The organism is Pseudomonas sp., assembly GCF_030690725.1.
In the GTDB taxonomy this organism is placed as follows: Bacteria; Pseudomonadota; Gammaproteobacteria; order Pseudomonadales; family Pseudomonadaceae; genus Aquipseudomonas.
In genome coordinates, this window is the sequence record NZ_JAUYGD010000026.1 from 1 (window position 1) to 40,727 (window position 40,727).

The window sequence follows — 40,727 nt, forward strand, 5'->3', positions numbered from 1 at the left end:
TACTGTGATTGGCCCGATCTTCTTCGAGATCATCCAGCGCAAGGGCAACCAGGGCTTTGGCGAGGGCAACTTCAAGGCGCTGTTCGAGTCCATCGAGGAAGACCAGATCAAGCGCGGCGTGATTTCCGCGGACTGATAGCGGGTTCGGCCCCGCAAGCGGGGCCGGATTTATCCCACGATGGAGTTCTGTTATGAGCCGTAACTGGATCAGTTTTCCCCTGCGTGAAGGCGAGTGTTCGCGCCAGGCGCACTGCGACTTTCCCGAAGGCACCTACGAGCGCGAGATGGGCCGCGAGGGCTTCTTCGGCCCCACCGCGCACCTGCACCACAAGCATCCGCCCACCGGCTGGATCGACTGGCAGGGGCCGCTGCGCCCGCATGCGTTCAATTTCAATGATATTTCCAGCGAGCGTGATTGCCCGCTGGCTGCGCCACTGACGCTGCATAACAACGATGTGAAGCTGCGCGTGTGGAAAACCCATGGCGCCATGCGCCATCTGGTGCGCAATGCCGATGGCGATGACCTGCTGTTTATCCATGAGGGGGCAGGGCACTTCTATTGCGATTTCGGTCATTTGACCTACCGCGACGGCGACTACCTGCTGATTCCCCGTGGTACTGCCTGGCGCATCGAGGCCAGTGAGCCGACCTTTATGCTGCTGATCGAAAGCACCGACGGCGCCTATCAGTTACCGGACAAGGGTCTGCTCGGCCCGCAGGCGATCTTCGACCCGGCAGTGCTCGATCATCCGCGTATCGATGACGCCTTCAAGGCCCAGCAGGATGAAAACACCTGGCAGATTCGCATCAAGCGCCGTGGCCAGATCAGCACCGTGACCTACCCCTACAACCCGCTGGATGTGGTCGGCTGGCACGGCGACAACACCGTGGTGCGCCTCAACTGGCGCGATATCCGCCCGCTGATGAGCCACCGTTATCACTTGCCGCCGTCGGCGCACACCACCTTCGTGGCCAATGGTTTTGTGATCTGCACCTTTACCCCGCGCCCAGTAGAAAGCGACCCCGGCGCGCTGAAGGTGCCGTTCTATCACAACAACGACGACTACGACGAAGTGCTGTTCTACCACCGTGGCAACTTCTTCAGCCGCGACAATATCGAGCAGGGCATGGTCACCCTGCACCCGTGCGGCTTCCCCCACGGCCCGCACCCCAAGGCACTGAAAAAGGCGCAGACCGATCCGGCCACCTTTATCGATGAAGTGGCGGTGATGATTGACACTCGCCGCGCCCTGGAAGTCGGCGAAGCCGCCGCCGGGGTGGATGTTCCCGAATATGTGAATTCCTGGCGTGCGCCGGGCAAAGACAGCTAACAGCCGTAGGAGCGGGTCATACCCGCGAGTAAGCGGTGTAAAGCATCGCGGGCATGGCCCGCTCCTACAGATAAATTGAAGGTTGAACCATGAAACTCGCATCACTGAAGCAAGGCCGCGATGGCGTACTCGTCGTGGTATCGCGCGATCTAAGCCGCGCTACTGAAGTCCCGGCGATTGCTGCCACCCTGCAGGCCGCGTTGGATAACTGGGCAGCGGCCAAGCCCAAGCTGGAGGCGGTCTACCAGCGCCTCAACGATGGCCTGGAAGAGGGCGCGTTTGCCTTCGATCAGGCGGCCTGCCACAGCCCGTTGCCGCGCGCCTATCACTGGGCCGATGGCAGCGCCTACGTCAATCACGTCGAGCTGGTGCGCAAGGCGCGCGGCGCCGAGATTCCGGAAAGCTTCTGGCATGACCCGCTGATGTACCAGGGCGGTGCTGACTGCTTTATCCCGCCGCATAGCCCGATCCAGATGGCCGACGAGGCCTGGGGTATCGACCTGGAGGCCGAGATCGCGGTGATCACCGACGATGTGCCAATGGGCGCAAGCGCTGCCGAGGCGGCCGGACATATCCAGCTGCTGATGCTGGTCAACGATGTGTCGCTGCGTAACCTGATTCCCGGTGAGTTGGCCAAGGGCTTCGGTTTCTACCAGAGCAAACCGTCGTCGAGCTTCTCGCCGGTGGCGATTACCCCGGATGAGTTGGGCGATACCTGGCGCGATGGCAAGGTGCATCGGCCGCTGGTGTCGCATATCAACGGCGCGCTGTTCGGCCAGCCGGATGCCGGCGTGGACATGACCTTCAACTTTCCGACTCTGGTCGCCCATGCGGCCAAAAGCCGGCCCCTGGGCTGCGGCACCATCATCGGTTCTGGCACCGTGTCGAACTACGACCGCAGCGCGGGTTCTTCCTGCCTGGCAGAGAAGCGCATGCTGGAAATCATCGAGAGCGGCGAGGCGAAAACCCCGTTCCTCAAGTTTGGTGACCGGGTGCGCATCGAGATGTTCGACGCCGCCGGCCATAGCCTGTTCGGCGCCATCGATCAGGCGGTGGAGCGTTATGAACACTGAGTTGACGCTCTACGGTTACTGGCGCTCCAGCGCGGCCTACCGGGTGCGCATCGCGTTGAACCTCAAGGGCCTGGCTTATCAACACGTGCCGGTGCACCTGGTCAAGGACGGCGGCCAGCAGCATTCGGCCGAGTATCAGGCGCTTAATCCGCAGGAGCTGCTGCCGTTGCTGGTGGACCAGGGCAACGGCGGGGTACGCATCGCCCAGTCGCTGGCGATTCTCGAATACCTCGACGAGGTCTTCCCCACGCCGGCGTTGCTGCCCAGTGATGCGGCGCAGCGCGCTCAGGTGCGCGCCTTGGCGCTGCATATCGCCTGCGACCTGCACCCGCTGAACAACCTGCGGGTGCTGCAGTACCTGAGCGGTGAGCTGGGCGTTGGCGAGGCGGCCAAGGACGCCTGGTATCGCCACTGGCTGCACAAGGGCCTGGCTGCAGTCGAGGCGGGGCTGGCGGTGTTCAATGATCGCCTGTCGCTCGGCGAGCGGCCTGGATATCTGGAAGCCTGTGTGGTTCCACAGCTGTATAATGCGCGCCGTTTTAACTGTGACCTTGATGCGTACCCGCGCATCCTCGCCATGGCGGCGCGTTGTGAATCTCTGGATGCCTTTAAGCAGGCCGCGCCGGAGGTGCAACCCGACGCCCAGTGATCCTGCCGGCTTCGCCGCCGCTAGGGTCAGGCGAATCCGGTTTTGCAGAGCGAGCCAGGTTGCCAGATCGGCTGCCTTCACACTCTGCGTGCCTTGCCACTCCGCCGCGCCACAAGCGCTGCGGGTTCTATTTCGTCACAGATAAAAACAAACAGGTGACGCATGACCCGTGAAAAACCCAAGAACCTCTGGCTCTCGCGCTGGGGCTTTATTCTTGCTGCAACCGGCTCCGCTGTGGGCCTGGGCAATATCTGGAAGTTCCCCTACATCACCGGCGAATACGGCGGTGGTGCGTTTGTACTGATGTACCTGGCCTGCATCCTGGCTATCGGTATTCCGGTGATGATGACCGAGATCGCCATTGGCCGCCGCGGCCGTGGTAGCCCCATCGATGCAATCGGTCGGGTGGTCAAGGAAAACAACGGCAACCCACTGTGGAAAATGGTCGGCGGCATGGCCATGCTGGCCGGTTTTATGATCCTGTGTTTTTACGTGGTGGTGGCCGGTTGGGCCTTTGCCTACACAGTGAAGATGCTCGACGGCTCGCTCGCTGCCACCAGTGTCGAGGCGCTCGGCGGGGTGTTCGAAGCGCATAACGCCAACCCCTGGCAGCTCGGCGGCTGGAGCGTGCTGGTGGCGCTGCTGACCTTGTGGATCGTCGCCAAGGGCGTGCAGAAGGGCATTGAGAATGCCGTGCGCTGGATGATGCCGGGCCTGGCCTTGATGCTGCTGATTCTGGTGGGCTACGCCTTTACCAGTGGCGGTTTCAGCGCCGGTTTCGATTTCCTGTTCAGCTTCGATGCCTCGAAAATCACCGGCGAAGCGTTGCTGGCCGCGCTGGGCCATGCGTTCTTCACCCTGAGCCTGGCCTCCGGGGCGATTCTCACCTATGGCTCCTACATTCCCGACGGCCAGTCGATAGCCCGCACCACCTTTATGGTGGCCATCTGCGACACCTGCGTGGCGCTGCTGGCGGGGCTGGCGATCTTCCCGATTATCTTCGCCAACGGCATGAACCCGGGCGCCGGGCCAGGGCTGATCTTTATGAGCCTGCCGCTGGCCTTCCAGCAGATGCCGTTCGGCACTGCATTCGGCGTGCTGTTCTTTGCCATGGTGTCGATTGCCGCGCTGACGTCGGCCATTTCCATGATCGAAGCCACGGTGGCCTACCTGAATGAAAAACACGGCATCAGCCGCATCAAGTCTGCCGCTCTGGCGGGCAGCGTGTTGTTGCTGATCAGTCTGCTGGCGATGCTCTCGTTCAACCTGCTGGCCGGCTGGACGCCACTGGGCAAGAACTTCTTCGACTGGCTGGATTACCTGACTTCACGTTGGATGATGCCGCTGGGCGGGATCTTTATGGTGCTGCTGGCCGGTTATGCGCTGCGCAGCGAGATCATGCGTGATGAGCTGAACCTGCCGCCGCTGGGCTATGCCCTCTGGCTGTTTATGGTGCGCTACGTCAGCCCGGTGCTGATTATGGTGGTGTTCCTGCATGCCCTGGGCTGGTTGATATTTGACCCGGTGGCCCAGTGGTACTGGATTGCCGGCGCCATCGGCCTGCTCGCGGTGCTCGGTGAAGTACTGCGACCACGGGTCGTACCGGCGCTCGCCGGGCGTTAATCACGCCAAGCTGAGCCGCAGTAGAGAAGGGCGCACGAGCCAAAGCCGTGCGCCCTTTTTTATGGTTGTCATAACCTTGGCGTGGACTTTCTGGCGATAACTCGCCATTCCCGATAAAGCATCAGCGGAAACCTGCCGATAAACCGGGTTATCCGCAGCATTCGGCTTTTGGCTTTATCGCCCTGATCTGCCGCCAACGCGTCTGGCCCGGGCCTTGGCGCTGTTACCTGAGCCCAGACCAGGCCTCTGGCGCAAGGGTTGCAATAAAGCGAGGCTAAACTGCCATCAGTAGTTCATGCGCTTGCCGGTCGCCATCTGCTGCCTTGCTGCGCTCGATAATAAAAACGGAGTTGTTGCTATGTCCTCTTCTGCCGCTCGCCTGTTCGCCGACCTGTCTGTCGGTAAAAAGCTTATGTGTGGCTTCGGCCTGGTGCTGTTGCTCACGGTTGCCGTCACTGGCAGTGGCTTTCTGGCGGTGCAAGCCGTGTTGGACGGGCATGCCAGCACCAGCGGCCTGTCGGTAATCGATGCCCAGGTGCTGCAGGCGCGCCGCGCCGAGCGTGATTTTGCCCTGCGGCAGACCAGCGATGCGGCTACCCAGGTGCATGAGCAGCTGGACCGAGTCGGCGCCGCAGTCGCCCAGCAGTTGGCCGCAGCTTCCGGCGCCGATCAGGCGCGTCTGCAAAGTATGCAGCAAGCCATCGACGACTACCGTCGCCAGTTCGACAGCTTTGTCGAGCAGCAGAACAATGCCCGTGCGGCGCGCACGCAGATGCGTGAGGCGGCCGGCGAAGCGCGTGATCAGTTCGATGTGATCGAGCTGGACATGTACGACGCCGTGCGCGAACTGCGCCTGGAAGGTGACAAGCTGCGCGGCAGCGACCCGCTGACCCTGGCGGAAACCGCCTCGGGCCTGAGCAAACGCATGCTCGATCTGCGTGGCCATGAGAGCCAGTACATCATCGATGGCTCGGCCGAAGCCCTGGAAGAGTGGACCTATATCAACGACGACCTGCAAACCGTGGCGCGCAGCCTGATGGTTTGGCTGGATGACGACCAGAAAGGCGCCATCGATACCGCCTTGAAGGCCCTGGCCCTTTATCAGCAGGCCTTTACCAATTACCAGCAGGTGCGTGGGCTGAGTCAACAGAGCGAAGCCGCCATGGTTGAGCGCGCCCAGGCGGTGCTGGCTTTGGTGGATGAAGCCAAGGTCGAGGAAGAGCGCGCCATGGCGACGGATAGTCGCCAAGCCATGCTGATGCTCGGTGCCATGGGTATTGCGGCGGTGATTATTGGCATGCTGGCGGCGCTGATTATTTCCCGTCTGATTGTTGCGCCCTTGCAGCAGACCGTGGTGTTTGCCCAGCGCATCGCCGCGGGTGACCTGACCCACGACCTGCCGCAGGATCGGCGTGACGAGCCGGGCCAGTTGATGGCCGCCATGCAGGTGATGAGCGTGAGCCTGCGCACCCTGGTCGGGCGTATTGGTGGTGGCGTCAGCCAGATTGCCGCCGCTGCCGAACAGCTGTCGGCGATTACCGCGCAAACCAGCGCCGGTGTGCAGAACCAGAAGATGGAAACCGAACAGACCGCCACCGCCATGCATGAAATGGCCGCGACTGTGCAGGAAGTGGCGCAGAACGCCGAGCAGGCTTCCCTGGCCGCTCGCGCCGCCGATCAGGAAGCTCAGCAGGGCAATCAGGTGGTGCAGCAGGCGGTCAGCCAGATCGGCCATCTGGCCACCGAGGTCGAAGAGTCCGCCGAAGCCATCGCCGCGCTGAATCAGGAAAGCGCGCGGATTGGCGGCGTGCTGGAGGTGATTCGCAACGTCGCCGAACAGACCAATCTGCTCGCGTTGAACGCTGCCATCGAAGCCGCGCGGGCCGGCGAGCAGGGCCGTGGCTTTGCCGTGGTGGCCGATGAGGTGCGCGCCCTGGCCAAGCGTGCGCAGGATTCCACCGAAGAAATCGAAGGGCTGATCGCCAGCCTGCAGCGCCTGGCCAAGGGCGCTGTGGAGAAGATGGACAGCAGCCGCAGCCTGACTCAACGCACCGTGGTTCTGGCTGGCGAAGCTGGCGCCGCTCTGGGCCGCATTACCCAGGCAGTGAGTACCATCGAGCAGATGAACCAGCAGATCGCCGCTGCCGCCGAAGAGCAGAGTGCGGTGGCGGAAAATATCAGCGAAAGCGTGACGCGGGTGCGCGATATCGGCGAGCAAAGCGCCAGCGCCAGTGAGCAGACTGCGGCATCCAGCGCCGAGCTGGCGCGCCTGGGGGTTGAGCTGCAGGGGCTGGTGGCGCAGTTCCGCAGCTAGTCAGAAGTCGCGCTCAAGTCTGAAACTGCAACACCGCGCTCTGCATGCTGCGCGCCACGCGGTCGAGGCTTTGCGCAGCCTCGGCCAGCTCATTGACGGTGCGGCTGTTTTGCTGCGACATCTGCGCGATATGTTCGACCTGCTGCGCCACCTCGCTGCTGGCGCGGCTCTGTTCGCTGATGGTCTGCGATATCTCTTCCACCACCTCGGCCGCGCGCTGCGCGCCGCCACGGATTTCACTGATCGACTCACCGGCCTGACGCGCCAGGGTCACGCCATCGTTCACCCGGGTGACCCCAGTCTGCATGCTGTTTACCGCCTGTTCGGTGCTGGTGCGGATGCGTTCGATCATCCCGGTGATTTCCTGGGTTGATTGCGCGGTGCGTGCAGCCAGGTTGCGTACCTCATCAGCCACCACGGCAAAGCCACGGCCGGCCTCGCCGGCGCGCGCGGCCTCAATGGCGGCGTTTAGCGCGAGCAGGTTGGTCTGTTCGGCGATGCTTTTGATCACCTGGATGATCGAGTGAATTTCTTCCGATGATTCACCCAGCGCGGTGATGGTGGCGCTGGACTCGTTGACCGCTTCGGCAATCCGGCTCATGCCATCGACCACGCCCATGATCACCTGGCCGCCATTGCTGGCCAGGTGTTCGGAGTGCGAGGAGATTTCCTGGGCATTGCGCGCGTGGCCGGCGATCTGTTCGATGTTCTGCATCATCTGCTCCATGGCCCCGGCCATGCTGCTGGCGCTCTGCGATTCTTCCGTGGTGCTGCGCACGATGCTTTGCGAGGCGCCGTTAAGGCTGCGCGCGGTTTGCTGCAACTGTTCTCCTTCCTGGCGGATGCCGTCGATCATCTGCCGCAGGTTGCCCTGCATGTCCGCCAGGGCCTGCTGCAGCTGCCCGGCTTCATCGTTGCTGTCGACGCTGATGGTGCTGCGCAGGTTGCCTTGGGCAATGTTGCGCGCCACCCCGATGATTTTCTCCAGTGGGCGCAACACCGCTTTCATCAACTGGGTGGTGAGCAGGCAGAGCAGACAGCAGACCACGAAGATGCCGCCGATCAGCAACCAGGCGGCTTGTTGCACGGCGGCTTCGCCTTCGCTGCGGGTTTGCGCCGAATGCGCTTCGATCAGGCCGCTGAGGGCTTCGTTCTTTTCTTCCAGATCGCCGAAGCTGGCATCGAAGGCGGCCATCTGTTGGCGCGCGGCCTGCGGGTCAGTCAGGGCCAAGTTGACGATGCCTTCGGCCTGCTGGATGTAACTGGCCAGGGCCGGCTGCGACTGGCTGATGGCCTGGCGGATATCCGCGCTGAGCGGCAGTTTGGCGTTGTCGTTGAGGGTGCGGGTAAACCATTCGCTGTGCTCGCGCAGGTCATCGCGTACCTGGGTTACCGCCGCGCTGTCGGCAGGGTCGATATAGAAGGCTGCGAGTACATCTGCGCGCAGGGCGTCGTGCATCATGTCGCCTTCCAGGTGGTTGCGCAGGGCGCTGATGCTCAGCTGGTTTTCGTTGAGGGCGCTGGCCAGGCGGGTTTGTCCCCAGAAACCGATGCTCCCGAGCAGGGTGGCTGCCAGTATGCTGATCGCACCGCAGGCGATCATTTTCTGCCGGATATTCATGGCCAGACTCCAACGGGTAAAGGTTGGAATTCAGCCTAGCCTATGCGCGCTGCGTTTGTGGGGCCGGCCCAGGTGGGTCGGCATGTGGCGTTATGGCTGCACGCTGCTGGCCAGCGGCGCTTTACGCAGTTCATCGGCCCAGGCCAGCAGCGGCACCTGCACCTCGGGTTGCCAGATGCGCGCCCACAACAGCTGCAGGCGCGAGAAGTCGCCGCGGTCCATCGGCAGGCGCTGGATGTTGTCATGCACGCGCCACTGGCCGTTTTCCAGGGTGGCAAAGTCGAAGCGGAAAGGGTGGAAACCGGTCATGCCCAGGCGGATATCGGTCACCACCAACTGCTCGCCCAACTGGTCGTAGCGCAGCACGCCATCGGTAAACCAGGCCAGTCGTGCATGCGCCGGTGAGTCGGCCAGGGCCGCCGCCAGGTGCGTGCCACGAGGGATGCGCGCCAGCTCTGGCGGCGCATCGTCAAACCAGCTGACCAGCGCCTCATGGTAATCCTCACCATCGAGCACGATCACCCGCCACAGCAGGCTGTTGAACGGCGTGGTGGTGCTGAAGATCTGCTGCGCCTCGATGCCCTGGCGCGCCAGCTCGGCTTCCACGCGTTGTTCGGCCATATATTTGCCGCCCAGGGTAAAGCCCAGGTACAGCGAGGAAATCAGCAAGGCTAGAGCCGGCGCTTTGGCCGCCGTGTTCTGCTGGCCCTGGTCGCGTAAGCCATAGAGCAGCCCCAGCGCCACGGCAATACACAGCGGCACGGTGTACAGCGGGTCGATGATAAAGATGCTCGACCAGGCGGTGGGAATCGGCGTTAGCGGCCACAGCAGCTGGGTGCCGTAGCTGGTAAAGCTGTCGAGCAGTGGATGGGTAATCAGCACCAGCCACAGGGTGATAAATAGCCGCTGCGATGAATAACCAGGGTTATGCCGGAATCGTCGGGTTAGCCAGGCCAGTACTAGCGCCAGACCGGTAAGGACAAACAGCGAGTGGCTGAAGCCACGGTGATAGGTCATATCAGCCACGGCGTCGCCGTAATCGATGACCACATCCAGATCCGGCAGCGTGCCGAGCATGGCTCCATACAAAAGCGCCTTACGCCCCTGCCAGCGGCCGAGCAGTGCGCCCTGAATAGTGGCGCCAAGTACCGCCTGGGTTATCGAGTCCATGACCGATCTCTGAATTAAACAGGCGGCTAAATTAGCCGAACGCCCAGGTTTTGGCAGCGGCTAATTTTCAAGCAAAGGTTTCAATGGGCATGCCTGGCAACAGCCTGCTAGAGCTTGAAGAAGCTGACCTTGTCAGTCAGGCGATTGGCCAAGGTAGCCAGTTCGCGGCTGGAGGCAGCCACCTGTTCGGAGCCGGAGGAGGTTTCCAGGGTGGCGCTGTGGATGCGGTTGATGTTCTGGTTGACCTCTTCGGCCACCGCGCTCTGTTCTTCCGAGGCGCTGGCGATCTGGGCGTTCATTTCGTTGATGGCGGTGACTTCGCTGCGGATCTTGTTCAGCGCCGTTTCGGCCTGGCCGGTCTGCTCGACGGTCTGCTGGGCCAGTTGACGGCTGTTGCGCATCACCTCTGCGGCTTTGCCGGCACCTTCCTGCAGTTTGCCGATCATGCCGCGAATTTCCCGCGTCGAATCCTGGGTACGGGTGGCCAGCGAACGCACTTCGTCGGCCACCACGGCAAAGCCACGGCCATGTTCGCCGGCCCGCGCAGCCTCGATGGCGGCGTTAAGGGCCAGCAGGTTGGTCTGCTCGGCAATGGCGGTAATCACCTCGATGATCTTCTCGATGCTTTCGCTGTCTGTGGACACCTGCTGCACGCTTTCGGCGGCGCTTTCCAGGGTGCGCGCCAGGTTCTGGATGGCGCTGGCGGTGGCGCTGACCACCTGATTGCCGGTGGCGACTTCGCTGTCGGCATTGCGAGTGGCGGAAGCTGCGCTGGCGGCGTAGTTGGCCACTTCATTGACGGTGGCCGCCATCTGGTTGATGGCGGTGGCCATTTGCTCTGCCTCGCTGGACTGCAGGCGAATCTGCTGATTGTTACTGTCGGAGGTGGTCAGCAGTTGGTCCGAGGCCAGGGTCAGTTCACCGGCGGCACTGCGCACCTGGGTGATGGTCTCGGCCAGGTGCTTGACCATGTCCTGCAGGGCGCCCATAACGCTGTCCGGGTAGCGGGTTTGAATGCGTTGATTGAGTTCGCCATTGGCCAGGCGCTGGATAATCTCGGCGACTTTGTAAGGCTCGGCGCCCAGTGTGGATTTCAACTTGTTGATGATAATCAGTGACACACCAATGCTCAGCAGCACAGCGGCGGCAGTGATCAGCAGAATCAACATTTGAAAGCCTCCAGCGGCCTCACGTACTGCACCAATATCCTTACCGATCTCTTGTTCCTGATGGTCGATATAGGCGTTGATGCGCTTGAGCCATTCGCCATAAGCCGGCGAGGCTTGCGCCATCAGCAGGCTTTCGGCCGCGTCCGTATCGCCTCGGCTACGCAGGTTGATCAGTTGCTCGGTCAGGGTCAGGGTGCTGCGCTCGATAGCTTGAATATCGCTCAACAGGCGCTGTTCGGTGGGCGTTGGCGCTTGTTCGCGCAGCAGGCTATCCATGGCTCGGGCTGACTCCTGATAGAAGTCCTTGAGCCGCTGAATTTCTGCCAGTTGGCGGTTCAGCGCCGCGTCGTTATCCACCAGCACCGCATCGCGAATGGCGATGGCGCGGTCATGCACGCTGCCACGGAAGTTGATGGCATAACGCTGCTTGAGCGAAGCCCCTTCACTGACTGCGGTCAGGGTTTCGTCGATAAAGTCAACGCGCATTACACCGATAAGGGTAATCAGGATCATCAGCGACAGAATCAAGCCAAATCCAAGGCTCAGGCGTTGCGCAATACTCAATTGTGATTGCATGAAATCGACTCCTCTTGCCCCTCGGGGCGGCGACTGCTTACTGCGTTAAGGGGAGGCTCAGCAGGTGGTGAGTACTCTCTTGTGCAAATCTTATACAGAATATTTGGGTTGTACAGTTTTGTTTTAGGTTTTAGCCGTAATGGCAGATGGCCGGTATCGGCGCTACGCAGGAGTCCATGAAATGGCTGGAATGCCCGCAAATAGGCGGTTTATTGCGGTTCATGAAGGGCAGAGTTGATCTGCCAGGCGGAGCAGAAGATGATCTTTAGGGTTATACTAAAGTTGTACAAGTAGGGCGCTCGGGCTGTAAGAGGCTTATACAGATTCATCATGCACAGGCCGCTGTAAACGGCCTGTGTAGCCTTGATCAGAACGAGGCGAGAATGCGCCCCAGCACGGTCATGGCTTGCTCGCTTTGCGCATCCCAAGGGTGACCGTAATTCAGGCGGGCGCAGTTGCCGAAGCGGCGGGTGGCGGAGAAGATCGGTCCCGGCGCCAGGCTGATACCCTGGGCCAGGGCCAGTTGAAACAGGCGCAGCGCATCGACCTGTTCGGGGAACTCGAACCAGAGAAAGTAACCGCCGCACGGTCGGGTCACCTTGGTGTTGGCCGGGAAGTGCCGCGCGGCCGAGGCGAGCATCGAGGCCTGCTGCGCTTCCAGGGCATGGCGCAACTTGCGCAGGTGGCGGTCATAGCCGCCGTGTTGCAGATAATCGGCCAGGGCGGCCTGGGCCGGTACGGAAGGCGAGATGGTGGTCATCAGCTTGAGCCGGCTGATCTGCTCGGCATAGCGCCCACCGGCCACCCAGCCAACCCGGTAACCCGGCGCCAGGCATTTGGAAAACGAGCCGCAGTGCATCACCAGGCCTTCACGGTCGAAGCTCTTTACCGGCTTCGGCGGCTGGCTGCCGAAGTACAGCTCGGCGTAGACGTCATCCTCGATCAGCGGCACCTGATGGCGCTGCAGCAGTTCATACAGCGCGCGCTTCTTGTCATCACTCATGCTCGCGCCCAGCGGATTCTGCAGGCTACTCATAAACCAGCAGGCCTTGATCTGCAGGCTGGCCAGGCGCTCGCTCAGCACGTCCAAGTCGATGCCTTCACGCGGGTTGACCGGGATTTCCACGGCCTTGAGCTTTAACCGTTCCAGCACCTGCAGCGTGGCGTAGAAGGCCGGGGCCTCGATGGCTACCAGATCGCCCGGTTGGGTCACGCATTGCAGGCACAGATTCAGCGCCTCCATGGCGCCGCTGGTGATTACCAGTTCCTCCAGCGGCAGCATCACGCCGCTGACCATATAACGCAGGGCAATCTGCCGGCGCAGGTTGGGGTTGCCCTCGGTCATATCGGCGATCACCGCCTGCGGCTGCATATCGCGCAGGCTGTGCGCCATAGAGCGCGCCAGGCGCTGCAGGGGGAATAACTGCGGGCTGGGGAAGGCTGAGCCAAACGGTACGGTACTGGGGTCTTTCAGCGAAGCGAGCACCGAGAACACCAGCTCGCTGACATCCACCTCGGTGGTTTGCGTCGGCTGCTTGCTGGTTTCCGGCTCTGCCAGGGAATGCCGCGCCAGTTCGCGAACGAAGTAGCCGGAGCGAGCACGGGCCTGGATCAAGCCGCGGTCTTCCAGCAGGTAATAGGCCTGGAACACCGTGGATGGACTGACCCCATAGCTGCGGCTGGCGTGGCGTACCGAGGGCACCTTTTCGCCAGGGGCGAGCATGCCGCTGCGGATCAGTTCGGCAATCTGCTCGGCGAATTTCTCGTAGCGTTTCATCGGGTCCGTAGGGGCGGCCAGTAGATGACCGCACTCTACGGGGAGTTGCTTGGTCATGCGACAGTCAGCGCCCGCGCGGCGAGAGAAAAACGCTCTGCGTTTGCGCCTGCTCGCTGGTATCGGCCAGGTTGTGGATCACAAAGCGCACGGGCAGAGCGCTGGCCTCGGTCTGTTCGCTCTCCAGCACCACGGTCACCGGCACATCGAGAATTTCCCCAGGCTTTAGCTGCAACTGCTGCGGTGCATCCAGGCGCAGACCGGGGCTGTCGACCAACGACAGACCATAGCGCTGCGGCTGCTGGGTCTTGTTGATCACCTTGAGCAGGTAGGTGTTCTCGATTTGCCCCAGCTGGTTTTCGCGGAACATGCTGCGGTCCTTGGCCGAGTCGATGGACAGCATCGAGCGCGCACTCAAGGCCCAGACAAAGGCGGCGAGCATCAACACCAGGGCGATGCCGTAGCCGATCAACCGTGGCCGCAGCCAGTGGGTCTTGCCGCCCTGCAGCTCGCGTTCGGAGTGATAGCCGACCAGGCCTCGGGCATAGCCCATCTTGTCCATAACCGAATCGCAGGCATCGATACAGGCGCCGCAGCTGATGCAGTCGATCTGCAGGCCATCGCGGATATCGATGCCGGTCGGGCAGACCTGCACGCACATATAGCAGTCGATGCAATCGCCCAGGCCCTCGGCCTTGTGGTCGCTGTCTTTCTTGCGCGGGCCACGGCCTTCGCCGCGCTTGGCGTCGTAGGCCACCAGCAGGGTGTCGTCGTCAAACATCGCACTCTGGAAGCGCGAGTAGGGGCACATATGTACGCAGACCTTCTCGCGCAGCCAGCCGGCGTTGAGGTAGGTGGCGGCCATAAAGAACAACACCCACACCAGGGTGCCGCCGTCCAGTTGCAGGCGCAGCAGGTCGCTGGAAAGTTCGCGGATCGGCGTGAAGTAACCGATAAAGGTCAGCGCCGTGAGCAGGCTGACGCCCAGCCAGATCGCGTGCTTGGCGCTGCGCCGCGCCAGCTTGTTCAGCGACCAGGGCGCGGCATCCAGCTTGACCCGCTGATGGCGCTCGCCTTCGGTAACTTTCTCCGCCCACATGAAGACCCAGGTCCACACACTCTGCGGGCAGGTGTAGCCACACCACACCCGCCCAGCCACCACGGTGATGGTGAACAGGCCAAAGGCGGCAATGATCAGCAGCGCTGAGAGCAGGGTGAAGTCCTGCGGCCAGAAGGTCGCGCCAAAGATGTAGTAACGATGCTCCGCCAGGTTCCACAACACCGCCTGGCGCCCGTCCCAGTCCAGCCAGGCGGTGCCGAAAAAGATCAGAAACAGCAAGCCGGCGCCGTACAGGCGCAGATTGCGAAAGCGGCCGCTAAAGCTGCGGGTATGAATCGGTCCGCCAGCTTGTGACGGCGTCAGGCGGATAGGCTGGCGCGGGTCGATGGTCTCGATGATCTGCGCGGGAATACGTTCGCTCATTACGGGCCTCGTCGGGCTTTATCAGGCGAGGCGAATGATGCGAGCGCAGCTGTTTGGATAACAGACTCAGGTTTTCCAATAAAAAGCGGATCAGATGGCGGCGCTGTGGTCGCAAGTTTTTTGATCTATGGTTTTGGAAGCCGCTGTGGGGCCTGCCTGTCAGGTGCTGGCCCACGCAGGTTCACTTGGCATCCAACCACGCAATCGACGCTGCAGGCATTGATTGCGTGCGGAGCGAATCGATGAAAGCAGCTTGCGCCCACCGTCTGATGGCAATGCTCGTTGCCGTCTTGTTTGCCTGCCTTGCGGCGCAGGGGGCAGCGCTTGCCCAGGCGCGTTCGGCGCTGGTTATCGGCAACAACGCTTATGCCTTTGCGCCGCTGCTCAACCCGACCAATGATGCTGCCGATGTGACCCGCACCCTGCGCGAGGCCGGGTTTTCGGTCACCACGCTGATCGATGCCGACCGGCAAACCATGCTCGATGGCGTGGCGCAGTTTTCTGCCAAGCTCAAGTCTTCGGGCGGTGTCGGCCTGCTGTTCTTTGCCGGGCACGGGGTGCAAGTTGCGGGCGAGAATTATCTGTTGCCCATCGGCGATGGCATTGCCGATGCCTCCGAGCTGGCGGATAAGGCCGTCAGCGCCTCGGCAATGGTCCATTCCATGGCCATGTCGGGCAACGATCTCAACATCATCATTCTCGATGCTTGTCGCGACAATCCGCTCACTGAGGTGACGTCTGGCCTGTCGCGCATCGACTCCAGCGCCAGCCTGTTTGTCTCCTATTCCACCTCGCCCGGTGCCGTGGCACTGGACGGTGAAGGGCGCAATTCACCCTATGCCAAACACCTGACGCTGGCGCTGGCGACGCCCAACCTCAATCTCGAAGAGACATTCAAGAAAACCCTCAAGGGCGTTTATCAGGAAACCAGTGGCCAGCAGACGCCCTGGTTGTCTTCGTCGTTCTTTGGCGATTTCGTGTTTCGCGGCGATAGCGGGGCTGAGGCCGGTTCTATCCCTAAACCGCATTCGAGCGGCGCTCAGACCGTGGAAGAGGCGTCTGCGCGCACCTTGACTGGGCTGTACAAGGTGTCCGGAACCAACCCGAACGGCAGCCGTTACACGGGCATGTTGGCACTGGCGCAACGTGGCGAGTTTTACGATTTCACCTGGTGGATAGGTCGTGATGTATTCAAGGGCAGGGGCGAACTGGCCGGTCGCATGCTGGTCGTGAACTGGAACGATGTGCTGCCGGTGGTCTATTCATTCGCGCCAGATGGCGTGCTCGACGGGGAATGGGCCGATGGCACAGCGACGGAGCGCCTCAGCCTTTACGCCGAGGCCAGCGGCGCCGTGCCCAAGCAGGGGCTGTATCGGGTCGAGGGGCACAACAGTGATGGTTCGCGCTATACCGGCCAGATGATGCTCGCGGGCGAAGGCAATGAATACCGCCTGAATTGGACCATTGGTGATACCAGCTATGACGGCAGCGGCAGATACAGCAGCGGGCTGATGATCGTCGATTGGGGCGGCGCAACCCCGCTGGCCTATGCCTTGGCGGCGGATGGCCGGTTGGTCGGCCTGTGGGATGGCGGTAGGGCAGCGGAAACCGCCACGCCGCAGTGAGTGTGTGAGTGCTCACGGCTTTGCTCGTCCGCGCTGCTGCGTGGCGACCTCAAGTTCTGTTAGCTGTTGCTGTTTTCCCGCTAAAACGCCGCAGATATGTGCCGCAACCCCGCGTTAGAGCGTCAGCACAGGCCTTGTGCTGGCTTCAACAAAAACAATTCTCCAGCGAAACCTGAACTGCCTGTCAGAACGACAGTTGGAGAATTCTTATGAACACCTGGTTTGCCAACCTTAGCGTCACCCGCAAGCTGGCCCTTGGCTTCGGCCTGGTGCTGGCCCTGACTCTCGCCCTGGCCTGGGTCGCCTGGACCGGCCTGGGCAGCGTGATCCAGCGCAGCACCTGGATGAGCGATATCACTCAGCTCAACACCACCCTGACCAATCTGCGCATTGCCCGCCTGCAGTTCATGCTGGCCAAGGGCGATGCCGCGAGCAGTGAGCGCGTGCTGAGCAACTTGGACATCTATTTGCAGCAGCAGAAGAAGCTGCTCGGCAGCTTTACCAATCCGGTCAACGTCAAGCTGCTGCAGGAGCAGGACCGCTATAACCAGGATTACCAGCGATCGTTGGGTGGTATGCGCGCCGCCTACACGGCCGCCGATGCCGCGCGGCGCAAAGTGGCGAGCGAGACGCAGCAGCTCGGCGAGCTGTTGAACGCCATGGAGCGCAGCGTGCAGTCGCTGCCGGAATACGACGGCGGCCGTTTTGCCCAGTTGCAAGCGTTGACTCGCACCCAAGCCGAGCTGCTGCGCCTGCGTTACCTGCTTGAGCGTTACGACAGCGCCCCTGATACGCAAACCGAGCAGGCGCTGGTCGAGCGCATCACGGCCGCCCGCACCAGCCTTGGGCCGTTGGAGCAAGCCTTCGGCGCCGCCCAGCAGGATGCAGTACGCCGCATCGCGACAGCCTTGGGCCAGTACCAGGAGACGCTGCAGGCGTTCAAGCTGGCCACTGGCGATATTGCTCGCACTCGCCAGGAAATGACCGAGCAGCAGGGCGAAATCGTGCGTATCAGCGAAACCCTGTACCAGTTCCAGATGGACCGCCTGGCCATCGAGAGCGCCCAGGCGCGTAGCCTACAGATCGGCGCCACGCTGCTGGCGATGCTCTTCGGCGTGCTGGCCGCCTGGGTTATCACCCGGCAGATCACTCGGCCGCTGCAGGACACCCTGAGCGCGGTGCAGCGCATTGCCGACGGTGATCTGACCGCCAGCGTGCAGGTCGACCGTCGCGACGAGATGGGCCAGCTGCAGCAAGGTATTCAGCATATGGTCGCGACCCTGCGTGAGCTGATCGGCGGCATCCGCGATGGCGTGGCGCAGATCGCCAGCGCTGCCGAGGAGCTGTCGGCGGTAACCGAGCAGACCAGTGCCGGCGCCAACAGCCAGAAAAGCGAGACTGACCAAGTAGCCACCGCCATGCATGAAATGTCGGCCACCGTGCAGGAAGTGGCGCGCAACGCCGAACAGGCTTCGCAGGCCGCCAACGAAGCGGACGGTCAGGCACGTTTGGGTGATCAGGTGGTGGGCGAGGTGATTGCCCAGATCGAACGCCTGGCCGCCGAGGTCAGCCGCTCCAGCGAGGCGATGAACGGCTTGCAGCAGGAGAGCAACAAGATCGGCAGCGTGATGGACGTGATCAAGGCGGTGGCCGAGCAGACCAATCTGCTCGCGCTGAATGCCGCCATCGAGGCGGCGCGCGCAGGTGAGGCCGGGCGCGGTTTCGCCGTGGTTGCCGACGAAGTGCGCGGCCTGGCCCAGCGCACGCAGAAATCCACCGAGGAAATCGAAGCGCTGATCGCCGGCCTGCAGAACGGCACCAAACAGGTGGCCGCGGCCATGCGCAACAGCTGCAGCCTCACCGACAGCAGCGTCGAGTTGACGCGCAAGGCCGGCGACTCACTGGGCAACATCACCCATGCGGTGTCCAACATCCAGTCGATGAACCAGCAGATTGCCGCAGCCGCCGAGGAGCAGAGTGCGGTGGCCGAGGAAATCAGCCGCAGCATCCTCAGCGTGCGCGACGTGTCCGAACAGACTGCCACCGCCAGCGACGAAACCGCCGCCTCAAGCGCCGAGCTGGCGCGCCTGGGCAATCAGCTGCAAACGCTGGTCAGCCGCTTCCGCGTTTAACACGCAAGCCCGCAGGCCGTGGCAGCCCGCTACGACCTGCGGCCTATGTGCCAATTCAGCAGTTGCGCAGCGTTCGCGTTATCCTGAGCGTCCTTTTCTGTGCTGAAGCCTGCCCATGCTGGTTATCTCCAACAGCGTTCACCTGCCTGACGATGACGTCGAACTGACCGCCATCCGTGCCCAGGGCGCGGGCGGGCAGAACGTCAACAAGGTGTCCAGTGCGATCCATCTGCGCTTCGACATCCAGGCGTCCAGCTTGCCGCCGTTCTACAAGGAGCGGCTGCTGGCATTGCGCGACAGCCGCATCACCGCCGAAGGCGTGGTGGTTATCAAAGCCCAGCAGTACCGCACCCAGGAGCAAAACCGCGCCGATGCGCTGGAGCGTCTGGCCGAGCTGATTCGCAGCGCCGCTAAAACTGAAAAAGCCCGCCGCCCGACCAAGCCGACCCTGGGTTCGAAAAAGCGCCGCCTGGAAGGCAAGAACATTCGCGGCACGATTAAGGCAGGGCGCGGCAAGGTCGATTTCTAGCAACTGCTGTGTGGCAGTTTTGGGTGTCGATTATTCGTGAGGTAAGTAGGGTTTTCTGGGCGGCATATTTGACTACTATGCACAAATGAAAACGACCCTCGATGAACTGCTGGCCTTTGTCAGCGTGGTGGACAGCGGCTCAATCAGCGCCGCTGCTGAACAACTGACGCAGACCGCCTCAGGCGTCAGTCGCGCCCTAAGTCGGCTGGAAGAAAAGCTCGATGTCACCCTGTTGCGCCGCACCACGCGGCGCCTGGAGCTGACCGAGGAGGGCCAGGCCTTCCTAGTTCAGGCGCGCAAGATTCTCGATGCAGTGGAAAGCGCCGAAGAGCAGATGAAGGTGCGTCGGCAGAAGCCAGCCGGGCGCTTGCGGGTCAATGCTGCCGCACCTTTTATGCTGCATGCGGTGGTGCCGCTGGTGGCGGGGTTTCGTGAGCAGTACCCGGATATTCAGCTGGAACTGCACAGCAGCGATCAGATTATCGACTTGCTTGAGCAGCGTACCGATGTCGCCATCCGCATCGGCCCGCTGCGTGATTCCACCTTGCATGCGCGGCCCCTGGGCAGTAATCGCCTGCGTATTCTCGCCAGCCCGGCCTACCTCAAGGCCCATGGCACGCCGAAAAGTGTCGAGGACCTGAGCCGGCATAGCCTGTTCGGCTTTACCCAGCCCGACAGCCTTAACCAGTGGCCACTGCGCCATGCTCTAGGTGACGCCTACAACATCACCCCTAGCCTGAGCGCGTCCAGCGGCGAAACCTTGCGCCAACTGGCGTTGGCTGGAGCTGGGATCGTCTGCCTGGCGGATTTTATGACTGCTGCCGACCGCGCCAGCGGTGCATTGGTGCAACTGTTGCTGCGCGATACCGTCGAGGTGCGTCAGCCGATCCATGCGGTGTACTACCGCAACACCGCACTGGCATCGCGCATCACCTGTTTTCTCGATTACTTGAGCAGCCAGCTGGCTTAGCACTGTGCCGGCCATCGAAAAGATTTCTTGCGAGTCTGTCGATTTGCCATTTTGCCGTTCGACTACCGTATAGAACCCAGCCTTGGGTTTGCGGTCTGCCATTACAGGGCCAGGAAAACTCCGTAACGGTGGGCGATCAACGGATCACGCGAGGACAGCGGCATGCGTTTTATGGTGATAGTCAAGGCAACTGCAGATTCCGAAGCCGGCTTTATGCCCAGTAAAGAGCTGATGGCGGCGATGTGGCGTTACAACGAAGAGCTGGTTGAGGCGGGCGTGCTGCTTGCCGGTGAAGGCCTGCAGCCGAGCAGCAAGGGCGCGCGGGTAAAGTTTTCCGGCAGCCAGCGCAGCGTTACCGATGGGCCTTTTATGGAAACCAAGGAGCTGATCGCCGGCTTCTGGATTTTCCAGGTGGCGTCTTTGGCTGAGTGCATCGAGTGGGTCAAGCGTTGCCCCAACCCGATGCCAGGCGACAGCGAAATCGAGATCCGGCAGATTTTCGAGACCGAGGATTTTGGTGACGAATTAACCCCCGAGATGCGTGAACAGGAAGAACGCCTGCGCGCGCGACTTGAATCGTAAAACAACCATAAAGAAGTACTAAGGAGAGTGCAGATGAAGATCCATACCTACTTGACCTTCGATGGCCAGTGCGAAGCGGCCTTTAACTATTACGCCGAATGCCTGGGCGGCAGTCTGGAGCTGATGCGCATGGGCGAAAGTCCGGAAGCTGGCAATGTACCGGAGCAGTTTCATGACCGTGTGATGCACGTGTGCCTGACCGTGGGCGATCAGCTGCTGATGGCGTCTGACACCTTTCCCGGTATGCCGTACGAGGGCATCAAAGGTTCTTCCGTCTCTCTGCAGGTGGAAAATGTGCCAGAGGCCGAGCGCCTGTATAAAGCGCTGTCAGCGGGCGGTTCGGTGCAGATGGAGTTGCAGGCGACCTTCTGGGCCACGCGCTTTGCCATGTTCACCGACCGCTTTGGTGTGGGCTGGATGATTAACTGCGATATTGATGCGCAGATGGGCTAGGTATGCAGGCTTGGCTCGGCGCAGCTGATCTATGCAGCTGCGCCGTTGCCGCCTAGCCGACCAGTCCGAGGGCGCGGTCCAGTTGCTCCTGCGGGTCGCTGACGGCAGCGAGAAACTCATCGCCCCAGCGGCGGATATCGTTGTAGTTGACGATATCGAACAGCTCACGCAGGCGTGCCTGGGCTTCGGCCTTGGGCATGTTCAGCGCCACGTAACAGGTTTGCGTCATATCCATGGGGTCATGCGGATTGGTCAGCAGGGCGCCCTTGAGTTCGGCTGCAGCGCCGGCAAATTCCGAGAGCACCAGTACGCCACGCCCATCCAGCAAGCCCTGAGCGGCGACGAACTCCTTGGCTACCAGGTTGAGGCCGTCGCGCAGCGGGGTAATCCACATCACGTCGGCCATGGCGTACCAGGCGCTGACTTCCTCGAACGGCAGGCTGCGGAAAAAGAACTGCAGCGGCGTCCAGCCAATGCGCGCAAAGCGGCCGTTGATGCGGCCCACGGCCTGCTCGATCTGCCCTTGCAGCTCGTCATAGATGGTCATTTCCTTGGCCGCCGGCACGCACACGGTCACCAGGGTGACCTTGCCCAGCAGCTCAGGGTTTTCTTCCAGCAGGCGCTCATAGGCGTTGAGCTTTTCCAGAATGCCTTTGGTGTAGTCGAGGCGCTCCACCGAGAGAATCAGTTTAACCCCGGCAAGCTCGGCGCGCAGGCGCTCCATCATTTGCCTGATCTTCGGTGCGGCCAGGGCGCTGCGTACTCGCTCGATATCCAGACCCACCGGGTGGGCACCGAGTTTGACCACGCGGCTGCCGGTGTCCACGGCGGTGGTCATGCGCTCCAGGCCAACGGCGCAGCCATAGGTGATAAAGCGTGGTGCGCAGTTCTGTCGGCTGACGGTTTGCAGCGGCATCACGCCGCGTGCGGCATCGACGAAGTTTTCCACCTGGCGCGGGATATGAAAGCCGATGTAGTCGCACTGCAGCAGGCTGCCGATGATCTGCCGGCGCCAGGGCAGTACGTTGAACACGTCCGCCGAGGGGAAGTAGGTGTGGTGGAAGAAGGCGATGCGCAGGTCCGGACGCAGCTCGCGCAGGTAGCCGGGCACCATCCACAGGTTGTAATCGTGCAACCACACTGTGGCGCCTTCGGCTGCTTCCAGGGCGGTACGTTCGGCAAAGGCGCGGTTGACCTTGAGGAATACCTGCCAGTCGTCCTCACGGAACTGCGCGCGCTCCCAGAAGGTGTGTAGGGTCGGCCAGAAAGCTTCCTTGGAGAAACGCTTGTAGAAGATGTCGACCTCTTCCTTGCTAAGCGCCACGCGTGCGGCGGTCAGCTTTGGGTAGCGTTCGGCATCCACCGTGGTGTGGCTGTCGAAGGTTTCGCCGCTGTTTTCGTCATGCTCGGCCCAGGCCACCCAGGAACCGGCACGACCATCGCCAAAGAAGCTCAATAGGGTGGGAATAATGCCGTTGGGCGAGGTCGGCCGGCGGCGCTGCAGCTTGCCATCGGCGCCGCGGTATTCTTCGTAGGGCAGGCGGTGGTAGACCATCACCAGATCAGCCTTGCCCGGGTCGGCAACTTGCTTACCTTCGGCAGCGATGCCCTGTTTGCCGAGAAAGCCAAAATGCACAAAGGCTTCAAGAATGCCGCCGCAACCGGCGCGCTCGGCGTGGAATACCCGCGAATACTGCCGCGTGGCCTGCAACAGGCCCGGCTCGGATGCGCCGACGCAGACGCCCTTGAACTGGCCGCTGAGCATGGACAGGTCATTCAGGGTGTCGCCGGCGGTCAGCACCTGGTCGTTGTCCAGTTCCAGCCAGTCGATCAGCGCCTGCAGGCTGCTGCCCTTGTTGACGCCCTTGGGCAGGAAATCCAGGTAGCGTTCGGCCGAGTAGAGTAGGTCGCAGCCCAAACTTTCTGCGACTTCCAGCAGGGCTGGATTAGCCGCTTGCTCCGGGGCGCAGAAGTAGGAGCAGCGGCGCACCTGCGGTACGTCCTGGCGTTCCAGGGCAAAGCGTTCGATGGCGCTGGCAACCTGGCTGTCGCCGGGCCAGAGGGCGTCCACCGCGCTTTGCAGCGGCTGAATCGGTTGCAGGCTGTCGCCATGCACCAGGCTGGCGCCGACGTCGGAGATGATGAAATCCGGTTGCGGCAGGGTTGGGTCTGCCAGCAGAGGCAGCACCGACTCCAGGCTGCGGCCGGTGACGTAGGCCAGGCGGATTTCCGGGTGAGCGGCGATGGTTTGGTAGAGGCTCAGGCGATCCTTGGGATCGCCGCCGAGAAAGGTTCCATCGAGATCGGTGGCAAGTAACATGCGCTGTCTTCCTGTCCAGTTAAGTGGGTGCAGTGACGCGCCGACAAAGGCCGACGAGCTATGGACGATTGCGCCACGGGGCGTTCGTCTCTTGGTTTACCCTGGCGTCTGCGGCGCCGGGTTGGGCGGGTCCTCATGTGAGTCAGTTGGGGCCGGGTCGTCTGTGGGTGGTGCATCGGGCATCAGCTCAAGCACCGTGTGGCTGGTACGCAGCATGGGCATAAAGTGCCCGGCCGGTTCGCTGACCAGATCGCTGACATGGCGCAGGCGGTACAGCGTGTACGCCGCGAGCAGGCCGAGCGTGGCGGCGAAATACAGCGGCAGCGCCTGAGCGCCGAGGTGCTGCATCAGCAGGCCGGCGAGCAGCGGGCCGCACACCGAGCCGATGCCATTGACCATCAGCAGGCTGCTGGAGCCGGCGAGGATTTCATCGCTGTGCAATTGGTCGATCAGCTGCGCTACGGCAATCGGGTAGATGGCAAAGGCCAGGCCGCCCCAGATAAATATCAGCCCGAGCAGCAGGCGACCGGCCGGCAACAGGCTCATCAGCATGGCGACCACTACGGCTAGCGCGACGACCCAGAACAACACCAGTCTCCGGTCGTGTTTATCCGAATAGATGCCAATCGGCCATTGCAGCAGGGCGCCGCCGAGAATCGTGCTGCTCATCAGCAAACCCACGCCGGTGGCATCGAAGCCGTTCAGGCTGGCGTACACCGGTGCCATGCCCCAGAACGCGCCGAGGGCCAGACCGGATAAGCCAGCGGCGGCCAGCGCCAATGGTGCGATACCGGCGATCTGGCGCAGATTGGTGTGCAGGGTGTCCGGCACGCTGGGCTGGATCTGCCGGGTCAGGGTGATGGGCATCAAGGCCGCGCTGATCAGCATGGCGGCGAGCACGAACAGCACGAAGTCGCTCGGCGACGCCAGATTGAGCAACTGCTGTGCGGCGGCCAGCGCGCCGAGGTTGACCGCCATATACACGGCAAACACCTGGCCGCGTTTGTCGTTCGGCACCTGCGCGTTAAGCCAGCTCTCGATCACCATATACAGGCTGACCAACGCCAGGCCGTAAAGCACGCGCAGGCCCAGCCAGACCCAAGGGTCGACGATCAAGACATGGAGTAGGGCGGTGATGGCAGCGAGGGCGGCGCAAAAGGCAAACGCACGGATATGCCCAACGCGGCGGACCAGCGGAATCGCTAGCCAGGTGCCAAGGAGAAAACCGACAAAGTACCCGGACATGATCAGGCCGAGCATCGAGGTGGAGTAGCCTTCGGCGACGCCACGCAGGGTCAGTAGGGTGTTGAGCAGACCATTGCCGAGGAGGAGTAAAGCAACCCCACCGAGCAACGAGCTGATAGGGGCAATCAGGGACCACATGGCGACCTACCCTAGGGAACTATGCCGCTGAGTGCAAGCATGAAGGGTGCCAGTGCTTAGCTAGATAACGAATTAAGCTATTGTTTTTAAACAGTTAATTTCACAGACAAACGGTCGGTGGATATTTTCTGCCGCTCTTTATGCGCGTGCCAAGGGCGCCGATAAACCCTGTTGCACCACCTTGATCCTCGCTTTGAGGCAGCTCCGTCGCGGCTAAAGCCCCTCCCACAAATGGTCGCCGATCCTGTGGGAGGGGCTTTAGCCGCGACAGCTTTGCTGTCGCTCAGCCACAGACCCGAGCAATCGCACTGGCCAACTGATCCAGGCGTTCGGCGTCGAGCCCGGCCATATTCGCCCGGCCTGAGCCGACCATATACACGCTGAACTCATCGCGCAGGCGTTGCACCTGGGTTGGGCTCAGGCCGGTGTAGGAGAACATGCCGCGTTGCACCGCGATATGCGCAAAGCGCTCACTCAGGCCATACGGTTGCAGGGCTTCGACCAGGCCGCCGCGCAGGCTGGCGACGCGCTGGCGCATGGCGTCCAGCTCGCTGACCCAGAGGCTGTGCAGTTCACTGTCAGCCAGAATGCTGGCGACCACTGCCGCGCCGTGGGCTGGTGGGGTAGACCACATATTGCGCGCAATAAACGCCAGTTGGCTGCGTACATCCTGCAGCTTGGTTGCAGTCTCGGCGCAGACGATCAGCGCACCGGTGCGCTCGCGGTACAGGCCGAAGTTTTTCGAACAGGAACTGGTGATCAGCAGTTCGGGTAACTCGGCGGCAAACAGGCGTACGGCAAAGGCGTCTTGTTCCAGGCCATCGCCGAAGCCCTGGTAGGCGAAGTCGATCAGCGGCAGCAGCTCGCGGGCTTTGACCACCTCCAACACGCGTTTCCAGTCACGCGGGGTGAGGTCGAAACCGGTGGGGTTGTGGCAGCAGGCGTGTAACAACACCACATCGCCTTTGGGCACATGGGCGAGGGCGGCAATCATCGCTTCGACATTCAGCTGGTTGTCTGCGCCGACATAGGGGTAATGACCGACGCGCAGGCCGGCGGCAGCAAAGATGCTCTCGTGGATCGGCCAGGTCGGATCGCTTAGCCAGATGCCGCGGCCCGGCAGGCAGTGGGCGATAAAATCCGCACACAGACGCAGCGCGCCAGTGCCGCCAGGGGTCTGGGTGGCGCCAGCACGTTCGGCCAGCAACGGGCTATCGGCGCCCAGTACCAGCTGACTAAGCAGGCTGCCAAACAGTGGGTCGCCATGGCCACCGATATAGCTTTTGCTGGTTTCGCTTTCCACCAGCCGCTGCTCGGCGAGCTTTACCGCGCGAGGAATCGGCGTCAGGCCCTGGGCGTCCTTGTACACGCCCACGCCGAGGTCGAGTTTGGCCGGGTTGCGGTCGGCGCGGTAGGCGTCCATCAGGCCGAGGATCGGGTCGCCGGGCACGCGCGCAATGCTCTGAAAATGGCTCACTTGCGGCCCTCGGCGCTGGCGGCCAGCACATCGGTGCGTGCGGCCATGATGAAGTCGTTACGGTGCAGGCCGCGCATTTCGTGGCTCCACCAGGTCACAGTGACTTTGCCCCATTCGGTGAGCAGTGCGGGGTGGTGGCCAACTTCTTCGGCGATGGCGCCGACCGCGTTGGTAAAGGCCAGGGCATGGCGGAAGGTGCGGAACAGGTAAACCCGCTCCAGCTCCATATGGTCGCCACGCACTTCGATATTCCAGTCCGGAATCTCGCGAATCAGTTCGGCCAGTTCGTCATCACTGACTTTCGGCGCATCGGCGCTGCAGGCTTCGCATTGGGCATGGGCAAGGGTGGTCATGTCGTGGTCCTTTAGCGTGTGTCGTCAGAGCATAGGAGGTGAGGTTAATCGCAAATTCGTTCCCTCTCCCGCGTGCGGGAGAGGGTTAGGGAGAGGGTGTTGTCAGGTTCGACCCTCTCCCCCAGCCCCTCTCCCATAAATGGGAGAGGGGAGCCAAAGCCTAGGCGGCTTTCGGCGGAAACTTCGGCGCGTGCAGGCCCAGGCGCATGGCTTGCTGCACCATGGTCATGATGTCTTCATGGGCCAGTTCGAACAGGCGCTTGAGCTCAGGCAGGACGAAATATAGCGGCTGCAGGATGTCGATACGGTAGGGCGTGCGCATCGCCTCAATCGGGTCGAAAGCCAAACGCTGCGGCGCATCGGACAGGCAGTAGAGGGTTTCTTTCGGCGAGGAGAGAATGCCGCCGCCGTAGATGCGCTGCCCCTGGCTGGTGTCGAGCAAACCGAACTCGATGGTCAGCCAGTACAGCCGCGCCAGGTACACGCGCTCTTCCTTGCTGGCGGCCAGGCCGAGCTTGCCGTAGGTGTGGGTGAATTCGGCGAACCAGGGGTTGGTCAGCAGCGGGCAGTGGCCAAAAATCTCGTGGAAGATGTCCGGCTCCTGCAGGTAGTCCAGCTCTTCAGGTGTGCGGATAAAAGTCGCCACTGGGAATTGCTTGCTGGCCAGCAGCTCGAAGAAGGTTTGAAACGGAATCAGCGCCGGCACCCGTGCCACGCGCCAGCCGGTGCTGGCTTGCAGCACTTGGTTGATCTCACCGAGTTGCGGGATGCGCTCATGGGGCAGGCCGAGCTGCTCGATGCCGTCCAGGTATTCATGGCAGGCGCGGCCTTCGATCACCTTGAGCTGGCGGGTGATCAGGGTATTCCACACCTGATGCTCGGCCTCCGGGTAATGGATAAAGCCACTGTCATCCGGTTCGCGCGCCAGGTATTGCGTGCTCTTCATCGCTGCCTCCTGCTGGGGCTTTGTTGTTTTATTTGATTCAGGAATACGCCAGCCACTGCAGTTATGCAGCCCTTGGCTGAGTGTGGTGCGAGAGGAAAGCAGGGATATTTCGTAAAGAATTAGTTACGTGTGCGGCGGCGTGGCGAACTATCGTCTTGCTGCTGCGCTAATCTGTCACATATTCTTGACGAATAATCTGCCGCCTTCGTCGATTTCTCGCCGTTGGCGGCCATAACAAGACCCACAAGAGCCCTGCCATGCGTATCAAAGTCCACTGCCAGAACCGAATTGGCATCCTGCGCGACATCCTCAACCTGCTGGTCGAATACGGCATCAACGTCGCCCGTGGCGAGGTCGGTGGCGAGCAGGGTAATGCCATCTACCTGCACTGCCCGAACCTGATCAACCTGCAGTTCCAATCGCTGCGGCCAAAATTCGAGGCGATTTCCGGGGTGTTTGGCGTCAAGCGCGTCGGCCTGATGCCCAGCGAGCGTCGGCATCTTGAACTGAATGCCTTGCTCGGCGCGCTGGATTTCCCGGTGCTGTCGATTGATATGGGTGGCTCCATCGTCGCCGCCAACCGCAGCGCGGCGCAGCTGCTCGGTGTGCGGGTGGATGAGGTGCCGGGCATTCCACTGTCGCGCTACGCCGAGGATTTCGACCTGCCGGAGCTGGTGCGCGCCAACAAGTCTCGGATCAACGGCCTGCGGGTGAAAGTGAAGGGTGATGTGTTTCTCGCCGATATCGCGCCGCTGCAAACCGAGCATGAAGAGAGTGATGCCATGGCCGGCGCTGTACTTACGCTGCATCGGGCGGACCGTGTAGGTGAGCGAATTTACAACGTACGCAAACAAGAGCTGCGCGGTTTCGATTCGATCTTCCAGAGCTCCAAGGTGATGGCCGCCGTGGTACGCGAAGCGCGGCGTATGGCCCCGTTGGATGCGCCGCTGCTTATCGAGGGCGAAACCGGTACCGGCAAGGAGCTGTTGGCCCGCGCCTGCCACCTGGCCAGCCCGCGCGGACAGTCGCCGTTTATGGCGCTGAACTGCGCCGGATTGCCGGAATCCATGGCCGAAACCGAGCTGTTCGGCTACGGCCCTGGTGCCTTCGAAGGCGCGCGGCCGGAAGGCAAGCTTGGCCTGCTGGAGCTGACTGCTGGTGGCACGCTGTTTCTCGATGGCGTGGGCGAGATGAGCCCGCGCCTGCAGGCCAAATTGCTGCGTTTTTTGCAGGACGGCTGCTTCCGCCGCGTTGGTAGTGATGAGGAGGTCTATCTGGATGTGCGGGTGATCTGCGCCACCCAGGTCGATCTGTCCGAGCTGTGCGCCAAGGGCGAGTTCCGCCAGGACCTTTATCACCGCCTCAACGTGCTCAGTCTGCATATCCCACCGCTGCGCGAATGCCTGGATGGCCTGCCGCCGCTGGTGGAGCACTTTCTCGACCAGGCCAGCCGACAGATCGGCTGTCCGCTGCCAAAACTGGCCCCGCAGGTGCTGGACAAGCTCAGCCATTACCACTGGCCGGGCAACGTGCGTCAGTTGGAGAACGTGCTGTTTCAGGCCGTTTCACTGTGCGATGGCGGCGTGGTCAAGGGCGAACATATCCGCCTGCCAGACTACGGTGCGCCGCAGCCATTGGGCGAGTTTTCAGTGGAGGGCGGGCTGGACGATATCCTTGGCCGTTTCGAAAAAGCCGTGCTGGAGCGCCTGTTCCACGACCACCCGAGCAGCCGCCAGTTGGGTAAACGCCTAGGGGTGTCGCACACCACCATTGCTAACAAGCTGCGGCAGCATGGCTTGGGTAAGGAGTAGCCCGCGCTTGACGATAGCAAGCCCCTGCAGCGCTGCCGGCGGGGCTTGCTATGTTGTTGCTCTAACGAGGAGTCGTTGGGCGCGCCCTTGGCCCCGGCAAAATGCCATTCATCGCGTTGCTTGAAAGCAGGCGGTGGCTGGTAATACCGGCGATTTCATGGCCGCGATCACTCAGGGTGTTCATCACCTGGTTGACCAGCGCGGTGATCAGAATACCGGCCAGCCCGCCGCCGCTGTTCTGCTGCTGTTCTGCGGTGCTGGCGCGGGCAACGCCTTTCCACAGCTCCTTGCCACTGCGCAGATCAACCAGCGTTGCTGTGGCTGCGACCGCAACCTCGCTGCTGATGATCATGTAGCTGCTGCCGTATTCGGTGACGTCGATATACAGCACCGTGTCTGCCGCAAAAATCTCATAAAGCTTCTGCGGCGAGACTTCGCGGATTTCATCCGCATTCATCAGACCGTTCTGCTTGAAGGTTTCATCGACCACAGCAACGGGCAGCACATAGTAGCCAGCCTCGCTAAGCGGCAGGGTGATATGCGAGTAAACGCTGTAAGACGCTTTAACATCAGGCGACTTGTTGACTGGCGGCAGAACCAGGATAGAAGCCGGGTTGCTCTCTTTAAAGGCGCTGTAGTCGTAGGGCTGTTTGGTGGCACAACCAGCCAATAGCGCGGCAAAAGCCAGCGCGGCGAGCGCTTTAAGTGGGTTTAGAAAGGGCATGCTGATCACTTGGCAAATTTACGCATCAGGAAGTCCATGTACTGGGCGGACTCGGGGAACAGGGTTTTCTCGGTCTCGAATTGCTGACGCACCTGATCGGCTTTGCCGATTTCCGCATATAGCATGCCGAGATGAGCGTGAAAGCCAGGTGGCAGCGCACGGTCCGCAGCGCGGGCCTTTTGCAGGCTTTCTTCAAGGGCGGCAATCTGCTCTTCAGCGCTGCTGGTGCTCTCGAAACGCTGGTAAACCTGTTGTTGATAGCCATCCCAGTAATAGAGCGGCTGCGGCTGAGTCACGCAGCCGCTCAAAGTTGCTGCGGCTATCAAGGCAGCTAGAAAAAGAGTGGGGCGAGTGAGGTTCATGGGCGATTTCTCCGGGCTCACTTGGCTGGTCGCCAAGCGCCGCTATCGACACCATTGACCAGGTTGTTCACGGCTTCACGAATCGCCAGATCCAGTACTTTGCCGTTGAGTGTCGAGTCATAGCTGGCAGTGCCGCCGAAACCGACGATCTCCCGGTTGGACAGGCTGTACTCGCCCGCTCCCTGGGCGGAATAGACCACTTCGGAAGTCAGCACATCGACGATATTCAGGTTGACCTTGGCGTAGGCAATCTGCTGTTTGCCGCGCCCAAGAATGCCAAACAGCTGGTGGTCGCCAACTTCCTTACGACCGAATTCGGTTACATCGCCAGTGACGACAAAGTTTGCCCCACGCACCTGCTGAACCTGTTTGGAGAAACCCGATTCCTGTTGCAGCTCGGCCAGGTTGTCACGGTCAAGCACATTGAAGCGATTGGACTGCTGCAAATGAGTGATCAGAATGGTTTTGGCCTGGCCACCGAGGCGGTCGACATTGTCACTGAAGATGCCGCGCATATAGCTGGAGCGATTATCAAACTTGCCTACGGCAATCGGGCTGCGTGGGCCGCTGTAGTGGCTGCTGGCGGTGGTGACTTTTGCAACTTCCAGGGTGCGCGATTGTTCAGTGGCGCAGCCGCTAAGCAATACAAGCAAGCCTGCGAGGCTGGCAGTGATGATTTTGTTCATACGAATCTCATTGAATTAATAGACAGGGAAAGCAGCAACGGGCCGGGAGCCGTCAAGGAATTTCGCATGGTGCTAACGCTGGGAGCGCTTGCCGCCGCATGTGCTGAGCGCGAATGACGGCATAAGTCTATCCATGACGGTAAATCCAGAAGGTGGGGAGGGTGCGTCCTGCGGCGGCGATTCTAATCGGCATCAGAGCGCTTTGCCAGAAATGCTGGCTATTTGATGTTAAGCATGTCGTGACGGTGTGATCGCTTCGATATTCAGCCGGTATATCCGCACCTGGAGCACCAGATTGCAGAGGCAGGAGCACGCGTACGGAGTCTTGCGGGTGTTAATGGCAAGCCTACGGGCTGCCTAGGTTTTTGGCGCACCACGCCAGGCTGCGACGACACGCTCGCGTAATGCCTGTCGATTCTGCAGTTGGTTGATCGCCTGTTCAGCCAGGTTGATCCAGTAGTGGTCCACATCTGCCTGGTATACCGATGTGTGTGCGGCCAGGTCGGCCCAGGCTGCGGGCAGGTGTTTGCCGTTAAAGCCGCCGGGTTTGTCCTGGGCCAGATAGCGAACGCGGGTGATACCGGCCAGCAGGATGCGGCCGTAACACATCAGGCAAGGTTGCAGGCTGACGTACAGGGTAAGGGCGCTGCGGTCCTGCTCGGGGTGCTCAGTTTCCAGCTGGTCGAGGAGCAACATTTCGGCGTGAGCGGCGCTGTTGTAGTGTCCATCGACGAATACCTGATTGCGCGCGCTGCAAAGTAGCTCCTGGTTCTGGTTAACCAGCACGGCCCCTACGCCATAGCAGCCTTGCTCCACCGCCAGCAGCGCCTGTTCACAGCAAAGCCTGGCCCAGGTATCGGCGGATGATTGGCTGTGCGGGGCATGTTGCAGCAAGGCTGCATGGTGCTCGTTCATCGGTGTTTCCATGAGCTGAGTGGCGCGTCGGGCAGCTGCAGTTTAGTCAGGCGCGTGTTGTTTGTAGGCGAGGCTTTAGTCGCGAGGGCTGAAAGCTTCTACTGGGTCAGCCCACGGCCGAAAGTTTAGCGCTAGAGTGTGCTGAATCAGCCCAGATCTGATGGACCCGCCGCAAGGATTGCCATGCCCAACATAAACCGCAGTGATGCCCAGCAACGTGCCGATGAGATCGGCGTTTTCAACCGTGAATTAGCGCGTCTTGAGGCCGAGCAGGTGTTGAGCCTGAGTGATAGCCAGCGCGCCAGTCTGCACGGCTACCAGCAGCAATTGCTCAATAGTTACCTGGCGGCCTTCGATATCGATCACGACATTCAGGCCCGTCAGCTATCGCTGGGCATGCGTATCGCCTCGTTTCTCGGTGCGTTGGCGTTGGCGGCCAGTGTGTTTTTTCTGTTCTATCAGTTCTGGGGGCTGTTTGGCACTCAGAGCCAAGTGGCGATTCTGTTGACGGCGAGCATCGCCTCGTTCGGTTTGACACTCTGGGTGCAACGCCTCGATAGCTCGGGTTACTTCAGCAAGCTGGCGGCGCTGGTGGCCTTTACCTGCTTTGTGCTGAACATCGTCATGCTCGGGCAGATCTTCAATATCACTCCCTCGAACAATGCTTTGCTGCCCTGGGCGCTCTATGCGCTGCTGCTGGCTTATGCCTGCGGTGCGCGCCTGCTACTGGCGGCCGGGCTGAGCTGTTTGTTGGCCTTTGTTGCAGCGCGCATCGGCAGCTGGGATGGCATTTACTGGCTGGGGTTTGCTCAGCGGCCGGAGAACTTTATCGTGCCGGCGCTGCTGATCTTCGTGCTGCCGCTGCTGATCAATCAGCGCCGTTTTGATGGCTTTGCCGTGATCTACCGGTTTTTTGGTCTACTTGGCGTGTTTATACCGGTACTGGTGCTGGCGCATTGGGGTGCGGGCAGTTACTTCGATTACCCGCCTGAGTACATCGAGAATACCTACCATATCGGCGGTTTTATCCTTGCGGCCCTGGTGATCTGGCTGGGTGTGCGCCACGAATGGGCGGATGTGGTGAACACCGGGCTGAGTTTCTTTGTGATCTTCCTCTACACCAAGTTGTTCGACTGGTGGTGGGAGAGCATGCCCAAGTACCTGTTCTTCCTGGTGTTGGGCTTGAGTGCGGTGCTGATTCTGCTGGTACTGCGCCGCCTGCGTAGCCGCCATGGCTTGCTGGGAGGTGGGCAATGAACGGCATTCGCCCGCGTTACCTGATCACCGGTCTGGCGTTGATTGTCCTGGTCAACGCCATCGTCCTGGCGGGTGTGGCCTGGAATCGTCAGCTGCCTGAGGAAAGCCGCCTGCAACTGTCCGAACGCGAGCTGGCCGCTACCTACGCCTATTGGCGCAAGGACAACAGCAGCCTGGCGCTGCGCCTGGATTATCGCTGGCCGAGTCAGGCGGATGACGACCATTACTACCTGTCGATCAGTGCCGAGAAGATGGCCGAGCTGGGCTTCCATGTACCCACAGAATTGAACGAGCAGACAGTGCGGCGCTACCGCCGTCAGCTGGACCGTGATGCGCTGCTGGTGTTGGAACTCGATGGCCCGGCTTATCAGCGTGAAGTCGCGCTGCTGGTTGCTGCCCATGCCGAGGCGCTGCGTTTGCAGAAGTCGGTGCCGGATAGCAAGGAGTTGCGAGAGGCGGCCCAGCACGCAGCCAATGCGCTGGATTACGAGCAACACCGCGCCAGCCGCCTGTTGGTGGTCGATGTCGGGATGGATCAGCAGGTGCTGCGCGCGCGTTATCCGGACCGCACGCGCTACGCCATTGTGCGCAGCATCATCGAGGTGCAGGCCAGTAGCGTTGCAAGCAAATGGACGGGTGAGGGTGATGATCCGCGCCCGGACAACCAACGCTGGACCTGGCAACTCGGTGGCTCGGCCGATACTCCAGGAATACAGAGCCTCAACCTGCCACAGCGCTGGCATGCAACGTTCGACAGCCTGCCACAGCAGGGCGAGCAGCCCGGTGCTGACTACCCGAGTTATCAAAAGCTATTTAGCGCAGAAGTTGCCTTCGGTCGACGGCTGGAGCCCTGGTTTGTTGATTTAAGCGCCCGGCAGGTGAGCACGCCGCAGCCTACGACCAAGGTGCAATAGCCCAGCGCAGCGTGCTGGGCGAAAGTGGCGGCGTTCCAATCCTGCGTGGTTTGGATGCAAGCGTTTCTCCATTCCTCTCCCTGGAATGATTTGGGTAGGCGGTCAGATGACCGCCTTTTTTTTGTTCGCGATTTCCCTCTGCAACCATGGTCGTAGAGCGTTAAGACCATGGTCGAATGGCTCAAAGGTGGGGTCCTGGCTACAAAATGGCGCATAGAACAACAACTACCCACCGAGGTGTTTCTGATGAGTGCTGCGTCCTTGTATCCCGTGCGCCCTGAGGTGGCGGCCCAGTCGCTGACTGATGAAGCCACCTATAAAGCCATGTACCAGCAGTCGGTGATCAACCCTGACGGTTTCTGGCGTGAGCAGGCTCAGCGCCTGGACTGGATCAAGCCGTTCACCAAGGTCAAGCAGACGTCCTTCGACGATCACCACGTCGATATCAAATGGTTTGCCGACGGCACCCTCAACGTCTCCTACAACTGCCTGGACCGTCACCTGGAAGAGCGTGGCGATCAGGTGGCGATTATCTGGGAAGGCGATGACCCCTCCGAACACGAGGAAATCACCTACCGCCAGCTGCACGAGCAAGTCTGCAAGTTCGCCAACGCCCTGCGTGGCCAGGACGTGCACCGCGGCGACGTAGTAACCATTTATATGCCGATGATTCCGCAGGCAGTGGTGGCGATGCTGGCCTGTACCCGTATCGGCGCGATCCACTCGGTGGTGTTCGGCGGCTTCTCTCCTGAAGCGCTGGCTGGGCGCATTATCGATTGCCAATCCAAGGTGGTGATCACCGCCGATGAAGGCCTGCGCGGCGGCAAGAAAACCCCGTTGAAGGCTAACGTCGACGACGCGCTGACCAACCCGGAAACCGCGAGCATCCAGAAAGTTATCGTGTGCAAGCGCACCGGTAGCCCGATCAAGTGGAACCAGCACCGCGACATCTGGTACGAAGACCTGATGGCCGTGGCCTCCAGCCATTGCGCGCCGAAGGAAATGGGCGCCGAGGAAGCGCTGTTTATCCTCTACACCTCGGGCTCCACCGGTAAGCCGAAAGGCGTGCAGCACACCACTGGCGGCTACCTGGTGTATGCCGCGCTGACCCATGAGCGGGTGTTCGACTACAAGCCCGGCGACATCTACTGGTGCACCGCCGACGTCGGCTGGGTCACCGGCCACAGCTATATCGTTTACGGCCCGCTGGCCAATGGCGCGACCACGCTGCTGTTCGAAGGCATCCCGAACTATCCGGATATCACCCGGGTGTCGAAGATCATCGACAAGCACAAGGTCAATATCCTCTACACCGCGCCGACTGCAATTCGCGCCATGATGGCCCAGGGCGATGCGGCGGTAGCCGGTGCCGATGGTTCCAGCCTGCGCCTGCTCGGCTCGGTTGGTGAGCCGATCAACCCGGAAGCCTGGAACTGGTATTACAAGACCGTCGGCAAAGAGCGTTGCCCGATTGTCGATACCTGGTGGCAGACCGAAACCGGCGGCATTCTGATCAGCCCGCTGCCAGGCGCCACCGCACTTAAGCCAGGCTCGGCGACCCGTCCGTTCTTCGGCGTGCAGCCGGCTCTGGTGGATAACCTGGGCAACCTGATCGAGGGCGCTGCCGAAGGCAACCTGGTGATCATCGATTCCTGGCCGGGTCAGGCGCGTACGCTGTACGGCGATCATGACCGCTTTGTCGATACCTACTTCAAGACGTTCAAGGGTATGTACTTCACCGGTGACGGCGCGCGCCGTGACGAGGACGGTTACTACTGGATTACCGGTCGCGTTGACGATGTGTTGAACGTGTCCGGCCATCGCATGGGTACCGCCGAGATCGAAAGCGCCATGGTCGCTCACCCGAAAGTCGCCGAAGCCGCTGTGGTTGGTGTGCCGCACGACATCAAAGGGCAGGGCATCTATGTCTATGTCACCTTGAATGGTGGCGAGCAGCCTTCCGAGCAATTGCGCCAGGAGTTGAAAAACTGGGTGCGCAAGGAAATCGGCCCGATTGCCTCACCGGACGTGATTCAGTGGGCCCCAGGCCTGCCGAAAACCCGCTCGGGCAAGATCATGCGCCGTATCCTGCGCAAGATCGCCACCGCCGAATACGATGCACTCGGCGATATCTCCACGCTGGCCGATCCTGGCGTGGTGCAGCACCTTATCGATACTCACCGCGAGATGCAGGCTGCCTGACTTCGGTTGAGCCGCCTGTAAGCAACGCCCTGTTTCGGCCACAAGCCGGGCAGGGCGTTGTGCTTTGTGTGGGGTTATCGATTTTCATCTGGGTATTTGCTTGTCACCTGGGCGTAACAACGCGCACTTTTATGGGGTGTGTGGGAACGTTTTGCGCCAGGATGGCGCATTGTTCTGGGCGGCTGTGAAAATAAAAAATGCCACCAGGCCGCGAAGATAAAGGCCTGATTAAAAGCGGGCGCGTTAATTGCTTTAATCAATGGTTAACTGTCTTTTCTGTCTCTGCATAAATTGCAGGTGCTGTCAATATCCTCGCTATACCCGTCCTGGCCTTTTGTAATTACTTGTCGCATTGAAGAAATATCGACTTTCGAGCTGTCGCTAGAATGCCGCTCACCCGGCTGGGGCCGTCCGGCGTCTGCGCAGCGCGCAGCTTGGCGGTGACTCACTACAATTCATGCAAGGCTGGATGCATACCTGAACAATCTCTGCCACTGATGCCATTCCCATTCGAAGGAGTCACAAAATGAAGAAGATTGCACTTCTCGGCGCACTGGCGCTGTCCATGCTGTCGCCGCTGGCCATGGCTGAAGAGGCCAAGCCTCTGCGTATCGGTATCGAAGCGGCTTACCCGCCATTCGCCTTCAAAACCGCTGAAGGTGCCATCAGCGGTTTCGACTACGACATCGGCGTCGCCCTGTGCGAAGAGATGAAAGTGGAATGCAAATGGATCGAGCAGGAATTCGACGGCTTGATCCCGGCCCTGAAAGTGCGCAAGTTCGACGCTGTACTGTCGTCGATGAGCATCACCGAAGATCGCTTGAAATCGGTTGATTTCACCAGCAAGTACTACCAGACCCCGGGCAAGCTGGCGATGAAAGCGGGTACCGTTCTCAACGACCCGCTGGTTGATCTGAAAGGCAAAAAAGTCGGCGTACAGCGCGCATCCACCTACGACCGTTACGCCACCGATATCTTTGCCCCTGCCGGTATCGAGATCGTGCGGTACAGCTCGCAGAACGAAGCTTTTCTCGATCTGACTTCCGGTCGTCTGGACGCCACCTTTGCTGACGTCGTCAATATCGACGACGGCTTTATCAAGACCGACGCCGGTAAAGGCTTCGCCCTGGTAGGCCCAGACTACGCCGACGAGAAATATATCGGCATGGGCGCCGGCATCGCCGTGCGCAAGGGTGACAAGGCCCTGGCTGACAAGATCAGCGCTGCCATCATGGCCATCCGTGCCAACGGCAAGTACCAGGAAGTGCAGGACAAGTACTTCGACTTCAACGTCTACGGCGACTGATTTTTCTTACCGCGTCGTCTTCACTTAAAGTGGCGCAGACCCGCAGCCCGTAGGCCTGCGTCACTTTTTCGTTGTACTCCCAGGCGCCGCCCGGCGTTTGCATGAGGTAAGCAGAGCATGCTCAACGGCTACGGCTCGACCATTCTGGAGGGTGCCTGGCTCACCCTGATTCTGGCGCTGACGTCGATGGCCGTGGCCATCGTGTTGGGTTTGCTGGGTGCGGCGTTTCGCCTGTCGCCGATCAAGTGGCTAGCGCTGCTGGGTGAAACCTACGCCACGGTGATCCGCGGGATTCCCGACCTGGTGCTGATCCTGCTGATCTTCTACGGCGGTCAGGACATGGTTAACCGTCTGGCGCCGATGTTCGGCTACGACGACTACATCGATATCAACCCCTTTATTGCCGGCGTGTTCACCATGGGCTTTATCTTTGGTGCTTACCTGTCGGAGACCTTCCGTGGCGCCTTTATGGCCATCCCCAAGGGGCAGGCTGAAGCGGGCGCGGCGTATGGCATGAGTGGCATGCAGGTGTTCTTCCGCATCCTCGTGCCGCAGATGATTCGTTTCGCCATTCCTGGGTTCACCAACAACTGGTTGGTGCTGACCAAGGCCACCGCGCTGATTTCCGTGGTCGGTCTGCAGGACATGATGTTCAAGGCGAAAAGCGCTGCTGATGCCACTCGCGAGCCGTTCACCTTCTACCTGGCCGTGGCGGCCCTGTATCTGGTGCTGACCAGCGTGTCGCTGCTGGCTTTGCGTTACCTGGAAAAACGTTACTCGGTCGGCACCAAAGCCGCTGATCTGTAAGCGGGGAGCGCAGCGATGATCTTTGACTACAACGTAATTCTGCAGAACCTGCCGCTGTACTTCGGCGGTGTACTGGTCACCCTGAAAATTCTGCTGATCTCCCTGGCGTGCGGTCTGGCCTTGGCCATTCCCCTGGGCTTGATGCGCGTCTCCAAGTCGGCTCTGGTCAACTTTCCGGCCTGGCTGTACACCTACGTGATTCGCGGCACGCCGATGCTGGTGCAGCTGTTTCTGATCTACTACGGTCTGGCCCAGTTCGAAGCGGTGCGTGAGAGTTTCCTCTGGCCGTATTTCTCCAGCGCCACCTTCTGCGCCTGCCTGGCGTTTGCCATCAACACTAGCGCCTATAGCGCGGAGATTCTCGCTGGCAGCCTGAAATCCACGCCGCATGGCGAGATCGAAGCCGCCAAGGCCATGGGCATGTCGCGCGCCAAGCTGTACCGCCGCATTCTCCTGCCGTCGGCCCTGCGCCGCGCACTGCCGCAGTACAGCAACGAAGTGATCATGATGCTGCACACCACCTCGCTGGCGTCGATCGTTACCCTGATCGATATCACCGGTGCGGCGCGCACCGTCAGCTCGCAGTATTACCTGCCGTTCGAGGCGTTTATCACGGCCGGCCTGTTCTACCTATGCCTGACCTTTATCCTCGTACGCCTGTTCAAGTTGGCCGAACGCCGCTGGCTGGCCTACCTGGCCCCGCGCAAGGCCTGAGGAACAGAGCATGCAGCGTATCGATCATTCACTGCCCTGGGGTTGCCCCGGAACCGAACGCCGCTTGAGCGTGTTCCGTTTCGGCCAGGGCCCGTGCAAGGCCTATATCCAGGCCTCGCTGCATGCCGATGAGCTGCCAGGGATGCGCGTGGCAGTGGAACTCAAGCGCCGTCTGCGTCAGCTGGAAGCCCAGGGGCGTCTGACTGGGGTGATCGAGCTGGTGCCGGTAGCCAACCCGATTGGCCTGGGGCAGATGTTCCAGGCGACCCATCAGGGCCGTTTCGAGCTTGGCAGCGGCAAGAACTTCAACCGCGATTTCTTTGACCTGGCCGCTGCCATCGCGCCTGCGCTTGAAGGCTGTCTGGGCAGTGACGGCCCGAGCAATGTGCGGCTGATTCGTGCCGCCATGCAGGCCGCGCTGGAAGCCTTGCCGCCAGCCGGCTCGGAGTTGCAAGGCATGCAACGCCTGCTGCTTAAACATGCCTGCGATGCCGATGTGGTGCTTGATCTGCACTGTGATTTCGATGCTGCCGTGCATCTATACCTGCTGCCGCAGCAGTGGCCGCAACTGCGCTCGTTGGCTGCACGCCTGCAAGCCGGTGCAGCGCTGACCGTCGAGGATTCCGGCGGCAGCTCCTTCGATGAAGCCTGCGCCTTGCCCTGGGTGCATCTGGCCCGGCAGTTTCCTCAAGCGACCGTGCCGTTGGCCTGCCTGGCCGTAACAGTCGAGCTGGGCGGCATGGCCGATACTGGCAAAGCCGAAGCCGAGGCCAGTGCCGAAAGCATTCTGGCGTTCCTCGCCGAACAGGGCCTGATTGCCGGTGACTGGCCGCCAGCGCCCGCTGAAAGCTGCGACGCTACGCCGTTTAACGGCGCGCAATACGCCTATGCCCCGCATGCAGGGGTGGTGAGTTTTCTGCAACCAGTGGGTGCGCGGGTCTTGGCCGGCGATCCATTGTTTGAAGTGATCGATCCGCTGGATGATCGCCACACAACTGTCTGTGCCGCTACAGATGGTGTGCTCTATGCGCGCGAGCGGTTGCGTTTTGCTCAGCCCGGTTTGTGGCTGGCCAAAGTGGCCGGTCGTACCCCTATTCGCCAGGGTCGCTTGCTCAGCGACTGATTCAAGAGAGTGGAAACCATGTACAAACTTGAAGTTCAGGATCTGCACAAGCGCTACGGCAGCCACGAAGTATTGAAGGGCGTGTCACTGGCGGCCAAGGCCGGCGACGTGATCAGCATCATCGGCTCCAGCGGCTCGGGCAAGAGTACCTTCCTGCGTTGCATCAACCTGCTGGAGCAGCCCCACGGCGGCAAGATTCTGCTCAACAACGAAGAGCTGAAACTGGTGGCCAACAAGGACGGTGGCCTGAAAGCCGCTGATCCCAAGCAGCTGCAGCGCATGCGTTCGCGCCTGTCCATGGTGTTTCAGCACTTCAACCTGTGGTCGCATATGAGCGCCCTGGAAAACGTCAT

The 40,727-nt window shown here is 61.1% G+C and carries 34 protein-coding genes and 4 pseudogenes; 23 read left to right on the plus strand and 15 right to left on the minus strand.

The features are described 5' to 3' along the window. From Q8O69_RS04930 to Q8O69_RS22085, 7 genes and pseudogenes are all read left to right on the plus strand, one after another. Positions 1 to 136: pseudogene (locus tag Q8O69_RS04930) on the plus strand (4-hydroxyphenylpyruvate dioxygenase); the annotation flags it as partial. 55 nt (positions 137 to 191) lie between these two features. After that, complete coding sequence (locus Q8O69_RS04935; RefSeq protein ID WP_305590042.1) at positions 192 to 1,331, plus strand: homogentisate 1,2-dioxygenase; 1,140 nt, start codon at positions 192 to 194, stop codon at positions 1,329 to 1,331. Between the two features lie 89 nt (positions 1,332 to 1,420). Continuing rightward, positions 1,421 to 2,404: a fumarylacetoacetate hydrolase family protein gene (locus Q8O69_RS04940; protein WP_305590044.1), complete on the plus strand. Its 984-nt coding sequence runs from the start codon at positions 1,421 to 1,423 to the stop codon at positions 2,402 to 2,404. Continuing rightward, on the plus strand, positions 2,394 to 3,053 hold the full coding sequence (gene maiA, locus Q8O69_RS04945) for a maleylacetoacetate isomerase (protein ID WP_305590046.1): 660 nt from the start codon (positions 2,394 to 2,396) through the stop codon (positions 3,051 to 3,053). Before Q8O69_RS04940 ends, maiA begins: the two co-directional genes overlap by 11 nt. A gap of 162 nt (positions 3,054 to 3,215) precedes the next feature. Further along, positions 3,216 to 4,676: a sodium-dependent transporter gene (locus tag Q8O69_RS04950; protein ID WP_305590048.1), complete on the plus strand. Its 1,461-nt coding sequence runs from the start codon at positions 3,216 to 3,218 to the stop codon at positions 4,674 to 4,676. A 1,297-nt stretch (positions 4,677 to 5,973) separates the two neighbouring features. Then, positions 5,974 to 6,132, plus strand: a pseudogene (locus Q8O69_RS22080) (HAMP domain-containing protein); the annotation flags it as partial. A 144-nt stretch (positions 6,133 to 6,276) separates the two neighbouring features. After that, on the plus strand, positions 6,277 to 6,990 hold the full coding sequence (locus Q8O69_RS22085; protein ID WP_371136049.1) for a methyl-accepting chemotaxis protein: 714 nt from the start codon (positions 6,277 to 6,279) through the stop codon (positions 6,988 to 6,990). Positions 6,991 to 7,003: 13 nt separating this feature from the next. On the opposite strand, the gene Q8O69_RS04960 is transcribed toward Q8O69_RS22085, so the two are convergent. The 6 genes and pseudogenes from Q8O69_RS04960 to ccoG form a co-directional block, all read right to left on the minus strand. Beyond that, on the minus strand, positions 7,004 to 8,611 hold the full coding sequence (locus Q8O69_RS04960; RefSeq protein WP_305590052.1) for a methyl-accepting chemotaxis protein: 1,608 nt from the start codon (positions 8,609 to 8,611) through the stop codon (positions 7,004 to 7,006). A gap of 90 nt (positions 8,612 to 8,701) precedes the next feature. After that, on the minus strand, positions 8,702 to 9,781 hold the full coding sequence (locus tag Q8O69_RS04965) for a metal-dependent hydrolase (RefSeq protein WP_305590054.1): 1,080 nt from the start codon (positions 9,779 to 9,781) through the stop codon (positions 8,702 to 8,704). 107 nt (positions 9,782 to 9,888) lie between these two features. Further along, positions 9,889 to 10,950, minus strand: coding sequence for a methyl-accepting chemotaxis protein (locus tag Q8O69_RS22090; protein WP_371136050.1), 1,062 nt, complete (start codon positions 10,948 to 10,950; stop codon positions 9,889 to 9,891). A 60-nt stretch (positions 10,951 to 11,010) separates the two neighbouring features. Continuing rightward, a pseudogene (locus tag Q8O69_RS22095) lies at positions 11,011 to 11,526 on the minus strand (MCP four helix bundle domain-containing protein); the annotation flags it as partial. 367 nt (positions 11,527 to 11,893) lie between these two features. Next, positions 11,894 to 13,303 carry a GntR family transcriptional regulator MpaR gene (mapR, locus tag Q8O69_RS04975; RefSeq protein ID WP_305590105.1) on the minus strand — a complete coding sequence of 470 codons (1,410 nt, stop codon included), beginning with the start codon at positions 13,301 to 13,303 and terminating at the stop codon, positions 11,894 to 11,896. A 64-nt stretch (positions 13,304 to 13,367) separates the two neighbouring features. Continuing rightward, positions 13,368 to 14,783, minus strand: coding sequence for a cytochrome c oxidase accessory protein CcoG (gene ccoG / locus Q8O69_RS04980; protein ID WP_305590057.1), 1,416 nt, complete (start codon positions 14,781 to 14,783; stop codon positions 13,368 to 13,370). 53 nt (positions 14,784 to 14,836) lie between these two features. On the opposite strand from ccoG, the gene Q8O69_RS04985 reads away from it, so the two are divergent. From Q8O69_RS04985 to Q8O69_RS05010, 7 genes and pseudogenes are all read left to right on the plus strand, one after another. Continuing rightward, entirely contained in the window at positions 14,837 to 16,408 is a 1,572-nt protein-coding gene (locus Q8O69_RS04985; RefSeq protein WP_305590059.1) for a caspase family protein, read from the plus strand. 344 nt (positions 16,409 to 16,752) lie between these two features. Continuing rightward, positions 16,753 to 17,637: pseudogene (locus Q8O69_RS22100) on the plus strand (methyl-accepting chemotaxis protein); the annotation flags it as partial. A gap of 198 nt (positions 17,638 to 17,835) precedes the next feature. Beyond that, complete coding sequence (locus Q8O69_RS22105; RefSeq protein ID WP_371136051.1) at positions 17,836 to 18,540, plus strand: methyl-accepting chemotaxis protein; 705 nt, start codon at positions 17,836 to 17,838, stop codon at positions 18,538 to 18,540. A gap of 115 nt (positions 18,541 to 18,655) precedes the next feature. Beyond that, a complete protein-coding gene (arfB, locus tag Q8O69_RS04995) occupies positions 18,656 to 19,069 on the plus strand; it encodes an alternative ribosome rescue aminoacyl-tRNA hydrolase ArfB (RefSeq protein WP_305590063.1) in 414 nt (137 codons plus the stop codon). 85 nt (positions 19,070 to 19,154) lie between these two features. Next, on the plus strand, positions 19,155 to 20,039 hold the full coding sequence (locus Q8O69_RS05000) for a LysR substrate-binding domain-containing protein (RefSeq protein WP_305590065.1): 885 nt from the start codon (positions 19,155 to 19,157) through the stop codon (positions 20,037 to 20,039). Positions 20,040 to 20,201: 162 nt separating this feature from the next. Then, on the plus strand, positions 20,202 to 20,621 hold the full coding sequence (locus tag Q8O69_RS05005; protein WP_305590067.1) for a YciI family protein: 420 nt from the start codon (positions 20,202 to 20,204) through the stop codon (positions 20,619 to 20,621). A gap of 33 nt (positions 20,622 to 20,654) precedes the next feature. After that, complete coding sequence (locus Q8O69_RS05010) at positions 20,655 to 21,074, plus strand: VOC family protein (RefSeq protein WP_305590069.1); 420 nt, start codon at positions 20,655 to 20,657, stop codon at positions 21,072 to 21,074. Positions 21,075 to 21,126: 52 nt separating this feature from the next. Here Q8O69_RS05010 and ggpS read toward each other — a convergent pair whose 3' ends face one another. The 5 genes from ggpS to phhA all read right to left on the minus strand — a co-directional run bounded on the left by ggpS (position 21,127) and on the right by phhA (position 27,553). Next, positions 21,127 to 23,394, minus strand: a complete 2,268-nt coding sequence (ggpS, locus tag Q8O69_RS05015; RefSeq protein WP_305590071.1) for a glucosylglycerol-phosphate synthase — start codon at positions 23,392 to 23,394, stop codon at positions 21,127 to 21,129. A gap of 96 nt (positions 23,395 to 23,490) precedes the next feature. After that, on the minus strand, positions 23,491 to 24,777 hold the full coding sequence (locus tag Q8O69_RS05020) for an MFS transporter (protein ID WP_305590073.1): 1,287 nt from the start codon (positions 24,775 to 24,777) through the stop codon (positions 23,491 to 23,493). A 283-nt stretch (positions 24,778 to 25,060) separates the two neighbouring features. After that, complete coding sequence (locus tag Q8O69_RS05025) at positions 25,061 to 26,254, minus strand: amino acid aminotransferase (RefSeq protein ID WP_305590075.1); 1,194 nt, start codon at positions 26,252 to 26,254, stop codon at positions 25,061 to 25,063. After that, positions 26,251 to 26,607 (minus strand): 4a-hydroxytetrahydrobiopterin dehydratase, encoded by a 357-nt coding sequence (locus Q8O69_RS05030; RefSeq protein WP_305590077.1) that lies wholly within the window; start codon positions 26,605 to 26,607, stop codon positions 26,251 to 26,253. Before Q8O69_RS05030 ends, Q8O69_RS05025 begins: the two co-directional genes overlap by 4 nt. A gap of 160 nt (positions 26,608 to 26,767) precedes the next feature. Next, complete coding sequence (gene phhA, locus Q8O69_RS05035) at positions 26,768 to 27,553, minus strand: phenylalanine 4-monooxygenase (protein WP_305590079.1); 786 nt, start codon at positions 27,551 to 27,553, stop codon at positions 26,768 to 26,770. Positions 27,554 to 27,810: 257 nt separating this feature from the next. Between phhA and Q8O69_RS05040 the strand changes: the two genes are divergently transcribed. Then, positions 27,811 to 29,364 carry a sigma-54-dependent transcriptional regulator gene (locus Q8O69_RS05040; RefSeq protein ID WP_275962879.1) on the plus strand — a complete coding sequence of 518 codons (1,554 nt, stop codon included), beginning with the start codon at positions 27,811 to 27,813 and terminating at the stop codon, positions 29,362 to 29,364. A 61-nt stretch (positions 29,365 to 29,425) separates the two neighbouring features. On the opposite strand, the gene Q8O69_RS05045 is transcribed toward Q8O69_RS05040, so the two are convergent. The 4 genes from Q8O69_RS05045 to Q8O69_RS05060 all read right to left on the minus strand — a co-directional run bounded on the left by Q8O69_RS05045 (position 29,426) and on the right by Q8O69_RS05060 (position 32,051). Beyond that, entirely contained in the window at positions 29,426 to 30,088 is a 663-nt protein-coding gene (locus Q8O69_RS05045; protein ID WP_305590082.1) for a DUF799 domain-containing protein, read from the minus strand. 5 nt (positions 30,089 to 30,093) lie between these two features. Further along, complete coding sequence (locus Q8O69_RS05050; protein WP_305590084.1) at positions 30,094 to 30,450, minus strand: DUF4810 domain-containing protein; 357 nt, start codon at positions 30,448 to 30,450, stop codon at positions 30,094 to 30,096. Positions 30,451 to 30,467: 17 nt separating this feature from the next. Continuing rightward, complete coding sequence (locus Q8O69_RS05055) at positions 30,468 to 31,136, minus strand: CsgG/HfaB family protein (protein ID WP_305590086.1); 669 nt, start codon at positions 31,134 to 31,136, stop codon at positions 30,468 to 30,470. 357 nt (positions 31,137 to 31,493) lie between these two features. After that, on the minus strand, positions 31,494 to 32,051 hold the full coding sequence (locus Q8O69_RS05060; RefSeq protein WP_305590088.1) for a nucleoside deaminase: 558 nt from the start codon (positions 32,049 to 32,051) through the stop codon (positions 31,494 to 31,496). Between the two features lie 183 nt (positions 32,052 to 32,234). Here Q8O69_RS05060 and Q8O69_RS05065 point away from each other — a divergent pair, with 183 nt between their 5' ends. From Q8O69_RS05065 to Q8O69_RS05100, 8 genes are all read left to right on the plus strand, one after another. Then, positions 32,235 to 33,308 carry a DUF2157 domain-containing protein gene (locus tag Q8O69_RS05065; RefSeq protein ID WP_305590090.1) on the plus strand — a complete coding sequence of 358 codons (1,074 nt, stop codon included), beginning with the start codon at positions 32,235 to 32,237 and terminating at the stop codon, positions 33,306 to 33,308. Next, positions 33,305 to 34,222, plus strand: a complete 918-nt coding sequence (locus Q8O69_RS05070) for a DUF4824 family protein (RefSeq protein ID WP_305590092.1) — start codon at positions 33,305 to 33,307, stop codon at positions 34,220 to 34,222. The genes Q8O69_RS05065 and Q8O69_RS05070 overlap by 4 nt, the downstream gene beginning before the upstream one ends. Before the next feature lie 246 nt (positions 34,223 to 34,468). Then, the gene (gene acs / locus Q8O69_RS05075; protein ID WP_305590094.1) at positions 34,469 to 36,424 is read left to right on the plus strand and encodes an acetate--CoA ligase; all 1,956 of its coding nucleotides are present in this window, start codon (positions 34,469 to 34,471) and stop codon (positions 36,422 to 36,424) included. 526 nt (positions 36,425 to 36,950) lie between these two features. Beyond that, entirely contained in the window at positions 36,951 to 37,730 is a 780-nt protein-coding gene (locus Q8O69_RS05080; RefSeq protein WP_305590096.1) for an ABC transporter substrate-binding protein, read from the plus strand. Positions 37,731 to 37,847: 117 nt separating this feature from the next. Continuing rightward, complete coding sequence (locus Q8O69_RS05085) at positions 37,848 to 38,537, plus strand: ABC transporter permease (protein WP_305590097.1); 690 nt, start codon at positions 37,848 to 37,850, stop codon at positions 38,535 to 38,537. A 15-nt stretch (positions 38,538 to 38,552) separates the two neighbouring features. Beyond that, positions 38,553 to 39,251, plus strand: coding sequence for an ABC transporter permease (locus tag Q8O69_RS05090; protein WP_305590099.1), 699 nt, complete (start codon positions 38,553 to 38,555; stop codon positions 39,249 to 39,251). A 10-nt stretch (positions 39,252 to 39,261) separates the two neighbouring features. Next, positions 39,262 to 40,374 carry a succinylglutamate desuccinylase/aspartoacylase family protein gene (locus Q8O69_RS05095; RefSeq protein WP_305590101.1) on the plus strand — a complete coding sequence of 371 codons (1,113 nt, stop codon included), beginning with the start codon at positions 39,262 to 39,264 and terminating at the stop codon, positions 40,372 to 40,374. A gap of 18 nt (positions 40,375 to 40,392) precedes the next feature. Next, positions 40,393 to 40,727 (plus strand): ATP-binding cassette domain-containing protein (locus tag Q8O69_RS05100; protein ID WP_305590103.1); only part of this gene is annotated, 335 nt, incomplete at its 3' end.

Bases quoted from the DNA above. Each gene is read 5' to 3' on its own strand.
- Q8O69_RS04935 (WP_305590042.1), top strand. From the start codon at position 192: ATGAGCCGTAACTGGATCAGTTTTCCCCTGCGTGAAGGCGAGTGTTCG.
- Q8O69_RS04940 (WP_305590044.1), top strand. From the start codon at position 1,421: ATGAAACTCGCATCACTGAAGCAAGGCCGCGATGGCGTACTCGTCGTG.
- maiA (WP_305590046.1), top strand. From the start codon at position 2,394: ATGAACACTGAGTTGACGCTCTACGGTTACTGGCGCTCCAGCGCGGCC.
- Q8O69_RS04950 (WP_305590048.1), top strand. From the start codon at position 3,216: ATGACCCGTGAAAAACCCAAGAACCTCTGGCTCTCGCGCTGGGGCTTT.
- Q8O69_RS22085 (WP_371136049.1), top strand. From the start codon at position 6,277: ATGCATGAAATGGCCGCGACTGTGCAGGAAGTGGCGCAGAACGCCGAG.
- Q8O69_RS04960 (WP_305590052.1), bottom strand. From the start codon at position 8,611: ATGAATATCCGGCAGAAAATGATCGCCTGCGGTGCGATCAGCATACTG.
- Q8O69_RS04965 (WP_305590054.1), bottom strand. From the start codon at position 9,781: ATGGACTCGATAACCCAGGCGGTACTTGGCGCCACTATTCAGGGCGCA.
- Q8O69_RS22090 (WP_371136050.1), bottom strand. From the start codon at position 10,950: ATGTTGATTCTGCTGATCACTGCCGCCGCTGTGCTGCTGAGCATTGGT.
- mapR (WP_305590105.1), bottom strand. From the start codon at position 13,303: ATGAAACGCTACGAGAAATTCGCCGAGCAGATTGCCGAACTGATCCGC.
- ccoG (WP_305590057.1), bottom strand. From the start codon at position 14,783: ATGAGCGAACGTATTCCCGCGCAGATCATCGAGACCATCGACCCGCGC.
- Q8O69_RS22105 (WP_371136051.1), top strand. From the start codon at position 17,836: ATGTCGGCCACCGTGCAGGAAGTGGCGCGCAACGCCGAACAGGCTTCG.
- arfB (WP_305590063.1), top strand. From the start codon at position 18,656: ATGCTGGTTATCTCCAACAGCGTTCACCTGCCTGACGATGACGTCGAA.
- Q8O69_RS05000 (WP_305590065.1), top strand. From the start codon at position 19,155: ATGAAAACGACCCTCGATGAACTGCTGGCCTTTGTCAGCGTGGTGGAC.
- Q8O69_RS05005 (WP_305590067.1), top strand. From the start codon at position 20,202: ATGCGTTTTATGGTGATAGTCAAGGCAACTGCAGATTCCGAAGCCGGC.
- Q8O69_RS05010 (WP_305590069.1), top strand. From the start codon at position 20,655: ATGAAGATCCATACCTACTTGACCTTCGATGGCCAGTGCGAAGCGGCC.
- ggpS (WP_305590071.1), bottom strand. From the start codon at position 23,394: ATGTTACTTGCCACCGATCTCGATGGAACCTTTCTCGGCGGCGATCCC.
- Q8O69_RS05020 (WP_305590073.1), bottom strand. From the start codon at position 24,777: ATGTGGTCCCTGATTGCCCCTATCAGCTCGTTGCTCGGTGGGGTTGCT.
- Q8O69_RS05030 (WP_305590077.1), bottom strand. From the start codon at position 26,607: ATGACCACCCTTGCCCATGCCCAATGCGAAGCCTGCAGCGCCGATGCG.
- phhA (WP_305590079.1), bottom strand. From the start codon at position 27,553: ATGAAGAGCACGCAATACCTGGCGCGCGAACCGGATGACAGTGGCTTT.
- Q8O69_RS05040 (WP_275962879.1), top strand. From the start codon at position 27,811: ATGCGTATCAAAGTCCACTGCCAGAACCGAATTGGCATCCTGCGCGAC.
- Q8O69_RS05045 (WP_305590082.1), bottom strand. From the start codon at position 30,088: ATGCCCTTTCTAAACCCACTTAAAGCGCTCGCCGCGCTGGCTTTTGCC.
- Q8O69_RS05050 (WP_305590084.1), bottom strand. From the start codon at position 30,450: ATGAACCTCACTCGCCCCACTCTTTTTCTAGCTGCCTTGATAGCCGCA.
- Q8O69_RS05055 (WP_305590086.1), bottom strand. From the start codon at position 31,136: ATGAACAAAATCATCACTGCCAGCCTCGCAGGCTTGCTTGTATTGCTT.
- Q8O69_RS05060 (WP_305590088.1), bottom strand. From the start codon at position 32,051: ATGAACGAGCACCATGCAGCCTTGCTGCAACATGCCCCGCACAGCCAA.
- Q8O69_RS05065 (WP_305590090.1), top strand. From the start codon at position 32,235: ATGCCCAACATAAACCGCAGTGATGCCCAGCAACGTGCCGATGAGATC.
- Q8O69_RS05070 (WP_305590092.1), top strand. From the start codon at position 33,305: ATGAACGGCATTCGCCCGCGTTACCTGATCACCGGTCTGGCGTTGATT.
- acs (WP_305590094.1), top strand. From the start codon at position 34,469: ATGAGTGCTGCGTCCTTGTATCCCGTGCGCCCTGAGGTGGCGGCCCAG.
- Q8O69_RS05080 (WP_305590096.1), top strand. From the start codon at position 36,951: ATGAAGAAGATTGCACTTCTCGGCGCACTGGCGCTGTCCATGCTGTCG.
- Q8O69_RS05085 (WP_305590097.1), top strand. From the start codon at position 37,848: ATGCTCAACGGCTACGGCTCGACCATTCTGGAGGGTGCCTGGCTCACC.
- Q8O69_RS05090 (WP_305590099.1), top strand. From the start codon at position 38,553: ATGATCTTTGACTACAACGTAATTCTGCAGAACCTGCCGCTGTACTTC.
- Q8O69_RS05095 (WP_305590101.1), top strand. From the start codon at position 39,262: ATGCAGCGTATCGATCATTCACTGCCCTGGGGTTGCCCCGGAACCGAA.